This window comes from Spirillospora sp. NPDC029432, from assembly GCF_040703975.1.
In the GTDB taxonomy this organism is placed as follows: domain Bacteria; phylum Actinomycetota; class Actinomycetes; order Streptosporangiales; family Streptosporangiaceae; genus Spirillospora.
Genome location: NZ_JBEZWH010000014.1, coordinates 56,606 through 112,410, shown reverse-complemented (window position 1 = coordinate 112,410; position 55,805 = coordinate 56,606). Strand labels below are relative to the sequence as shown.

The window sequence follows — 55,805 nt, the reverse complement described above, 5'->3', positions numbered from 1 at the left end:
CTTCGGCCCCCACTTCTGCCTCGGCGCCCACCTGGCCCGCGTCCAGATGCGCGCCCTCTTCCGCCAACTCCTCCCCCTGAAAATCCACCGCACCGCCCCCGAAACCCGCCTGGCCTCCAATTTCCAGAACGGCCTAAAACACCTCCCAATCTCCCTCCACTGACCCCAACCCCACTCATCTGGACGCCCCCGTCCAGCGCCTCCCCTCAGGCCCTCATGTTCACCGCGACCACGGGCCTCAACACGCCAACACACATCGAAGACCTCGGACGGCTGGCGCGGCAGTGCGGGCAGCGTCCCCGACCGCGCCGGTGCCGTGCCGGACAGCCGACCCGGGTACCGGGGCGACGCGCGCAGCGCTCCCGGCCGCGCCGGGCTCGCGCCCAGCGGGCGGGGCACGAACGGAGGATGGGGCGGGCAGGCCAACGGCTCCGACGGCCGGGGGACGGGCGGGGCGGCGCCAGGGCCGACCAGGCCGAGCGGCCCTCCGCCCGTGCGGCCGGGGCCGTCCGGTGGGGCGGCGGAGCGTCCGCCCGCAGGACAGCAGGGGCCCGGCCGTCCGCCGGTCGCCCCGAACAGCCCAGGACGTGCGCCGCTCCCTGCCCCCGGTTTCGGGCCCGGGAGCCCGCCCACTGCACCGCCGGATGGAACCTGGTCGACGAGGCGGCCCTCGGTCGTCCCCGAGCAGCCCAGGTTCACGCCCGGCAACGTGCCCGGCACGACTCGCCGCGGCCCCCTCAGCAAGGGCAACATCACCACGGAAGTCGCCGTCCAGGGCCTGGAGATCGTCTACCGGCGGATGCTCGCCAAGAACATGGCCTGGCTGGTCGACCGGCTGACGCACGACAAGACAGCCGCCGGCCGGTACCTCGCCGAGTACGAGGAGTTCGAGGGCATGAACTGGTCAGGGCGGCTCAGCCGGGACCTCAGGGACTTCCTCGGCCTTGACGACAAGGAGTTCCTCAACGACTACTTCAACCCCGAGTTGAGGAAATACCTCATGGACCTCCACTGGCCCGAGCCGGAGATCGGGATGAACCCCAACGACCGGTACGCGCTCTACCAGTACCGCGCCGGCCAGGAGGGCAGGAACCTGGACCTGCTGCTTCGCGACCGGACGGCGGAACCGGCTCCCAGGACCGGCCCGAAGCGGGATCGCGACGAGGACGAGCCGCGGTCGCGGATCAAGTCGGGCAAGGTCACCAAGGGCAAGGTGGGCAGCCACCTCGACGACGACGAGCCCAAGACCTACGGGCGGCAGGGCGCCAGTTCCAACACGGTCGATCCGGACTACGGCAACAGCGGCCGCGAGTCGCAGGCCAGGAAGCGGCAACGCAACAGCGACAACGGCAGCTACGACTCGCACAACGACGGCGGCTCCTCGGGCGACGGCTCGTCCGGCGGCGCGCCGAGCGGTGGCGCGCCTCCGGCGCCGACGCCCAGCGGAGGCGGTGCCCCGTCCGGCAACGCCGCGCCCGGCAGCGGCGGGCCGCCCAGCGGCGCCGGTCCCGCGCCCGACCCCGGGCACGGCAAGCTCAACAAGCTCGACGCCGACCCGCCCTCCGGCGGAGGCGGCGGCGATCCGTCCAAGCGGGTCTGACCCGGCACGATGAAACCCGGAGGCCCGCGCCGCACGGCGCGGGCTTCCCGTATTCAACCCAGAACGCCCTGCCCGCAGGCAGGGGCCACGCCGACGCCGCGATCCGCCTCACTCCCCACCGTCCCGGGCGCCGGTTTGGCACTCCCGCGAAGGAGACCACCGCGACCCCGGATCGCCCGCCGAAGCAACGAACGCGCCTGCCGCATCCGAGGCGACGGCAAGCCAATTCACGCGCGAGGCGACGCCGACGGCCCGACTCGCCGCCCGCCAGGGGTCGGTCGCGCGTCGCTTCGAAACTCGGCACTCAGCTGCAGGAGGTCACCGGCTGCGCAGGCACTCGGCCACTTGATCGATCGCCGAGGTGGGCCAGCTGATCGACGTCCAGCCGTCGGCCCGTGCCGGGACCGACCGGACTGCTTCGACGCCGGCCAAGATGGTCATCAGCGCCGGCGCCGCGTCCGTTCGTACGGTGACCCATGCGCGCCCGGCATTGATCCTGGCGAGACGTGGGATCTCGTCGGCTTCGGCCCCCGTGGTTCCAGCGAGAGTAGCCTCGCCGCCGTCTTGGCAGCTCAGGAGCGTCTCGTAGCCGAGCTGCCACAGAGTGGCGACGACGGGCACCATCAGCGTGTCGATCTCGACGCGCTCGCCGTCCGGTGCCGTCAAGGTCTGCGATGGATGATGCTGGAGAGCGCCCACGCGTGTTCTCCAATGGAGAGGCTCCCGCCACTGTGCCTGGTGTGCGCGGCGAGTTCCAGTTCCCTCGTGGCCAGAGGTCGGTCCTCCCGGTGCCCGCCGGACTTGCCGCCAAGGCCGTACCTTCCGGCTGGTGCGTGGCGTGCTGGTGGGGTGGGCGCAGAGCCCGACAGTTACTCCAGCCGCCTTCGCATCAGGGTGCAGATCGTCTCGTAGCGGATCACCGAACCGTCCGGCGCTTCTGCGTCCCAAGCTTCCGGCCTGCGGTCATAGGCCACATATCCGAGTCGTTCATAGAGGGCGCGGGCCCTGGGATTGGACTCTTCCACTCCCAGTTCGGCCCAGTAAAGACCCCTCTCAAGAATCCGCTTCTCCGCGGCGCGGACCAGAGCAGTGCCGATCCCGCACGACCGCAAGGCCGGATGAACCGAAAACTGCCACAGCGATCCCGCTTCCGGGGAGGGTGCGTAGTCGACTCCGCCGATGGCCACCGGGAGGTTGGACGGAGGGCAAATCGCCAGGTAGTCCACCTCGCCACGGTGCCTGCGCTCCAGCGCGTCGGCGACATGCGCGAGGTGCGTGCCGGAACCGGCCCACGTGCACGACGGCAGGTCCTCATGGACCAAGTCACGTACCGAAAACTCCACGACGACGCTCATCACCCGCACCACCTCCCCTCCGCCAGGGTGCCGACCTCCACTTCCCGGGACAACTCGTTTATCCATGGCTCGGGTGACGCCGCTTTCGCCTGCGCCGTTGGAGGACGGTGCGCCCCGCGATCGAACCGGGACGTGGGCCGCTGCCGACTGTGCCGCCGCCTGTGAGCACAGAGCGTGCTGCCTCCGCGTTGAGTGAGGCTGTCAGGTGCGGCGGGCGTGGGACGCGAGGCGGTCGGCGAGCCCGATGACGAGGTCGCGCAGCTCATCGGGGCGTTCGATGACGAACGGCCGGTCGAGTGAGGCGAGTAGCGCAGGCAACCAGTCGAGCCGTTCGGCCCGCAGCTCGACCCGGTGCCAACACTCGGTTGCTGGATCTTGTTCTGTGGTGGGTACGAGCTCTTCCACGGTCGCGATGGAGACGGGAAAGCGAGCGCGGAGCTGCTCGACCGTCCCGTGGATCCGCAAGGTCACCTCGTGCCGGTACGGCGCTGCGGCGAATCCCGACAGGACGCGCTGTGCCGGGTCCGGCCCGGCGGGGGCCTCGAAGGTGCCGGGCTGGGTTCTGGCCTCGGTGACGCGGTCGAGGCGGAAGGTCCGGTTCTCGCCGATCGCGGGGTCTGCGCCGGTGACGTACCAGCGGCTCGAATGGCTGACGATCCCGTACGGATGCAGGGTGCGGTCGCTGCGCCGGCCATGGCGATCGGTGTACCTGAACGAGACGGGCCGGTGGTGGCGTACCGCATCGGCGATGGTCAGCAGGGTCCCGGCGTCCGGAGCGGCGAACTCGTGGGGCGGCTTGGTGAAGGCGAGGGACCGCTGGAGCGCGTCGAGCCTGTGGGCGAGACGTTCGGGAAGCACCCGCCGGATCTTGGCCGCCGCCGTCTCGCTTGCGGTGTCCGCCGCCGTCGCCAGCCCCGTACGCCGGCCGGCGATGAGGCCGAGCAGCACCGCGAGCGCCTCGTCGTCGTTGAGCATGAGCGGCGGCAGGCGGTAGCCGCGGGCGAGGCGGTAGCCGCCGTAGCGGCCGCGCACCGCCTCGACGGGGATGTCGAGGTCGATCAACTGGTCGACGTACCGCCGCACGGTACGGCCCTCGACGCCGAGCCGGTCGGCGAGTTCGGCGATCGTCCGGGTGCCGCCCGACTGCAGCAGCTCCAGCAGGACGAGCATGCGGCCGGTGGGTCGGGACATATTTCTCAGCCTACGACCGATAGTGGACCGATTCTGTCCACTATTGCGCCTAACGTGCCCAAGCGCAGACCCCACGAACCTAGGAGGAACGCCATGGATTTCGTTTCGATCCGCATCATCACCGATGACGTCGCACGCCTCGTCGAGTTCTACGAGAAGGCCACCGAGGTGAAGGCGGTCTGGTCCACTGAAGACTTCGCCGAGCTCACGACCCCCGGCGCCACCCTGGCGATCGCCGGCACCCGTACCGTCCCGCTGTTCGCTCCAGGCTCCGCCCGCCCGGCCGACAACCACAGCGTGATCATCGAGTTCCTGGTCGACGACGTGGACCGCACGTACTGGAACCTGACGGACTTCATCACCGACTTCGTCACCGAGCCCACCACGATGCCCTGGGGCAACCGGTCGCTGCTGTTCCGCGACCCCGACGGCAACCTCGTCAACTTCTTCACCCCGGTGACCCCGGCCGCCGTCGCGAAGTTCGCTCGCTGACGCCGAACGGACCACCCGCGTTCCACCCGAGCCCCGAATCCCCGAAGCCACGGCGGAGGGCAAGTAGCGCCGCGTCTCCTGTGAGGCACACTGGCCGATAGCTAGAAGGTCGGTTTCGCGGAGCATGCGCATTACCGTTGCGGGTGACGGGCGGCCCGCCCCTCTTCTCGCCGGGACGCCTAAATGAGCCGGCCAGGTCGGCGTCGCCGCCGAACATCCTCGCGGCCTGGTCCGCAGCTCGCCGCGAAGAGCCGGGCGCCGATCAGCGCTCGTGAGGCCTATCCCTCTCGTTCGATGCCGCGATGGGCGGCGGAGGCCATGCCGAGCCAGGTGTGGGGGTTGCCCGCCCAGCACCAGCCGAGCTTGGGGGCGTTCTGGCTGATCCATATCGCCGGGACGCGGCGGTCACCGGAGCGCGAGCCGCCCAGGGAGAAGCATTTGTTCTTGACCAGGACCTCCGGGAACTGGGTGATCACGGCGATGCCCTCCTCGATGGTGAGAAGGGTCCGTCCCCTGGTGCCGATGGCGGCCATGGCGTCGTTGGGGACGGCGCCGCAGAACTCCTCGCCGCGTTCGATGCCGAACAGCAGGTAGACCGGCTGATCGGGGAGGTCGACCTCCTCGATGGCGACGAAACGTTCCAGGGATCCCGGCTCGAAGGAACGGTCGACGAAACCGGGCTTGGCCTTTCCGTACAGGGTGGTGCGCGGCATCATCTGCTCGATCGGGACGACCTGACGCTTGACCACGAGGAGGAAGGACAACCGGCCGGCGTCGGGCTCGTGGCCGAGATCCCCCGCGTTCACGGCGTTCACGGCGACCGGCCGCAAGGGCGCGACCAGGGCGTGGAACTGCTCTGGGGTCATGCCGGCCATTGCCGGGTATTCGCGCTCGACCAGATTGTGGACCTGCCGGTCGAATTCCGTGCCCGCGTCGATGGTCGTCTGTGGCGTCATGATTCCCTTTCGTGCGATCCGTCGGTACCGGCCGGGGCGTTTCACCCCTTTGAGGGGTCAGTGGGTGATACGGGCGAGGGCGCCGGTTTCCAGCGCCGTCCACAGGGCGCCGTCCGGCCCGAGGGTGATGCCGTGGGGTTCCGAGCCGGGCGTGGGCAGGTCGTACACCTGGATCACGCCATCGACGCTGATGGAGCCGACGCGGTTGCCGCCCCACTCGGTGAACCACAGCTCGCCGTCAGGGCCGGGCGTGATGGCGTGCGGCCGGGCGGCCCGGTCGGGCAGCGCGAACTCGGTCACCCGTCCATCAGTTGTCATGCGGCCGATCTGCCCGGCGGCGATCTCGACGAACCACAGGGCGCCGTCCGGCCCTGCGGCGATGCCCACCGGTGCGGCGGACTCGGTCGGCAGGGGATGAACGGTGATCGTCCCGTCCATGCCGATCCGCCCGATCGCGTTGGCCTGGTTCAGGGTGAACCACATCCCGCCGTCCGCGCCCGCGGTGATCGCGGAGGGGAACGCGCCGGGTACGGGGAGCGGGAACTCGCTGACCCGGCCCTCGGCGGTGATCCGTCCGATCCGGCCGGCGGCGGTCTCGGTGAACCACAGCGCCCCGTCCGGCCCGGCGGCGATGCCGAACGGGCCGCGGTCCGGGGTGGGCAGCGGAAACTCCGAGACCGTGCCGCCTGTGGTGATCCGTCCGATCCGGTGCGCCTGGTACTCGGTGAACCACAGCGCTCCGTCCGGCCCGTGCGCGATGATCGTCGGCCCGCACGCCGGATCGAGCCGGTAGGTCGTGGGCCCCTCCCCGGGGACGAGCCGGCCGATATGGCCACTGTGGACGAGCGTGAACCACAACGCACCGTCCGCTCCCGTGGTGATCGCGTACGGGCCGCCACCGCGATCGGCCACGTCGTACTCCTGGATGATCAACGGTCTCCCTCGCGACGGTGCCGGACGGCGATAGTTTCGATGTCGGCCGGGGTTCCGGCCATGATGGTGCGGGCGTGCTCGGTGACCAGGTCGGCGACCTTGGTCCTGGAACGGTCCCACCCTCCATCCGGGCGCCTCTCGTGATCAACATGATTTCGTACCGATCGAACCCACGCGTCGATGAGAACGAGTGGAGCCGCGAGACAACGAGATCTTCCTCCCTGGACGGAGGAATCGCACTTCAGCCGTACCGCCGAGCGGCCGCACATCTCCCAGGCCCACGCCAGCCAGGCGACCAGAAGACAGGAGCGCCGCATCAGCGCCCGGCTGTACGACCGCACCAGCCGCAGGGTGCGCACATCACCTCCTGCCGGAGAACACCCGTACGTGAGGCCGTGGAGCTGCTCTACGAAGGTTCCCGGAATACGCGACACAGGATGTCGTGGTTCATTGGGAGGCTGATCAACATGACACGCAAGGCGGTGGCCAATGAGCCGAACGACCTGGGCAAGTACTTCGTCGAGCGCGCTAATGCGGGCGATGTCGACGGGATGGTGGCGTTGTACGAGCCGAACGCCGTGCTGGCGTTTCCGCCGGGCAGCCTCGCGACCGGACACGCGGAGATCCGCAAGGTGTTCGAGCAGATGGTCGCGGCGGGGACGGTGATCTCGCCGGGCAGGCAGCAGCCGGCGCTGGTGAACGGCGAACTGGCACTGACGGCGACCACGCTGGCCAACGGCGAGGTGACCGCCGAGATCGCCCGTCGTCAGCCGGACGGAACGTGGCTACGGGTCGCGGACCGACCGCCCGTCGTAGTCCCGTAGCGAGGCCTCGAATTCCGGCGCCTCCAACGACTCTCTCTACGTCCGGCGGCGCTTTTGGTGGCGGCGCTTGGGGGTGGAGCGCTGGCGCGGTGGCTTCTTACGGGCGGCGGGCTGTTGCTGCGGATTGCGGCCGCGCGAACTATTGGGGGTGCGGCCGCGGACGATGCCGATCAGTTCCTCCATGAGGTCGGTCGTCACGGCTTCGAGCCAGGCCAGGCCGATCTGGGACTGAGGGGCGTCCGTCACGGTGCGGTAGGTGAGGTCTTTGCGGTGGTGGAGGCGGGCCAGAGACTGCGGGAGCAGCAGGACGCCGGCCCCCGACGCCACCAGCCCGATCGCGTCGGCGGTGCTCTCAGGCCGGGTGAAGGCGGGCTGCCCGGGACGGGAGCCGTCCCAGGGCAGGACCTCGTCGAGCGGTTCGAACACGTCCTCGTCGGCGAGATCGGCGAGTTCGACCTCCTCCACCGCGGCGACCGCGTGATCCTTTGGCACCACCACCACGGTCGTCTCCAGGTACAGCGGGATGACATGGAGGGCCTCGCGGTCGACGGGCAGACGTACGAACGCCGCGTCCACACCACCCTCCCGCAGCAGAGGGACAATGTCGGCGGCGGGTGTCTGCATCAGCCGAAGCGGCACATCCCGCACCCGCTCGGCCCAAACCCCGGCCCACTTGCCGGGCGTTACCCCCGGTACGTAGGCCAGCCGGAACTCACCATTGGTCACTTCCTCAGCCTAGTCACGTCCAGGCAGTTCCTTTCCGTGGCTACGCTTGAGGCCATGAGCACGTCCAAAGCAAAAACCCCGCAGACCATGAAGTCCGCGACCGCGGCCAAGAAGCTGGGGATCCTGCTGTCGGCAGCGCCGGCCGAGTTCCAGGAAGGACCTGTCTCCCGGGACGAATTGAACGCGCTCCAGGCTGACCCGCCCTCTTGGCTCACCGACCTGCGCCGCGAGGGCCCCCACCCCCGCCAGGTCGTCGCCGCCAAGCTCCGCGTGTCCATCTCGGGTCTGGCCCGCGGCGGCATCACGGGCCCCCTCACCACAGCCGAGATCGAGGACCTGAAGGCCGAGAACCCCGACTGGCTGGGACGCGAGCGAGCCGTCCAAGCCAGAGTCCGCGAAGAGGAACTCCGCCTCAAGCAGCGCGCCAAGGCCTGATCTCACCTCTGGCCCATCGAGGTCCGCCGCCGCGGCGCTCGCATCGGTTGGCGACACCAAGCACGCTGCGGCCTGACATCGCCGCCAAGCCGGGGCCGCCCGCGGGCGTCGTGGTCTGCTCAGGGCAGCAGTGCCAGCTTGCCCATGGTGGCCCGCGCTTCCAGTTCCGCGAGGGCTTTCGGCCCCTCGGCCGGCTCGTACACGGTGGGTCGGCCGGGACCGAGCACCCCGGCCGCGAGAAGCGAGAACAGCTGGCCCATGACCTCGCCGAAGATCTGCGGTGCCGCCAGGATCAGGGTGCCGGTGTTCAGGCCGATGAGGTGGAGCTGGTGCTTGTAGACCAGTTCCCAGTTGGTGATCGCGGCTTCGCCGCCTGCCACGCCATAGACGACGACCCGGCCGGTGATCCGTGCCCTGCGCCAGGCGCTGGACCTGTTCTGGGAGCGGGGTTACGAGGGGACCTCGCTCAACGACCTCGCGCAGGCCATGGGGATCGCCTCGGCCAGCATCTACGCCTGCTTCGGCAGCAAGGAAGAGCTGTTCCGCAGGGTCATGGGGCTCTACGGCACGACCTCAGGCGAGCCGCCCCGGCGCGCGCTGCACGAACACCTCACCGTGTCACCCGCCGGCCTCGACGCCATCGCCCGCTACTACACCACCGTGGTGCAAGGCCACTCCATACAAGCCCGCGACGGCGCCACCCGTGCCGAGTTGGAAGCGGTCATCACATGCGCGATGGCCGCCTGGGACACGCTCACCTCCGCGCCGTCCCACCCGGCGAGCTAGTCGCTCACCGGCATGCCTAAAAATCCTCCGGGTGTAGTGGCTGGGCGATCCTGAAGCATGCATCCTGAAGCTCGCCAGGGGACGCCACTCGCTCGGCAAAGAGTTCGAAGTTCCTGTGCCGTATGAATCGATCCGGGAACTTGACGGAACGGAACGAGGCCTGGTTCGGGTCGATTTCCGCCGGCTCGAGGACGTACGTCGATTCCTCGATTACCTGGGCTTTGACCTGAGGATCCGTGATCCCGGTGAAGAATTTGCTATGTATGCGGAAGTTGTCGAATGTCGCGATGTGCAGGCAGAATCCCGGCGGCGCGACTGCTCGCACCAGCATTCCCTGCTCGCCGAAGTTCAGGTTGCGGCCGGTCCACTGGAACGTGGCATTGCGGCGATCCTCTTCGGTCTTGATCTCGGCGATGTCGACGAGTCCGCCGTGGTCGATGATGAAGAAATCGGGAAGGTTGTTAGAGAAAAGTGAAAGCTTGTGCGCAGCCATGATTCCCCCGTTTCATGATGCGTACATTTCAGTTTCTGGCGTACTGGAATGCCCGACTCGGCATCGACGGCGCCCCTACCTCGGGCGAGCGTGGGAGCCGAAAGTCTGTCACTTTTCCAGCGTCCGTACGCGTGATAGCACTACCTCCATCATGCGCCGCCAAGGGCATGAACACCAGGCGCGGGGAGCAGCGGGACTCAGAGCCGGCCAACGTGCCCGTCACTCTGTGGACGGCTGGTCCGGATCGGTGGTTTCGAGCACGTGGAAGAGGCGCAGGAAGTCGAGCCACTGCCGGGCGGCCGTGGCTTGGGGGCGGCTACGAGGGTTGTAGCACAGCTCGGGATGCCGTAGGCCGAGGCCGTACTCGTCGATGAACCCGAAGACATCGTCGTGCAACGGCCGGAGCCGGTTCGAGGGGGAGGGTTCCAGGCCCGCGATCTGACCGGTCACGCGGTGGAGGAGGAGTGCGGCCTTGAGGTGGTACGTGCCGATATCGAACCAGTGGTGCGCGTCGTCGGGATCAAGTCCCAGCTTGGCCAACCGGCGGGGCAGCGTTCCGGTCTGGTCGATGATCCGATCTTCGGTGTGCAGCTGGATCGGGCCCAGGGTCGCCGGGCCGAGCATTTTGACCACGCGATACAGCGATTCGGTCGGTTCGGGAATGCGGACCAGTTCGATACCGGGGTCGACGCCGAACCCGAGATGGTTCAGGTTCCAGTCGTCGATGGCTCCGGTGGATTGGAGAGCCCGCTGGTCGACCTTCTCCAGCAACGCGACCTTGCGGCGGAGCGACCGTTCCAGGTCGCTTGCCGGGCCCCGCCTCCACGCGTCCGGGATCTGTGGGGTGAGAGGCGGGACGTACTGAGCCGCCCACTGCTCCCCCAACTCGGTCAGCTCGGCCTGAGTGACGAAGCCGTGCGTCAGCAGGAACTGTATCCATTCGTCGTCCGCGGTCGGCAGGAGCGGTTGCGCGGCCGGGTCCTCAAGGATGATGGGATGCTTGGGCCCGATGGCGTACTCGGCGAAGAAGTCGAGGACGCTGCCGGCCAGCGGACGCAGCCGCAGCCGTCCGGCCTTGAGGTCCCAGGCGCTGACCGTGGCGACCGTGCCCGTGTCCGCATGGACGTAGATCAACGCTTCGAAGCACTTCGCGAAACACAGCCACTTCCGTGGGTCTTCCACGCGCAGACGCCATTCGCGGAAGTCGTCGGCAGCGGTGTCGATATCGTCGGGCTCGTGGAATCTCACATTTCCGATCCGCGGAGCATGAGTGATCTCATAGAGCTGGCGCAGTCCGACTGGAAGGTCGGTCGTCCGTCCGGGCGGCAGGTACCACCTGTGGCCCATCTCCTGGGGTAGAACGGCACGAAGACGATCGATTCGTTCGCGAACTGCCTGCTCTGTCACCACAACGACATTTCTATCAGCAACGGTTTAATCGGCAGGGCGCTTTGGGGGAGCGGCCTGGACGCGCCGTATCCGTCGCTGGTCAGCGGGGTCGGTGCAGCCGGACGACTTAGCCGACCCGAAGAGGGACGAGCCGGTGGTGCAGAGCGCTGCGTGCGGAGTCAGGGGTGTGCCGGCCCAGCAGTAGCTGGATGTTCAGCCCGTCGGCGAGGGTGATCAGGGCGCCTGCTTCCTGGTGGGCGTCGAGGTCGGGGCGGGCGTGGCCGTGGGTCTGTGCGGCGCCGATGAGCAGCGCGATGAGTTCGGCCAGGCCGGTGTACTGCTCGCGCTGGGCGGCGGCCAGCGCCGGGTCCAGGGCGGCCTGGGCGGTGAAGGCCAGCCAGACGCGGGTCTCGGCCCGGCTCGGCGGGTCGAGCGCCAAGGTCGCGGCGAGGGTGTGTTCCAGCGTCGTCATCGCCGTCGCGGGATCGGCGGTGTCGGGGACCTGGGCCTGGACGCGTTCGGTGATCCGCCGGTTCATGTACTCCATCACGAAGGCGACCATCTGCTCCTTGGTCGAGAAGCAGCGCTGCACCGCTCCCATGGACACCCCGGCCCGTTCCGCGGCGTCGCGCAGGGTGGCGCCTTCCATGCCGCGCTCGCTGATGAGGTCGAAGACCGCCTGCGCGATCTGGCGGCGTCGGCTGTCGTGGTCCACCTGTCTAGGCACCTCCGAAGTCTAAGTGATGCGATTGCATCGGAACGATGCTAGGTTCCGATGCAAGCGCATCGGAACGACCGATGGTGTCGAGAAGGGGTGTTCGCATGACGTCACGACGACCGGGCTCGAACGGCCAGAGCGCCCGCTGGATCCTGGGCGCGCTCCTGTTCGTCCAGGGATTCGGATCGGCCGTCACCCAGTCGCTGTGGGACTCCAGCTTCGGTGTGGCCGGCCTGGCGCGCGCAGCCGGGCTGCCGCAGTGGACGGACCTGCTGCTCGGCGCCGCCGGTGCCGTGCTGCTCGCCTGGGCGCTGGTCTGGCACGCCACGCGCAGGCGGGAGCGGGCCCGTGCCTGAGCCGGGAAACGCCTTTTCGCCCGCCGGGGAACGGCCAGGACGGCTCCAGCGCCGGCAGTTGCTGCGGGCGGCGACGGTCCTGGCCGGTACGGGCGGTGCGAGTGCCCTGCCCTCGGCCGCCGGTACGTCGGCCGCAGCCGCTCCGGCCGGTCTCGGCAAGCGGCCGACCATCGTGATCGTGCACGGCGCCAACGGCAACGCCTACTCCTCGCCAGGGCGGCCTTGGCGGCGGCGATGAACTCGGGGTCCGCCGAGCGCCAGTTGGTACGGCTGACACCGAGCTGGCCGACTACAGCGACGCGGCGTTCCTCGCTGCCCTCAACGCCTTCGAACCCGACGAAGCGGTCGCCGTCTCCACCGGCGACGCCCGCGGCAACCCGGCGACCTGGGGCCGGATTCCGCGTACATACATCCGCTACACCCGAGACCGGGCCATCCCGCCGGCCCTCCAGGACCGGATGATCGCCGAAGCGGACGCGGCCACCCCGCGCAACCGCTTCACCGTCCGTTCAGTACACGCGCCTCACCTGGGTCCCGAGGACCCCTATGATCTCGCCGCCGTCCTCAGCGAAAGCCTTGAGTGACAGTCCTTGAGCAAGGCGCCCGCCCGGCGGCGCAGGTGGGCAGGGCGGGACTCGCACCGAGTCGGCGGGCCCAGAACCCATTCGCGATCAAACCTTTCCCAGGAGCCACGGCCGGGGGTCACGGTCCGGTCTTGCTGCGTTCGTAGTGGCGGGCGGCCTTGGCGCGGTTGCCGCAGATGGCCATGGAGCACCAGCGGCGGGTGCCGTTCTTGGTGGTGTCGTGAAAGTGCAGGACGCAGTCGGGGTGCGCGCAGGGTTTGATGCGGCCGGGGCTGTCGGCCAGAAGCCGCAGGTAGTCGGCGGCGGCGAGCCAGGACGGCAGCCATGCGGGATCGTCGGTCCGCGGATGGTTCTCCGGGCCGTCGGGACCGAGCCTGGGGTGCAGCGCCCCGTGCGCGAGGATCCGATTGAGCGCCTCCGCCGTTTCGGGGGTTGAGCGCCGCTCCACGAGTTCGAGAAGGATGCCGCGAGTCTCGACGGTGGCGTCGAGCGTCGCCTGGTCGGCGGTCGCGCGGTCGTCCAGCCCGGCCGAGTGCAGCCAGACGGCCAGTCCGCCGGTGGAGTCGAGCAGATCGCGATGGACGCCGCCGTCCACCCATCGCGTGTTGATCACATCGAGGCACAGCGGCTCGCCGATGAGCGGACGCGGGTCCGCCGCGACCAGCCGCTGGGATCGATCCTTCGCCTGCACGCCCCTGATTCTATCCGGCTATCGCAACTTAGCCGGTTGACGATCACGATCTAACCCTCTATGTTTCATTAGCCGGTTAGGTCGAGTCGGGCGAGATCGCCCGGGATCACGAGGTGTGTCATGGAGACGGTCGCCATCAAGGCCCTGCAGACGGGGCACGTGGGCGTGAACGTGACCGATGTCGATCGGTCCCTGCCCTTCTACGAGCGTGTCTTCGGGCTCGAGGTGCAGGCCGAGGGCAAGGAGGACGGACGCCGCTGGGCCTTCCTGGGACGGGACGGACGGCTGATGCTGACCCTGTGGCAGCAGAGCGACGCCGCCTTCCAGACCCGGACGGCGGGCCTGCACCACCTGTCGTTCCAGGTCGAGACGGTCGAAGAGGTCAAGGCCGCCGAGCGGGTGCTACGCGAACTGGGCGCCGGGTTCGTCCATGACGGGGTCGTCCCGCACGGCGAAGGCGCCTCCTCCGGCGGGATCTTCTTCACCGACCCCGACGGGATCCGGCTGGAGATCTACGCGCCCGCCGGAGCCGACACCGCTCCCGCCCCGAGCGGATCCGCCCCCACCTGCGGGTTCTTCTAGTCCTCGGCAATCTCTCGACGAGAGGAGGCCGCTGTGGCGGCCGACGTCTACCACGAAGGCGAACGGGCCGCCCAGCGGCGCGCCGGCCTGCTGGACCAGGGCGAGTTCTCCGGCCGCGCCATCCGCGCGGAGATCCCCGAGGTGGCGCGTAGATTCCTCGCCCAGCAGCCGATGGTGGTGCTCGGCGCCGCCGACGGCGATGGACGGATGTGGGCGGCGCCGCTCACCGGACCGCCCGGATTCCTGCGCGCCGACGACGCCCGCACCATCACGATCGACGCCCGCACGGGACCGCACGACCCGCTGCGCGACCGCCTCACCGAGCCGGCACCGGTGGGCATGCTCGCGATCGAACCGTCCCGGCACAGGCGGATGCGGATGAACGGCCGCGCCGTCCCGACCGCCGACGGCCTGCGCATCGCCCTCGACCAGGTGTACTCCAATTGCCCCAAGTACATCCAGAAGCGCGAATCGCGCTGGGAGCCGACCTCTCCCGGCCGGCCGCGGCGGTCTCGTTCCCTGAGCGGCGAGCAGCGAGAGTGGATCACCGGTGCCGACACCTTCTTCATCGCCACCTCTGATCGCGAGGGCAACGCCGACGCCTCCCACCGCGGCGGTGCCCCGGGCTTCGTGGAGGCGGTGTCGCCGACCGCGCTGCGCTGGCCCGACTACGTCGGCAACGCCATGTTCAACACCCTGGGCAACCTGGAGGTCCAGCCCCGGGCCGGGCTGCTGTTCCTCGACTGGCGCACCGGCGCCGTCCTGCAGCTGACCGGTACCGCGCACACCGACTGGGAACCCGCACGCGCCGCCGCCGTGCCCGGCGCCGAACGGCTGGTCGAGTTCACCATCACCGAGGTCATCGAGATTCCGGACGCCGTCCCGCTGCGGTGGAGCGAGCCGGTCTTGTCCCGCTTCAATCCGCCCGTTCGCCCTGCCGGGGAAGCGCCGTGATCCCCACCGCCCGCAACGACGTCGCCCAGGCGCTGATCGGCAGGGCACCGGCGCGTCCGGCCGCGTCCGTCATCGTGTCCGCGACCGCGGCCGGTGCCGTCGCGCTCACCCTCCTGGTCGCGATCGGTCACGTTCTGCACCGCCCGGTCCTGGTGCCGCCCTTGGCCGCAAGCGCCGCCCTGGTGTTCGCCGCGCCCACCCTGCCGCTGGCGCAGCCCCGCAACGTCATCGGCGGCCAGCTCATCTCCGCGCTGGTCGGTTTCTGCGCCATCGCCGTCGGCGGGTGGACGCTCTGGACGGCGGCCATCGCCGGCGCCCTCGCCATCGGCGCCATGGCCCTGGCCCGCGCCCCCCATTCCCCTGCCGCCGCCACCGCGGTCATCGTCGTGCTGACCGGGCCGGAACCCGTGACGTTCCTGCTCCTTCTGGCATTGGCCACGTCCGTCATCGTCGCCGTCGGCGTCATCGCCACACGCCGCGGCTATCCGTCCTACTGGTGGTGATTCGAGGACGGACATCGAACGCCATGCTCTTCCGAGTTCCGTGCGGACGATGAAGTCGGCCACGCGGCGTCGTCGATCGCGAGCCATGGCGCGGCGGCCACGGCCGTGGGGGTGAGCCCGGCGAAGGCATTGATCTCGCGGTGGAGGTGGGACTGGTCGACGTAGCCGGTCTCAGTGGCGACGCGGCTGGCGGTATGGCCCGCGGCGAGAAGGTGAGCGGCATGGTCGAAGCGCACTAGCCGGGCGACGCGTTTGGGGGTGAGGCCGAGTTGGGACCGGTAGCGCGACCACAGGCGCTTGCGGCTCCAGCCGACCTCGTCGGCCAGGCCGTCCACCCGCAACCGTCCCCGGCTGGTGAGCGTCCGTCGCCAGGTGTGGGCGACCTCGGGATCGACCGGCGAACAGGCACCTAGCCGCCGGCCGAGGATATCGACCGCGATGGTGAACCGTTCGTCCCACGACGCCGCGGCGCGCAGTTCGTCCTCGATCCGCCCGGCATCGCGGCCCCAGACATCTTCCAGGGCCGCCACTGTGCCGGTGAGCTCGGTCGATGCCCCCAGAACGGCCGCTGCCGCGACCGGTGACAGCCGGATCTGCAGGCACTCGCCGTTCTGACCCCCTACCCGAAGGCGGCCCGGGAGGAGCCCGGCGACGAAACTGCCGCGCAGCCGCAGCCCGGCGGCGTCGCAGGCGATGGCCCCCTCATCGCTCAGGTCGAGGACCAGGGTGACCGATGGGTGCGCCACCATCGCGATGTCCACGGGTGCGGGAACGCGGTGGCGGAACCCGGCCATACTGACCCCGGGCAGCCGACCCGGCCGGCGCGGGACCGCGACGTCCACCCATGTCCAGTCGAACGGTGCACCGGGCGACGGCATGTGATCAGACTATGCCCGGCGATCCCTGGCCAGGGTGTCGGCGGTCGTCTCCGCGAAGTCCAGCAGCAGCCGGCTGGTCGTCTCGGGCGCTTCGAACATCGGCAGGTGCCCGACGTCGGGCACCTGCTCGACGCGGGCGTTCGGCACAGCGTCGTACTGATGCGCCGACGACGGCTCCCACCGGCGGTCGGCGGCACCGAAGAGCACCAGCACCGGGATGTCCAGTGCGGCGAGGCGCTCGGGCACGCTCCGCTCGGCGATGTACGCGCCGTTGCGGCGCAGCACCGCCCTGAACGTGCGATACGTGATGCCCCGAGCATCGGCGACGACCTCGTCCGGGATGTCCACCGGGAGGTTGCACACCGCGCTCATCCCCTTGCGGATCATCGCGTCCGATCGCCTCGACCACAGCAGCGGCCCGAGCGGCGGGGCCATCAGGACCCGGAGCGGGAGGGGCTGCGCAAGGAGCGCGTCGGGACTCGGGCCACTGCTGATCAGTGCGAGTGAACTCACCAGGTCAGGGCGCTGTTCCGCAAGCGACGTGGCGACGTAGCCGCCGCTGGAGTGCCCGACCGCGGTGATGTGATCAAGCCCGAGGTCGTCGAGGATCGCAGCCACCTGCCCCGCCTGCTCGGGCACGTCGTACGACGGCACGGGCGGGGACTGGCCGCAGCCCGGCAGGTCCACCCGGATGAGGTGATGCCGGGCCGCGAGGGCCGGAACCACCGGGTTCCAAGTGCTGCCCGAGGCCCCCGATCCGTGGATGAGCAGCAGAGGCGGCGCCTGGCGTTCTCCGTCGTGGACCACGTGCAATCGCCGCGAGTGCTCGACATCGTCGACTCTCATGCAGGCGACTATGCACCGGCGGTCGGCCATCGGTCTTGTACAAATGTTCCGGACCAGGGCGCCGTCCCAGACCATGGCCTCCCGCCGCGCCGGCTCCTCAAACGATGAGCCCATCGTGGTCGCGTCCGCCACGAACGGCGGAAGACGACCCCATCCGCAGCGCCCGAACGCTCAAGACGCCTGCTCGGCCAGGTCCTTCACGAGGAGGCGCCTCCAGGGATATCGACGACCTCGTGCAGGCCCAGCCGACGGTTGAACGCGCCGGCCACCCGTGCGGCGACGGTGCGCGGCAGCAGGCGCGCGGGCCAGGTCATGGCCCGGTTCGCGCGCCGGCCCGGGTAGGACACCGCACGCCGCCGGGCGTAGTCGTCGAGGGTGTCGGCCGCGACGGTGGCCGGCGTGTCGGCGACCGGGGGGATCGTGGCCGAGGTGCCGTCGAAGAAGCCGGTCGCGATCGCACCGGGGTGCGCCGCCATGACGTGGACGCCGGTACCGCGCAGTTCCTCGGCCAGTGCCTCGGTGAAGGAGAGCACGAACGCCTTGGTCGCGGCGTAGCCGGCCTGGTAGGGCATGGGCTGGAAGGCCGCGGTGGAGGACACGTTGATGATGCCGCCGGAACCGCGGGCGACCATTTCGGTCCCGATCGCGTGGGTCAGCGCGAGCAGGCCACCGACGTTGAGCGCGACCGAACGCAGCTGCGGCTCGAGCGGACGGGTCAGGAACGGGCCCGCACTGCCCATACCGGCATTGTTGAGCAGCAGGTCGACGCTCAGGCCGCGGTCGCGCAACTCCCGCAGGACACGCTCGGGGCCGTCGGCGGCGGCGAGGTCACCGGCGATCACCTCGACCTCCGGGCCGCCGTGCAGTTCCTGGATGTGCGCTGCCAGCTCCCGCAGGTCGCCGACCGAACGGGCCAGCAAGATCACCCGCGCTCCCCGGCGGGCCAGTTCCAGGGCGTATGCACGCCCCAGCCCCTTGGACGCACCGGTGACGAGCGCCGTGACGCCGCGATAGCCATCCCGCACGGAAGCCTCCTAATAGTTCGAGTCTCGAAATACCGACGCTAGCACGATCCTTCGACGCTCGAAACATCGCTACGATGGCGGCATGACCACGCCCGACCTTCACACGGCCCTCGCCGCGACCTATGACATCTGGATGCGGACCGTCGACCTGGTCGGGCCGGCACTGACCGAGCACCGCCTGACCCCGGCCACCTTCCAGGCGCTGTGGGTGATCGACCCGTCCGAGCGGCCCCCCTCGATGAAGGCCATGGCCGAGCGCATGCACTGCAACGCCCCGAACCTGACCTTCGTGACCGACCAACTCGTCGACCGGGGCCTGGTGGAACGCGCCGTGGACCCGGCCGACCGCCGTTCCCGCGTCCTGGTCCTGACCGACAAGGGCCGGCGGGTGCGCGACGAGGTGGTCCGAACCGCCCTGGAGGGCAATCCGCTGGCGACGCTCACCCCCCGCGAACTACAGCAGCTCACAGCCCTGTTTGACCGCGCCCTCCGGCCCGGCCGGCGCTAGCGCCGCGGCCTTCAGACGGAACCGCACCCATGCAAATTCCGCTGCTCGCCGTGATCCGGCGGGACGTGCGGCCGGCGGGCATGGGCGTCCGCGGGTTGGCGCACGAATATGGAGTGCGTCGGCGGACGGTGTGAGAGGCGCCGGCCTCGGCGTGGCCTAAGCCGCGCAAGCGGATGCCGCCGCGGCGGTCGTGGCCGGATCCGTTCAAGCCGGCGATCGATGGAGATGCCGCGGGCGGGGCCGGACGGCGCCGTCGCCGTGCGCGCGGACGGTGGTCTTCGTCCGCCGGTGACCCTCATCGGCGCAAGGAGGACGGGCCCCGGTCGCGGTCGCGGCGGGGCCCGTCCCGATCGGTCAGGCGGGGGTCTCGGCGGTGGCGGTCAGGACCGCGCGGCCGAGGATGTGGCCGGCCATCGCGAAGCCGTGGAGGGCCGGGGTGGCGTCGGCCGGGACGCCGATGGAGGCGACATCGAGGGCGTGCACCACGACGAAGTAGCGGTGCGGCCCGTGCCCGGCCGGTGGGGCGGCGCCGATGAAGCGGGCCTGCCGGGCGTCGTTGGGCAGTTGGAAGGCGCCTTCGGGCAGGCCCGACCCGGCGTCGTCGCCGGCGCCCTCGGGCAGCTCGGTGACGGTGGCGGGGATGTCGGCGACCGCCCAGTGCCAGAAACCCGACCCGGTGGGGGCGTCGGGGTCGTAGACGGTGACGGCGTAGCTCTTGGTGCCTTCCGGGGCACCGCTCCAGGACAGGTGCGGGGAGGTGTCCTTGCCGCCGGGGACGCCGGAGGAGTACTGCTCGGGCGGCCAGGCGGCACCGTCGGCGACGGTGCCGCTGGTCACGGTGAAGGACGCCGCCTCGGGGAGGCGGGCGAAGGGGTCGTTGGCAGTCATATCAGGGTGTTCCTTTCGAGTCGTGCGTGAGGGCGGCGGGTCGACGGGGAACGGCGATCACCGGGGCCCGGCGCGCGCGGGACGCCGTCGTCGTCTCCCGTCCGCCACAGATCGACCATAACACTAATAATCGATTATTAAGCAGATCGTCTATGATGGTGCCATGAGTCAGACGATCCACTCCTCGGCCTCATCGGGGAAGCAGATGCTCTCCGAGCAGGTCCACGCCAGCCTGCGGGACGCGATCATGCACGGCGAGCACGCCCCCGGTACCGCCCTCAAGCCGCAGGACCTGGCCAAACGGCAGGGTGTGAGCCTGGCGGTCGTGCGCGAGGCGCTGGTGCGGCTGGTCGGCGAGGGCCTCGCCGAGCGGATGCCCAACCGCGGCTTCGCCGTCCCCGCCTTCTCCGACCGCCGCTGGCAGGAGATCGCCGAGGCCCGCCGGACCATCGAGCCCGCCATGCTGCGCATGTCCATCGAGCGCGGGGACCTCGACTGGGAGGCCCGCGTACGAGCCGCCCAGCACCGTCTGGCCCGCACCCCGACGCACATGCCGCAGGAAGGCGAGTACTACAGCGACGCATGGGCCGAGGCCCACCGGGTCTTCCACCGCACCCTGCTGGACGGGTGCGGCAACCCCGTCCTGCTGGAGACGTTCGACCGGCTGTGGACCGCGAGCGAGCTGGCCCGCCGCCTGTCGGCGCTCCGCGTGCCCGACCGCGACGCCGTCGCCGAGCACCGCCGGCTGGAGGAGGCGGCGCTGGCCCGCGACGCCGACACCGCCGCCGAGGTCCTGACGCTGCACCTCACCCTCACCGCGGCCGGACTGACCGGCTGCCCCGACCACGAACCTGGGAAGGAAGCCTGATGCTCTTCACTGAATCGGCCCGGCCGGTGCCCGTGTCCCCCGGCACCGGAGCGTCCGGCCACGCGCTCGAGGCGACCGCGGGCCGCCGCTGCCACGACGCCGTCGCGCCCCTGCACTCGTGCGTGTACTTCGCCCCGGAGCAGCAGGACGAACTCGCCGCGCTCGGACTGGAGCGCGGACCCATGGCCTACTATGCGGGCCGCGCGGCCCCGCTCGGGGCGGTCGACGCGGGAACCGTCACGGCGACCTTCTACAACTTCGACCACCGGCATGTGCGGCGCTACATTCCGGCCGCGTGGCGCATCGCCGCACCGGAGGCGGTGCTGGCGGCCCGGCTGCGCGGCGCGGACCGAACGCTGCGGCGGCTGCTCGGCACCGAAGCCGTCGCCTCCAAGGAAATGGCCGAAGCGGCCGAACTGGCGCTGCGCGCCGCCGAGGCGGGCCACCGTGAGGCGCGGCCGCTGTACTCCGCGAACGCCGACCTCCCCGTACCCGGCGAACCGCACCTGGCCCTGTGGCACGCCGCGACGCTGCTGCGCGAGCACCGCGGGGACGGCCACCTCGCCGCCCTGGCGATCGCCGGCCTGTCCGGACTCCAGGCGCTGGTCCTGCACAACGCCACCGGCAGGGCACCGACCTCGGCGGTGTTCATGCAGACCCGCGGCTGGTCCGCGGCACAGTGGGCCGCCGCCCGCGACCGGTTGCGCGAGCGCGGCCTCCTGGACGAGGCGGGAGACCTCACCGAGTCGGGCGCGGCCCTGCGCGGCGAAGCCGAGGCATTCACCGACCACCTCGACGCCGCCCCGTACGACCACCTCGGCCCGGCCGCCACCGCCCGCCTCACCGAACTGGCCGGCGGCTTCACCGCGGCCCTCAGGACGGCGGGCGCCTTCCCCGCGGCGCTCTTCGGCAAAGGCTGACCACCCGGCCCGGACGCCCCCGCTCGGCCACGGCCAGGCGGGGGCGACCTCCAGGCCAAGAGGGCATGGCAGGGCTTCTCCTCCCAGAGGCCGACGGGACGCGGTTTCAGCCGTCGCAGGCCAAGGCGAATGCCACAGCCTCGCCGCACGGGCGGCCGCCGAGAAGGCCGACGATGGCAACGATGGTGAGGCCCTCAGCCGAAGTCGCACGCCGACGCACGCGGCGACATCACCTACGTCGATCCTGCCGACCCGCGTCAAGGCCACGCTCAGCTTGTAATCAGGAGTGCCGCATTCGTCGCGGTTGAGACTGTCTCATCTGTGATGGGCGCTGGCGCCTGAGGCTGTCGCCGGCCTGCTGCTCCTGGCCGCTGCCGGGACGAGCCGAGGCAATCCTGGGCCCTTACGTCTGCTCGTGACGGTGCAGTGCCCAGCGTTCGACGGCGTGCATGGTGGCCTGGGTCCAGGGTGCGACAGGTCCCAGAACGCTGTGTCCACCGGGTAGCGGGTGGCGTACCTCCCGTCTCACACTGCCGGACGCATGGCCCCGAGGCCGTGACCATTTCCTCGTGCCGCCGCGCATCGGTGAGATAGGGACAGGCCGCAGCAGAGAAACAACCCATTGAGCTCTCTACCCGCCCCCATCTCGAACGCTGGGCGCAATACACCGTAACCCCTGCTGCTCATCCCTCTTTCCGCGTGCTTTCCGCGCTCTAACCATGCACTCACCGGCCTCTAGCCGGCTTCTTTCCACGTGCTTTCTGACACGTCCTGTCCGAGAATTCGCGCTGGTTGTAGCGCTGCCCCCTGACCGCCCGCACGGCCGGATCCGGCCAACGACAATGAGCAGGTCCTCTTGACCGCGATTCCGAACACGCCGCCACGCCTGCATATCAGCGCAAAACGTGGCCATTCGGTACGGTTCACCCCCGGACATGACACGTCACAAGCCCGTGGGGGTGCGCCATCAGCCAGCCGCAGGTCCAAGCCCAAGGGATTCCCGTGCGCGTCCGGCTGCTGAACAGCATCCAGGTGCTCCACGGCGAGGGCCCGCCGGCTCCCCTGCGACACAACCTGCGCGGTCTGCTGTTCGCGCTGCTGGTCGACTCCGACGGCGGTCCCGTTCCAGTCGAGCGCTTGCTCAAACTGGCGTGGGAGCAGCAGCCCAGGACCCGGGCGCCCCTGCACACTGCCGTGAGCAGGCTGCGCGGAGTCCTGGGCGACCGCGTCACCCACCACACGGGCCCCGACAGCTACCAGATCACCGCGGCCGGCGCCCCGCACCTTCCCGTCTCCGCCGACGGGCATGTCTCTGTCGACTGGTACGAGACCACGCAGCTGATGCGGACGGCCGCCGGCCTGCACACCCGCGACCCGCATGCCGCGGTCCTGCTCTGGGAGGACGTGCTGGCCGGATGGTCGCCCGCCACCCTGGACACCCTCCCGGCCACCCAGGAGATGCAACGGCTGCGGCAACGGGTCATCGACGCCTACCTGGACGCCGCCGAGCAGCTCGCCGAGCTGCGGCTGATGTTCGGCGAGCATCACCGTCTCGTCGAGACGATGACGACGCTGGTCGAAGACCATCCGAGACGAGAACTGCTGCGCGGGGCGGTGATGACCGCGCTGTACCGATGCGGCCGCTCCGACGACGCCCTTGGCCTCTATCAGGCGCACCGCACATGGCTGGCCGAACGCAGCCGGCAACCCGGCCCGGCCCTCCGCCTGGTGCACGATCGGATCCTTGCCGGCGACCCGGACCTGTACGAGGTGGCCATCCCCCCGCTGCCGCCCGCGGATCAAGCCGTGATCGACTCGGGCGCACCCCATCGCGTCCAGCCCTACACGGTGCGGATGGCGGCTTCCATGATCGTCGACGACCCACACAGTCCCGACGCCTACAGCACTGCCGTGGATCGGGCCGCCGCCGCGCGCGTCACCGCGTTTCTGCCCGAGGTCCCCATCATGGCCAGGGAAGTGCAGCAGTTCGGAGGCCTGTGCGTTCGTGAGGCCGCCCGCACGGTCGGCAACCATCGCATCCTCGAACTGGGCGCCCCTCCGCCGTCGCCCTTCAGCCTGCACCGTTTCGCCCAGATTCACTGCCCGGGCGGCTACCAGGTGGTCTACGTCGCCAGCGACGTCCACCTGTGCGAGCAACTCCGCACGCGGTTCGCCAAGGAGCCGGGGGTCCAGGTGGTCGCCGGGTCGCTCCGCGCCCCCGACCAGTTGCTCCAAGAGGAGGCCGTCCGGGATCTCCTGCAGCTCGACCGGCCTCCTGAGGAACGGGAAACGGTGCTCGTCAGGGACGGCCACGACCTGAACAACACCCCCGACGCCTACAACCCCCGCGAGGTCTACACCGCGCTGCTGGACGGCGCGGCCCCCGGCAGCATGCTCGCGCTGACCAACGTCGGAGTGCCGTCGACCGCCGCGGCCGCGGCCAGCATCCAGGAGGCGACGCAGGGCTCGTCCTACGTGCTGGTGCCCCGCCTGGCCGCCGAGCTCGCCCAGATCGTCCCGGCGGGGATGGTGCTGGGACCGCAGGGCGTCGCCGACACTCACGCCTTCCTGGCCGATCCCAATCCCGGGCACCGGGAATGGGCGCATTACAGCCTCACCGCGACCATCCCCGCCTGACAGCCGAAAACCGCAAGATCCTCACCGTCTGGTGACATCCCCACACCAGCGTTGACAACCGTGATCCGGTCTGCTGATCTGAGATCCGCAGCAGAGCAGCAGCCCACCGACCCACAAGGATTGATGTGGCTCTGCCTGACCTCCCCTCCACCGGCGCCCAGCACGGCTGCCCCTTCCCGTTCGTCTCGATCGACCCCGCCGTGCCCCTCACCATCGAGCCGACCGAGCCGGCTCCCGTACCCGCCGATGTCCAGGGCCGCACGATCTTCAAGGTGGCCCTGCCGCCGGGGCAGCCCGATACAGAAGCCTGGTGGTTGAGCGACCACGCCGCCGCCAGGGAGGTCTACCTCCGCGACGACCTCTTCCTCCGGGCCACCGCCGACGGGATCCTGCCGTTCCTCAACCTCGCGCCGCTCATCGCCACCCAGGACGGCCAACACCTCCGCGACCTGCGCAGCCTGGTCATCAAAGCGTTCAACGCCCCCAACATGCGGCGCTTCCGGCCCAGCGTCGAGTCCCTCGCCGACAGCTGCCTGGACAACCTGACCGCAGCAGGAGAACCCGCCGACCTGGTCGCTCATCTCGCCTGGCCGCTGTCTCTCAACGCCGTCGCCGAAGTCCTCGGCGTCCCCGCCGAGGGCCGCGACCAATTCCACACCTGGGGCGACATGCTGCTGTCCACCGGCCCCAACCGCGCGGCCGAGAACGCGCAGGCGATGACCGAGATGACCGCCTACGCCGGCCGGCTCATGGCGGCCCAGGCCGGAAAGCCCGACGGCGGCATGCTCGCGTACGCCGTCGCCAAGGGAACCGACCTCGGCATCGACCCGGCCGAGTCGGCGATGCTGGTCGCCAGCCTCGCCGTCGCCGGCTGGGAGACCACCGCCGCCGCGATCGCCGCGAGCGTGCACAAGCTCCTCACCACGCACGATCCCGCAGGCGTCAGCCTGTATCACCAGCTGTGCGCGCGCCCCGAGCTGATCCCCACGGCGGTCGAGGAACTGTTGCGGGTGATCCCCAACTCGTGGTTCGACACCGGGCAGCCGCGACGCGCCGCCGTGGACACCGAGCTGGCCGGCGTCCAGATCAAGGCCGGCGACGTGATCCTCGTGGCACACGACATCGCCAACCGCGACCCGCGGGTGTTCGCCGACCCCGACCGGCTCGACCTTGCCCGGGCCGACAATCCGCATCTGTCGTTCGGGCACGGCGCGCACTACTGCCTCGGCGCCAACCTCGCCCGCCTAGAGCTCAACGTCGCGCTCGAACAGCTTACGGCCCGGCTGCCCGCACTACGCCTGACCGTCGACGCCGGGGACGTGGAGTGGAACCGGGCGACGCCGATCCGTCGCCCTCTCAAGGTGCCGGTCGCCTGGAGCTCCCCCAACGCCTGATCGTTGGACGATAACTAGCCTAATGATGGTTCAAGTGCCGAGGGCCATCCCCGCCTGCGCAGGGCGTGATGACCGACGGGCCGCCGCGTACGTACGGACCATCCCCGCGTGCGTGGGGAGCAGCCGAGCCCGATATCGGGCCGGCTCTCTGTCCGCTCATACGCCGGAATGCTCCCATGTCGTGGTCGGCGAGGTCGACGTCGCTGGTTGGCGCAGCGAGGAAACCGCGCGGGGGAGGAGGCCGACGATGGTTCCGCCTGAAGGCCGCGACATGTTGCTTCGTGTGCTGGCGTCTCCTTTCCGGGTGCTGGTGTGGCTGGAGTACCGGCTGTTGCCGCTCGGCCGACGCGGACCGAGATGGTTCTCCTGGGTGGGCTCGTCCTGCGTAACTGGCGCCAGCGCGGCGGACGCGGCCGGATCCGCGACATCTGGTGACGGCGGTGGCGCGGCCCGCCTTGTTACCGGCAGCAAGCCCTGACCGTCACGAACGAGACGCTGGCGTCCGAAGTGCCCGCGCCGTGGTCGGCTGCGCCAGCAGTGCGCTGGTGCCCTATCACCGCCGTGGGGGCCGGCGGGTCATGAGCGTGATCGCGGCCAAGGTCAGGTGGGTCTTGTTGGTGGCGGGTGCATGGTTGGTGGCCAATGAGGTTGCGGCGGGCGTTCAGCGGCTGGCTGGCGTCCGCGTCCCGGCCTCAGCTCACTTGGTGCTGAACGCCGGCCACAGGGTTTGCGCCGCCGAGCTCTTGGGACCGGGCAACAGCGGTGTCGATAGCGAGGTCCCGGCCGTCCCTGTCGGCTGAGCCACCATCGACCCGTTACGGCCCGACCGGGGCCGCAGCGGGAGTCGCCGACGGCATCAGGGGGTCTATTTGGGTGGGCGTGGTGACCTGCTCCGCCCCAGGACGTTGCCGCGGGCCCGCACAGGCATTCGCGGCGGGGCGCACGGCGGCTCAGCGCCGGGCGGGCTCGGCGGTCACGGTACGGAGGGCGTCGAGTGACTCCCGGATGTAGTGCGGCAGGTCCGCCTCGCCGGTATCGCCGATCCAGCGCTCGAACGCGACCTTGAAGACGGCGATGCCCGTTTCGGCGGCCAGGCTCGCGGCCGGCTCGGGGACGCCGCGCCCGCGCAGCGCGCCGGTGAGCGCCTCTGCCAGCGTCGCCAGCTTGATCAGTTCGCGCTCGCGCAGCTCCGCGTTCGCCTCGATGATCGCCTGGCGCCGCCGCGCCTGCGCGTGGTCGGGGATCACCGAGGCGGCCGCCTCCAGCGCCGCGGTGGTCGCCTCGATCGGCGGCGCGGACGCCGGGGCCCGGGCGACGGCCTGCTCCATGAGGTCGCGCAGGAGGTCCGAACCGGCGAACAGGACCTCGCGCTTGTCGGCGTAGTGCCGGAAGTACGTCCGCTCGGTGACCCCGGCCCGCCTGGCGATCTCGACCACCGTGGTCCGCTCGAACCCACGCTCGCCGTAGAGCTCCAGCGCCGCCTGCTCCAGCCGTCCGCGCGCGTTCGGCTCCCATCGCCCCATGGCCGCGATCATAGTTGATGTCAGTGCCTGTCATCGCATAGCGTGATGTCAGTCAATGACATCACTGGAGGTCGCATCATGCGCGTTCTCGTCACCGGCGCGTCCGGCTGGATCGGCTCGGCCGTCGTCCCCGAACTGCTCGGCGCGGGCCACGACGTTGTCGGGCTGGCCCGCTCGGAGTCCTCGGCCGCCGTGCTCACCGCCGCCGGGGCCGGGGTGCTCCGCGGCACCCTCGACGACCTGGACGTCCTGCGTGACGCCGCGGCCGCGTCCGATGCCGTGCTGCATCTGGCGTACAAGCACGACGTCGCCTTCGCGGGCGGCCCCGCGGACGCCGCCGCCGCGGACCGCCGCGCCATCGAGACCTTCGGCGGCGCGCTGGCGGGCACCGGCCGGCCGCTGGTCATCGCGTCCGGGACGCTCGGGGTCGCACCGGGCCGCCCGGTGACCGAGCGGGACGGGTGGGACCCGGCGCCCGCAAGCGGTCCGCGGCTCGCCGCCGCGCAGCTGGCGCTGTCCTTCGAGCCCCGCGGCGTCCGCCCGGTCGTCGTGCGGCTGCCGCCGACCGTGCACGGCGAGGGCGACCCCGGCTTCATCACGGTCCTGGTCGGCATCGCCCGCGAAAAGGGTGTCTCCGGGTACATCGGCGACGGCGCGCAGCGCTGGCCCGCGGTGCACCGCGACGACGCCGCCCGGCTGTTCCGGTCGGCGCTGGAGGACGCGCCCGCCGGAGCGGTGCTGCACGCGGTCGCCGACGAGGGCGTGCCGATCCGGGATATCGCCGAGGTGATCGGCCGGGGGCTCGGCGTCCCGGCCGTTCCGGTGGCCCAGCCGGACGCGGGCGGGCACTTCGGCTGGCTGGCGCCGATGCTCGCCGTGGACGGGCCTGCGTCCAGCGCGCTGACGCGCGAGCTGCTGGGCTGGCGGCCGAGCGGGCCCGGGCTCCTCGACGACCTGGGCAAGGGCCACTACTTCCAGGCCCCTCCGGCCTGATCGCGCCCGCCGTGAGGCGGCGCGTGCCCGTCGTCCCGTAGGCGGTCTTGTCGGTGAAGCGGTGGCCGAAGGTCGTGGCGGCCACGGCGCGCGGGCCGGTGGTGACGTTCGCCGACGGAGCGTTTGCCGGCGTCCATCCTTCGGGACGGATTACCGTCACGCTCATCGACACGCACGCACGCATCCAGAAGAATCGTCTCCTCAACGGCCTTCGTCGTGATCAGGTCTTTCGCCGGAACACCTGATCACGCGAGGGCGGTTGCCCTGTCCGAGGAATCCCCTGGCCCACACACCAGACGCGTCCTTCCGGCAGATCGAGTGCAGGAGCAGAGCTGGACGCCCAAACTCACAAACTGCTCTGGAAAGGCGGTGGCCGTTGTGTCCGTTGAGGACCCGTCGGACGACTTTCTGGTACGTCCGACGGCCCCCGACCGCGTCCCATCGCGGCCCAAGCCGCCGCTGCGCTGGGAGCAAACGGGCTTCCAATGGGCGGGAGGGTTCACGCTGGAGGAGATCGTCGACACGGTCCACCACTGGTGGATCGAGTACCGCGACCACCATTCGCCTCGCCCGGTCGAAGATCCTGGCAGGCAGTCTCTGGTCAGCATCATCTTCTCTACACCCGACCGGGTGATAGTGCCCGAACTGCGCAGGATTCAAGCCTATCTGCAGTTGCGCTCGGGGGACAGGTGGCACATCTTCGTGGCCGGGTACCGCGAAGACTGGAGATCCGGTACGTGGTCCGAAAAGCCCGTCCTGCGCTTCGATGAACAATCCTTTGACGAACTCAGGCGCCAGATGCCGAGCCCCTGGCGGTACTCGGGTTTGTGCGATGTCGTGTCGGTCATGGCCTACTCGCACCATCCGCAGACCATCGACTGGGAGTCATTTCGTTCGGTGACCATTACCAGGCCTGATGGCACGTATGCCGAGCGCAGTTTCGGTGAGATCGCCGAACTGATGTCCGACTGGCCCGATGACCCTGATGGCCTCGCCGACTACGCCCCCGGCGAACCACCATCGATCGGCAGGCTCGACAGGCAGAGCCTCGAACCGGGGCTGCGGTTCCTCGGTGGTGCCGTGGGAGGGGGAGTCCTGGGCAACTTCACCTACGACATGCTCAAGGTTCTCTTCTGAACGCCCAAGACGCTCATCGAAGGACAGGCGGCCCGGCTGAAGTGCCCCGGCTTTCGTGATGGGAGTGGCGCTGGGGCCTGCGGTCAGAGGAGCTTGTCCGGGGTGAAGGGGACGTCGCGGAGGCGGCGGCCGGTGGCGTGGTAGATCGCGTTGCTGATGGCCGCGGGTACGCCCGTCCCCGGTGTCTCGCCGAAACCCCGGGCGCCCAGTGCCTCGCTGTCGCCGATGGGGCGGTCCACGAACATGACCTCCAGCTTGGGTGTGTCGGCGTTCACCGGCACCAGATAGCCGGACAGGCTGGGGTCGACCACGCGCGCGGTGTTCGGGTCCACCATCGTGTGCTCGAACAGTGCGAAGCCGATGCCCCAGGTGACACCGCCCATGACCTGGCCGTGCGCGGTCCGGTGATTGAGGACCCGTCCCAGGTCGTAGGCGGTCACGACCCGGCTCACGCGGATGCTGCCGAGCCGTGGCCGGATCCGTACCTCCAGGAACACCGCGCCGAACGTGTGCCCGCCGTTGTTGGACTTGCTGCCGAGCACCTGGATCTCGCTGCCATGGCGGGCCATGACGGCGCGGTAGCTGTCCCTCCGGCGGCGATCGCCGCGCGCGAACAGGTGACCGTTTTCAGCCACGACGTTCTCGGCGGGCACGCCGTGCAGCCGGGAGCGCGGGTCGGCGACGGCGAGCGCGATCACGGCCTTCCGTGCCTGCTCCGCGCCATTGGAGACCGGTCCGACCACGCTGGCCATCGTGGCCGACGCCGCCGACAGGGACGCGTTGGGGAAGGTGGTGTCGCCGAGCAGCGTCGTGACGTGGCCGAGCGGCATGCCGAGCCCGTCGGCGGCGACCTGGGTGAGCACGGTGTAGGTGCCGGTGCCGATGTCCTGGGTGGCGGCCCGCACGGTCGCCCGCCCGTTCACTCCGATGACGATCTGGGCCTGGGACGGGTTCGCCGCGTAGGTGTGGGTCTCGGTGGCCATGCCCCAGCCGACGTACTCGTCGCCGGCCCTGGTCGTCCCAGGCTTGGGGTTGCGGCGTGACCAGCCGAACGCCTTGGCCGCCGCCCGGTAACACTCCAGCAGGTGCTTCTCGTAGGGCTCGCCGGTGCGGGGGTTGATGACGGTGCGGTGGTTGCGTACCCGCAGTTCCACCGGGTCGATGCCGAGCTCGTAGCTCAGCTCGTCCAGCGCGGTCTCCAGGCCGAAGTGCCCGGTGGTCTCCGGTGAGCGCATGTAGCTGGAGGTGGGCAGGTCCAGTCGCACGCCCATCTGCCGCACGTGGATGTTCGGGCAGGTGTAGAGGTTGAGCGTGGAGTCGCTGGTGTTGAAGATGCGCTCGTCGGTGCGGGTCACCTGTGCCGTCGAGGTGTCGACGATGGCGGTCAGTTCGCCGCGCCGCGTCGCGCCGAGCTGGATGCGGTGGCGGTACTCGGCGCGGTGACCAGTGGACGTGAACATCTGCGCGCGCGTCAGCACGAGCTTCACCGGGCGGCGGAGCTCCCGCGCCACCGCGGCGGTGAGCAGCGTGTGCGGATAGGTGGGGCCCTTGGCGCCGAAGCCGCCGCCCAGGTAGGGCGAGATGATCCGAATATCGGGTGCGTTGCCATCGGCATCCCTGAAGGCGTTCGCCACCGCTATCCGGGTGAGCATCACGCCTTGCGCGCTTTCGTACAGCGTCAGGCCGCCGTCGTTCCAGACGGCGGTGGTGGTGTGCGGTTCGATCGGGTTGTGGTGTTGCATCGGGCTGCTGTAGGTCTGCTGGATCCGAACCTCGGCCTGAGCGAATGCCGCTTCGGCGTCACCGTGCTCGACCTCGTTGGGCCGCTCGCGGAAGGCGTCCGGCAGGAACGCTTCGTCGAGCGCGTCCTCCAGCCGTGCGGTGGGCTTCTCCGTCCGGTAGCGGACCTTCACCAGGGCGGCGGCCTCCTGTGCCTGCTCCAGGGTCTCGGCCACGACATAGGCGACCGGCTGCCCGCTGTGATGGATCCGCGCGTCCTGGATCGGAATGAACGTCCTGTTGTAGGGGAAGCCCGGCACCGTCCTGAACCGTGGCATGGTGGTGTGCGTGAAGACCTGAACGACACCGGGATGTGCCAGTGCCGCCCTGGTGTCGATCTGCGTGACCTCGCCCCGGGCGATGGTGCTCATCACCAGGGATCCGTGCAGTGGGTTGGGCACCTCGTTGTCCGCGGCGTAGCGGGCGGTGCCGGTGACCTTCGCGCGGCCGTCGACCCGCTCGACGCCCTGTCCGACCAGCTCGGTCATCGGACCCCTCCCAGCTCGCCGAGGACGCTCTCCAGCGCCCGCTGGACGAGTTCGACCTTGAACCTGTTCCCTTCGCGCGGGCGCGCGTCCCGGACCAGGACGCGTCCCGCCTCGGTGATCGCCGCCGTGGTGAGCGGACGGCCGCGCAGTGCCGCCTCGACGCGGATGTCCCGCCACGGACGGGTTCCCACGCCGCCGAACGCCAGCCGTACGTCCTCCACCACGCGGCCCTTGGTGCGCAGCGAGGCTGCCACCGACACCACCGCGAATTCGAAGGTGGCGCGGTCGCGCAGCTTCAGGTAGCGCGAACGCGCGGCCAGGGGCGTGCGCGGCACCTCCACCCGGGTGATCAGTTCGCCCGGGCGCATCGCGGTCTCCCGGGTAGGCGTGGACACGGGAAGAAGGAAGAAGTCGCCGATCGGGACGTCGCGTTCGCCGCCGGGGCCGAGCAGGTGCACGGACGCGTCCAGCGCGGTCAGTGCCACCGCCATGTCCGAAGCGTGTGCGGCGATGCAGTGGCCGCTGCCGCCCAGGATGGCGTGTCCTCGGTTGTGCCCGGTGAGCGCCGGGCAACCGCTACCCGGAACACGCTTGTTGCACGCCGAGCCAGGGTCCCGGAAGTACCCGCACCGGGTGCGCTGCAGCAGGTTCCCGCCGATCGCGGCCATGTTGCGCACCTGCGGGGACGCCGAGGCCAGCAGTGCCTCCGACAGGACGGGGAACTCCCGCAGCACCATGGGGTGTTCGGCGACCTGCCGCATCCTGGCCAGCGCACCGACGCGCAGTCTCCCGGACTCGAGATCGACACCGTCGAGGTCGAGAGCGTTCAGGTCGATGAGGTGGTCGTGGGCCTCCGCACCGTCCCGCATCAGGTTGAGCAGGTCGGTGCCGCCCGCCACGAACTTCGCGCCGGGTGTGGCGGCGGCCATCCGTACCGCCTCGGCCGGGCTTCCCGCGGCCGTGTAACCGAAGGCCCTCACCGCCGTACCTCCTTGGCGGCCTCGGCGACGGCGGCGACGATGTTCTGGTACGCCGCGCAGCGGCACAGGTTGCCGCTCATCCACTCGCGGATCTCCGTCTCCGAACCCGTACGGCCTTCGTTGATACAGGCGACGGCGGACATGATCTGACCGGGAGTGCAGGCGCCGCACTGGAACGCGTCGTGCTTGATGAACGCCTCCTGCACCGGGTGCAGGTCGTCGCCGCGCGCGAGCCCCTCGATCGTGGTGACCTCGGCATCGCGTTGCATCACCGCCAGGGTGAGGCAGGATTTGACCCGCTCACCATCGACCAGCACCGTGCACGCCCCGCACTCACCGCGGTCGCAGCCTTTCTTGGTGCCGGTCAGGCCGAGGCGTTCACGCAACGCGTCGAGCAGGGACACCCTTGGTTCCAGGACGACCTCGCGTACTCGCCCGTTGACCTTTAACGGGACTTCCACCGACGACCCCGCGGCGATGGCCTTTGCGGGTGCGGTGGCCGCCCCGGCCGTCGCCGTCTCGGCCGCGGCGGCCGGGGCGACGGCCGCACCCGTCCCGACCGCGGCCGTTCCCGCCGCGGTCGCCGCCATGGCCTTGAGCATCGTCCGGCGAGTGGATTCGGGGAGGAACTCCGTCTTCCGTTCGGGTGTGACATCGGGGTCGGAGGTGAACCGGTCGCCGTGGTCGTTCATCGCGCTCCTTCTCAGCTCTGTGCCGGGAGTTGGATCCGGATGATGCGGTCGTCGCCGGGGCGCGCGTCGGTGCCGCCCCAGGTGGCGCGGTCGGTGTTGGACGACACGATCCACAGGGACCCGTCCGGTGCCGCCTCGACCGTGCGGATACGTCCATACGTCCCGACCAGGTGCGGGATCGGCCGTCCGGTCGCGCGCCGGCCCTGGACGGGCAGTTGCCAGAGGCGCTGCCCGCCGAGCGCGCCGATCCACAGCGAGCCGCGCGCGTAGGCGACTCCGGACGGGGACGCCTCGTCCGGATGGATGGTGGCGATCGGCCGTTCCCCGGTGTCACCCTCGACGCCCTCGGTCTCGGGCCAGCCGTAGTCCCGCCCGGGGCGGAGGACGTTCACCTCGTCCCAGGTGCGGTGGCCGAGTTCGGAGGCGTACATGGTGCCGTCCGGTGCGAAGGTGATGCCCTGGACGTTGCGATGCCCGCTGGAGTAGACGGCGGTGCCGGACGGGTTGTCGCGAGGGATGGACCCGTCCGGGCGAATCCTGAGGATCTTGCCGCTCAGTGAGCCGTCGTCGGCGGCGTTCTCGGGTTCGAACGCGTCGCCCGTCCCTATCCACAGGTTGCCGTCGGGTCCGATGCGGAGCCGGCCGCCGTGGTGCCGGTCGGCGGTCTGGACGCCGTCGAGCAGGACGCGGGTCTGGCTGAGGGAGCGGTAGTCCTCGGAGATCCTGAGCGTGACCACGCGGTTGGTCGGTGAACCGGACACGTAGGCGAACACGGTGCGGTCCGACGCGAACCGCGGCGAGGTGGCCAGGCCGAGCAGCCCGCCCTCCGAGCTGGTCCGGACGCCTGGGACCGTACCCACGGTCTGCGCCGCGCCGCCGCCCGCCGGTACGCGGACGATCCGTCCGGACAGCCGTAGGGAGACCAGCGCCGAGCGGTCAGGAAGGAACGCGAGCCCCCAGGGCGCCTCCAGCCCCCTCACCAGTTCGGTGCGGTCGCGCAGCGTCGACGAGTCGCCCCTGCTGGACGCGGCTGGGCGGACGGCGGCCTCTCTTGCGTCCGTGCCGGGGCCGCACGCGGCCACGCCGAGCGCCAAGGCCACGGCGAGGACGGCCGCGATGACGATCCGCGTCGGAGCCGATCCGTTCATGATCACCCCTTGTTGTCAACGCCAACACTAAACGACTAGCGCCGCCAGCGCAATCATCGACAACGAAATTCTGTTAACATCGCCACGTGAGTGAACGAGGAGAGGTCCGCCGGCGGATCATCGACGCGGCGACCCGGCTGCTCTACGAGCAGGGCCGTGAAGCCGTGACCACCCGCGCCGTCAGTGCGGCCGCGGGAGTGCAGTCCCCCACGCTGTATCGCCTGTTCGCCGACATGAACGGGCTGCTCGAAGCCGTCGCCGCGGACGGCTTCGAGCGCTACCTCGCGGGCAAACAGGCCCAGGAGCTGTCCGACGATCCGGTCGACGACCTGCGCGGCGGGTGGGATCTGCACGTCGGGTTCGGCCTGGAGAACCCGGCGCACTACCTGCTGATGTACGCCCAGCCCAAGCCGGGGCACCGGCACCCCGCCGCCGAACAGGGCATGGCGCGGCTCCACATGCTCGTCGAACGCATCGCGGCGGCCGGACGCCTCGTCGTCAGCGTCGACACGGCGGCCGGCATGATGCACGCCGCCTGCGTCGGCGTCACGATGAACCTCATCGCGACGCCACCCGAGGAACGCGATCCCGCCCTCGCGGACCGGCTGCGCGAAGCGGTCCTCGCGGCGATCACCACGATCGCCGCGAGCAGCCCACCCGACATCGTTTGGCGCGCCGTGGCCCTGAAAGCGGTCGTGGACGACACCGACCTCTACTCTCCCGGTGAGCGCGCGCTCCTGACCGAACTGCTCGACCGCGCCGCGGACTCGTCCGGATCCGCCGACGCGCAACGGGCCCCTGCGTAGAATGCCGGGCCCGTTACCGGTGGTGGCGGTGTCAGGCGAGACCGTTGCGAATGGCGATGATCAGCTCATTTCCGGTGGTGTCCCGCTCGAGGACTCGGTTTCGGGCTGTGCCCCGTGGTCTCGCTGCGGGATCGTCGGCATGGCCGGGACCATCGCGAGCCGCTGTTCTCCCTGCTGTACCGGTTGATGAGATGTCTGCTCGGTCCGCGGCGGTGCTGGTTCGCGGCGGTGCTGGTTGCGGCGTTGTCCCGGCTGGTTCACCGCCGCCTTGTGCATGGCCTCGACAAAAGCCGCTACTTCCGTGACCCGTCGCTGATGAGCCATTGAGAGCGGACGATGCGGGCGCCGCGGATCTGGAATTCATGTTGTTTCCATCTCGTACGCGATCGAAGAAAGTACTCGCTCTTCCTCCGAGGGGCGGCGCGGGCCGGGCAAAGGAGCTCGCGGACAAGGGCATCCAGATCACACGATCGACCGAAGGCGCGGCTTCGGTGGCGACCGGGCATGGGTGCCCATATTCTGCGGCTGGTCTTTACTTGAGGGGGGATGAGTGGAAGCCCTGGAGCGCGACGATCCGCGAACGATGGGGGAGTACCAGCTGATCGGCCGGCTCGGGGCGGGCGGCATGGGACAGGTCTACCTCGGCCGTTCCCGAGGCGGACGGATGGTGGCCGTCAAGTTGGTGCATGCCGCGCTGGCCAAGGATCCACTGTTCCGGCGGCGGTTCCGGCGTGAGGTGGAGGCCGCGCGTCGGGTCGGTGGCGAATGGACGGCGCCGGTCCTGGACGCCGACACCGAATCGGAGAACCCGTGGGTCGCCACCGGATACGTACCCGGGCCCACACTCGCGGAGACGGTGGCGCGGCACGGCCCGCTGCCCGAGGCGACCGTCCTGGCCCTGGCGTCCGGGCTCGCCAGGGCACTGCAGGCCGTGCACGCCGCCGGGCTCATCCACCGCGACCTCAAGCCGTCCAACGTGTTGGTGACGATCGATGGCCCGAAGGTCATCGACTTCGGCATCGCGCGGTCGGCCGACGCCAGCGTCGCCACCCGTACGGGAGCCCTCCTGGGATCCCCCGCCTACATGTCACCGGAGCAGGCACGCGGCGCCGAGCTGAGCCCGGCCAGCGACATCTTCAGCCTGGGGTCTGTGCTGGCCTACGCCGCGACCGGCCACCAGCCGTTCGGCGTGGGGTTCTCCAACCTGCACGCTGTCCTTCTCCAGGTCGCGCAGGGACAACCGCAGCTGCGCGACCTGTCCGGGCCGGTCCGCGGGCTGGTGGAGTCCTGCCTGACCAAGGCCCCGGACGAGCGCCCCACGCTCGAAGCGATCCTGAACTGGCTGCCTCTGTCATCGAAAGCCTGGCTGCCTGGAGACGTCGTCACCGAACTGGGCCGCCATGCCGCCGCCCTGCTCGACCTGGAGACCCCGGGTTTCCAAGCCGTTCCCGCTCCATCGGCCTCCATGCCGCCCGGCCGGCCGGACGCTCCCGGATCCATGGGCGGGAGGGAGGGGACCGGCACGCGCCCCACCCGGCGGCCCCGTCCCGCCTCGCGCGGCCGGCTGCTCCCGGTGGCGGCCGCGGCCGCGGTCGCCGTGATCGGCGCGGGCTCGGCCTACGCACTCACCCAGAACGAACGGCGCGAGCCCCCCGCAGGCACCGTCACCAAGAGCCCGGCCGTCAATGGCGTCGTGCCCGCCGCCATGCTCGGAACCTGGGAGGGAGACTATGAGAAGACCGACACGTCGGGTAACAAGGTGCTGCACCACCGCCGGATCTCCCTCACCCAGGGCTCGCTCGGCGCGGACGTCGCCCAGATCAGGGTGACCGACACGAGCGGGCAGCTGTGCGAGTACGTCGGCAGGCTGGCCGCGGGCACGCCCACCGTCGATCTCCGTCCCCGCCTCAGCAGGAGCATCCCGCCCGGCAAGTGCAACGACGATCCCCCGCTGACGCTGAAGCCGAAGGGGGCTGACCTTCGATGGACCGCGCGGGGCATGGCGGACGACCTCACGCGCGCCCGCAACAACGCGATACCGGCACACTGGCACGGCCGCTGGGCCGGCCCCGCCACTGGGGAAGGGCACAGGGAATTCGTCATCGGCGCCGGAGCGGTCGGCACCGAGGCGATTCGGAGCAGGGTGATCGGGTCGAACGGAGCGGTGATCTGCGAGACCGCGGGCGTGCTCGTCTCCGCGGAAGACCCGATCGTCTATCTGTCCACCCGCATCATCACCCCGTCCCCGATGTGCGGGCTCGGATCGTTGGCGGGTTTCAAGGCGCAGGGTACGAGCTTGGTTTGGCACGCCGGCACCGACGACCAGGGGATCCACCTCAAACCCATGTGATCGATCGCTGACCCCCGCAGCCGTGGGCGATGGTGGGGAACCGACCCTTTATGGAGCACAACGGCTCGTGATCGGGGTCGCCACCGAGGCGTCGTGCTCGTCGTAGCCGACGTGATCGGTGATCTTGCCTTCCAGAGCCGACCCAGCCCCCGCGTGGTCGGTGCCTGGCACCAAGAGGGCTGCGATCAGGCCGTCCAGCAGTTCGTGTCGTAGCGAAACGCCGAGCCGGGGAACAGGCCTCCGGGGGGCTGTGATCGCCCACCACGACGGTCACCGCGAGAGATGGGACGGGCAAGGGCGGGCAAGCACCCAGCGTGCTGCCTATGCCGCGCCCTCCTTTCTTCCGTATTCCAGCCCGCCCACGCCCGCAGCCCTCGGCGCGGAAATCTCATGTCCCGCGATGTGCGCCGCGCCCGGCCTCATGCACATGGACGCCGCCGCATCGTCCGCCTCAAAGCTCTGCCAAGATCGATATGCGAAAAGAAGAACCGGTCTGAGGAACTTTAAGGAACCGGGGGTCGGCGGCACCGGCCTCGGAAGATCGCCACGGGCCCTCTGGAACCGAACCGCAGGGCATCCAGTGGCATCCAAAGCCTTCGAGAGCCCGTGAAGTGGAGAGGGGCGGAGTGGTGGACGAACTGATTGCCATCGTGGCCGCCGGGGCGGCCGGAGTGGGCTGCCTCGTAGCCTATCTGCGGGATGTCGTGCACGTGTTGCGGCTTTGGTGGCGCGGCATTCGCACGATCGGTGTAGTGGTCGACAACGCGGCGACCATGGCCGACTCGGGAACGCGGTGGGCACCGATCCTCGCCTTCAAGGACCAGCGTGGGAAGCGGATGGCGGTCAAACCGATCGTCCGCATGGACGCGAAGATGCGGCTGGGTCAGGAAGTTCCGGTGGTGTACATGGCGCATAAACCGGAGGTCATGCTCATTTTCACCCGATGGAACATGGTGCGGTCGCTGCTGGAAAACAGCATTCTCCTGGTCCTTGGAACGCTGTTCCTGGGTTTCGCGGTGGCCGCCGTGGTCGTCGGAGTGGTCGAAGCGTACTGACCGGAAAGGGGATCGGTCCGACCGCACCCGGCATTCGAGTGGGGGCACCTCACCCGGCATCCTTGGTGGCGCTGCCGCCGACCCGGCGCCCCAGCGCAGTGGTGCGGACCGCCGCGCAGACCGCGTAGTTCCTGGACGTGAGCGCCTCGGACCGTCTGTACGCGGAGTTCCACCTGATCGCGCTGCGCGGGGCTGCGGGACCATCTGCTGTGTGAGGGGGATCATCATGCTCGGCCGACTGGGTCAGCCGTTCCGGCGGCGCCGGACGTAGGCGAAGGTGACGGCGGCAAGCAGTGGCCCCCACAACAGCAGCGGGAGGTAGCACGCGTAGTAGGTCGCGGCTTCCCAGCCGCCTGCCTGGGTGGGGAAGTTCGCGGCCCTCGGCTCGCCTCGGAGGTTGACCCCGGCGAACTCGGTGATCCAGGCGGCGGTCCAGAGGACCGTCAGGACCAGGGCGCCCAGAGCAGCGGGGATGGCCACCGCCTTCGTCGGGATCGGTCGGCCGCGCAGGAACGGGACCCAGCGCGGGAACACCTCGCCCCAGCGGGCGATCAGGCCGATCGCGGCGAACGCGGCGGCTTCGGAGGCGATCGACAGGAAGACGATGTAGGCCCGTTCACCGAGCCCGCTCCCGTCGGCGAACGCGGCCGGGAGCCGCCAGAGACCGGCCGGCAGCACGACGAACGGGACGGCGAGCGCGGCCGTTCGCGCCCAGCGGGGAACCCCGGCCACCGGGGCGTGGGCGGCTGCCCATGCGGTGCGCAGCCGTCCGGTGGTCACCGGCCGATCAATCACAGCGGTCATCGTCGATCCTTTGGTCCGGCGGGCCCGACTGCCCGATCCGCATCCAAGATCGCAACCGCGCCGGGGCATGATGATCCCCCGCACGGGTGAAGCCACCCTCCGCTCGGGGGAAACCCGGCCGCCAACGCCAAACATGCTTGTCTACCGCTCCGGCTTTGATGTATCCAGTTCCGCCCTGCGCTTCCTGGCGGCCCGGCTGCGCGAGCACCGGTGCGCACTGGGCACCCGATTGCGGCGGCTGACCGCCGGCCGCCAAGCCCTGCTGACCCTGGCCCACCTGCGCAACGGCACCACCTACGCCCAGCTCGCCGCCGGGTTCGGTGTCGGCACCACCACCGCCCACCGCTACATCACCGAGGCGGTCGAGCTGCCGGCCGCCCTGGCCCCGACACTGGACCAGGCGGTCCAGGCGGCCTCGTCCAAGGCGTTCGTGCTGCTGGACGGCACACTGCTGCCGCTCGACCGGGTCGCCGCCGACCGCCCCTTCTGCTCGGGCAAGCATCGCAAGCACGGCATGAACGTGCAGGTCCTGGCCGATCCGGCCGGGCGGCTGCTATGGGTCTTACCGGCGCTGCCCGGGGCCGTCAACGATGTCCGCGCAGCCCGCGAGCACGGCCTCATCCACGCACTGGACAAGGCCGAGGTCGCCTGCTGGGCCGATAAGGGCTACCTGGGCGCCGGCGGCACGGTCCGCATCCCCTACCGCGGCCGATGGGACAGACTCTCGGCCGGCCAGCAAGCGGTCAACCGCTTCCACGCCAAGATCCGGGCCCTGGTCGAACAGGCCGTCGCCACCCTCAAGTCGTGGCGGCTGCTCCGCAAGCTCCGCTGTTCACCCAACCGCATCACCAGTCTGCTCCAGGCCATCCTCCGCCTGCATCTGGCCGGCTCAAGCTGAACATGGAAAACGCTCACTGCTGTGATCACCGCGGGTCAAGGCATGGTGCGGTTGCCCTGTCATGAATTCCGAGGCTTGATCGCTTTAGGACACGCCAAGCCAGTAGAGCTTGAGGTCCATCTGGGTGTATTGGGGTATACAAGCACCCTTGTCCACCTGTATGCTCACCATAAAATTCGGGTCGCGGGGAAACGGCTCGAAGATTTGTTGTTTGAGTACGGGATCGGTTTCGCTGATAGGCAGGTCAAAGCTTGCATGATTTTTCCCTACGCCCCATATGCCTAGTGTGAATTTCCCGCGTCTAAGGCCCTCGCTGGGGAAGGTGATCACTAGTTCGCCTACGAGAAGCCCTTTCAGAGGCCGATCTCGGACGCTGGTCTGCTTAATGGTTTTCGGATAGTCATCGCCAAAGAAGGCCCACTCCCATTTCTCTTCCCATGAAGCCAAGAGTTCGACGAATGCGGGCTGTAGTTTGGTAAAGTCCGCCTTGGAGGCGGTGATCTGGTCGCAGCTGATCTTGGAGGCGGTGAGTTCGCCCCCGTGGACGTGGACGACGGTCGAGTCGGAGTAGGGAATCCAGTCGTCGCCGACCTGATGCTTGGCGGTGATCTTGTATACCGTCGTGGCGTGCAGGGGGCCGGTGTCGAAAGGCGGTTTGATCACGCCGTCCTTCTTCTCGACACCGTCGACAAAGAATTGGTAGATCACGTTGTCGTCGCCGTCGGTCGTCCAGTTTATTTTGGTCGACTGGCCGTTTTCCACGATCGGGTCGTCCGCACGGAAGTTCTTCAGTTCGAAGCCGATGGGGAACTTTCCGATCGAATGAGTAGCGGTCTTGAATTTCGGTGTACCGCTGGGGGTCTTGACGGAGATGACGACGTTGGTGATGCCAGTCTTGGTGCTGACGTGGATGTTGTCGAGGTGCAGGCGCAGCACGTCGTTCGGCCCGGCCTTCTTGTTCTGAGGCTTGAAGGTGAACGCGCCCGACTTCGGGTTGCTGGTGTCTTCGGTCCAGCCGGGCGGGAGTTCGGGCTTCGGCGCGCTGACCCTGTTCCACACGGGCGTGAGCATGCCGGGGGTGTCCTTCGCCCAGTCGTTGTCGGCGACCTTGAACGTGATCGTCAGGGACTCGAGTTCGACGTGGGAGAAGCCGTCGTTGGAGATCAGGATGTCCAGGGACGCCTTTGTCGGCGTGCTGGAGTTCTTGGAGACCGTCATCGGCGCCGGGTGGGTGCTGATGCTGGAGCGGAACGGGAAGTCGCGTTGCTGGGTAGCGGTGTCGGGCGGTGAGATGGTGCTGGTCATGCTGGGCTCCTTGTGAGTGTTCGGGTTACGGCCGGGTGGTCAGGTCGTCGCGCCGGTTCAGGCCGTTGGCGAGGTGCAGCAGCCCGGTGCGCAGGTGCGCGCGGAATTCGGGCGTGATGCGGGCGGTGGCGTCGGTGGCGGTGACGGGGAGCCGGCTCCCGTCGTGCCGCTTCCAGGTCCAGTCGCCGCTCTCCACGACCGGCAGCGGAAGGCTGAACGCCTTCGTGACGGTGGCGGTGCCGCCGTCGCCCTTGACGGTGATCGCTTGGAGTCGTCCCAGGACCGGGCCGACGTGGAAGACGGCGTCCATGTGCGCGAGCGCGCGGGCCACGTGGTCGGCGTCGGGGCGCAGGAAGGCGGCCGGCAGGATATGGGTTTCGGCCTGGACGCCGGCCCAGGGGTCGGCGAGCAGGGTGACCAGGCGCGACTCGCCCAGCCTCAGGGCCAGGGCGGCCTCGTCCCGTCGGGAGGCATAGCCCTCCGGTGTGTCGCGCGGCAGGGCCACGGCGTGGATCTTGGTGTAGTCGTCCCGGTCGAAGTAGCCGATGAGGCCATCCTCGAACGAGGAGTTCGAGCCGAGCAGGATCGGCCAGGTGTACTCCTGGTACTCGGCGGTGGGCGGGTCGGCCGCGAGCTTGCTGGGCAGGATCGGGACGATCGGTTCGGCGTCGCCCTCCAGTTCGAGCCGGGCGCGCATCAGTGCGAGCGGGCGGCCGAGCATTCGCAGCGTGGGATGTGACGACGACGGGTGGTCGGGGGCGATGGCCCTCCGCGCCTCCTCGATCGTGTCGAGCAGGTGTTGCAGGGATGCGGCCCTGTCGTCCCTGGAGTTGAGCCCCTTGAGGAAGCGAGCGAGTTCGGGATGCTCGGCGCTGTCGTCCCCGAGGGCGGGCGCGTCCGGGTGGTACTGCTCGAAGACCAGCCCGTCCCGCACGGGGCGCAGTTCCCCCAGCAAGAGGCCGTCGGCAGCCATGCACAGCAGTGCCTTGTCGAATTGGTTGGGGACGATCCAGGCACGGATCTGCTCGTCGGCGTTGGACGTGACCTGCGTGTCGTCCAGCCGGGAGACGAAGTCGAAGCCGAGCCTGGCGGGCTGTGGGAGCCGCGGTCGGAGCTGGAACAGGTGCCGCGCCCAATCGCTCTGCCTGTCGATGTGGACGAGCGCGTCGGCGCCCCCCAGCTTGAGAGGACGCTTGGAGTCGGGGACGACCGTCGCGGCCCGGGCGGGCGGCGGGCGCAGGTCGGGGCGGTCGGCGGTTTTGACGACCTCGTACCCGCGGCCGAAGCGGTCGACCAGGAACAGGCGGTTGAACCGGAACTGGCCGGCTCGGTAGGGCTCGTAGAAGGGGCTGTTGATCCAGTCCTCCTCTTCGGGGCTCTCCGGATCCTGGCCGACCGCGGTCAGGGTCCGTGGCGCGAAGGTGTGGTGCCCGTCGAGGATGTCGGCGATTTCCGCTTCCGGACGGGGGTGGACCCCGGAGTCGCGGCCGGTGAGCTGTTCGGAGAAGCCGTCCAGGGCCTGCGAGATCAGGTCGGTGCCGGCGCCGCCGTCGGCGAGGTGCCTCGCGAGGTCGTTGACCGCGGTTTTGAAGCCCGGGTCCTGCCCGGGAGCCTCGGTATCGACGAGGCGGAGGCGTTCGGCGATGTTGTGCACGGCGTGCGCGGACAGCAGGATGGAGCCCGAGACGCTGCGCGGGACGGCCTTGTTCTCCGCCGCGTCGCCTTCCCCGTGCCACTGGTAGCAGGCGTCTGCGAACTCCCAGTTCCTACGGCGGACGGACTTCTCGGTGTCCTGGTAGTGGTAGTAGGGAACGGCGAAGTACTCGGCCTCCCACACCAGCAGCAGCGGAGACCATGGCTGCTTCCACAGCGCGGTCGCACGGCGGACGGCGCGGATCCATCGCTCGTCGCCGGACCAGTCGAACCACTCCTGCCGGTCGGCGGACATGGCGCGGCGCGGGCTCCGGCACCGGTCCAGCATGGCGAACTCGGTCAGCAGCTTCTCGGGCAGATCCGCCGGGATCCTGGCAGGGACCTTCTTCTCCAACGCCGCCCAGGCCGGCGGGCGCACGGCGGTGGCCGCGACGGGGGTGTTCCGGCCGTCCTCGATGGCCTCGGCCACCGTCTGCCTCGACGACCGGCACGGGACGACCGCGGGGTCGTCGAGCAGCCGGGTCGCCTTGGCGCCCTTGATGAGGACGACCGGCTCGCGGGCGTTGTGGAACACCGGCCGCGGGGTCCGGGTCGGCCGCCCCACCGGGGTGCGCTTCCACAGCTTGGTGAGCCGGTCGACCTCGGTGTCGATCGCGTTGTCCAGCTCTTCGGGCGTCGCGGCCTTCAGCAGCGCCGGAGCCTGCGCCAGAGCGGCACGCTCGGCCGTGACCTTGTCGGAGAGCACGGCCAGGTGCGCGGCGACCTTCGGCTTCAGCGCCTCCAACTGCTCAAGGACTGGCGGCTCCGGGGGGTCTTCGATGATCGTGTCGAGTTCGCGGGCGTAGTACCACAGTTCGTAGAGCCGTTCCTGGCGGCGGGCGAGCCGCCGGGTGGCGGCGTCGTGGGCGCGCTGGGCCTCGTTGGTCTCCGCCAGCCATGCCCGCTCCGGCTCGGGCAGCGCCCGGAACGCCGGCGCTCCCTCTCCCCGAGCCGCGGGAGTGGGGGTGAAGTCCCAGGTGAAGCCGCCTGCCACGGGCTCGAAGCGCGCCTCGCGCGTGCGCTGCTGGACGGCCGCGATGCCGTCCCGGGTGTCGAGCTGATGCAACAGCCCGTACTGGAGGGCCTGCAGCCGCCGGAGTCGTCCCGGGTCCCTCCAGGCGCCGGGGTCGTGGTCGAGGGCGAGCGCGCTGATCCCGTCCACCGACGACTCGGCGACGCCGTAGCTGACGGGACGCTTCTTCGGGTCGTCCTCGGTGACGGGCACCTCGTCGTCGCCCGGAGCGGGCAGGCCGGTCTGCTGCCAGCGGACGCCGACGATGGCTCCGGCGCAGACGGTGCGGACCGGCGTCTTCGGGGCGGGGCAGTCCCAGCCGAGGTGCTTGAGCCGTTCGGTGATCCTCTCCTGGAATTCGGCGGGCGGGGCGGCGGTGATGTCGGCGAACGGATCGCTCGCGTCGGTGCCGTACCAGCCCATGACCAGGTAGCTGAGGTCGAGCGCGTCGCCGGTGAGCCCGGTGAGGGGGTCGTGCATCGAGAAGACGCCCATGTTGTAAGGCTGGTAGGTCGCGAAGGTCGGCAGTCCGGGACCGACCGCGGTGAGCGGGGCGGGCAGGACGTCGGCGGGCTCGGACAGATCGCCGTCCAGCGGCCGGACGCGTCCGATGCGCTTGGGCACCGGTGTCGCGTCGGTGCTGGAGGTGCGGATGGCATAGGGGGAGTTGTCGGGGGCCTCGGCCTCGCTCAGGCAGTCGCTGTGGACCAGCCATCCGGCGGCGGAACGCGCATCGGTGCGGTTCCTGCCGCTGTAGCGCACCACGAGCCAGCGGTCGGGAACCGGCACGTAGGCCGTCGTCCCGTCCGGCTGCAGAGTGCCGTTGCGCAAGGCGGCCGGCAGCTCCCAGTGCACCAGCACACCCGGGTCGGGACGGTCTGCCGATCGGCTCAGGTGGCCCCGTTCCGGGCTGTGGTGACTCGATGAGAAGTCGGGGCGCCAGCGGCGCCAATCCTGTCTGCGGACGGCGTCGTTGACCATCAGTGCCGTGACGCGGACGGGCACGACGACGGCTTCTGGGCTACTCACAGGGCGCTCCTGGCTTCGGATGCGAAAACGTTGATCAACTGGGGAAGGCGGTCAGGGTCGCCGTTTCCGGTGACTGGACCATCTGCAGGGCGAGGTGGGCCGGGCTGAGCCTCGTGATGCCCTCCGGCTTGTGCTCGGCGTCGAGCGCCTTGGCGACGACCGTCGCCAGGCCCGCGGCGCCGTCGTTGATGTTGAGGACCGTGGCGCCCGCGCCCTTGGCCGAGCGGTAGGGGATCTCGACCGGTTTCGAGGGCGACACCGCCTGGCCCGGCTGGAGCCCGCCGGTGGCCATCAGGGTGCGCAGGCCGACCCAGTGCTTCCGGCCGTCCTCGCCGTCTCGGTCCTCGGACGTCTGGACGCCGATGTGCAGGCCCTGCATCGGCTCGTGCAGGACGATCCTGCCGGGCAGGCCGTCGAACAGGCACAGCAGGACGTCGGGTGCGACCCGGTCGCACCGCAGCACCTCCCCGGCCGCCGCGGCGGAGCCGTCGGCCTGCTCGCCGGAGACGCTCACCCGCATCTCCGGGTACGCCGACACCAGCTGCGAGCGGATCAGGATCCCGGACCCGGGCCGGCGCCGGGTGCTGCTCCTCTCCAGGTAGCTGGCGCGCAGCTTCTTCAGAGCCTTACGGTCGGTGCTCGAACGCTCGGCCGCGGCGAAGGCGCCGTCCAGCAGGTGGTCCACCCACGCGGCGTCGATCCGGAAGACGCGAAGGCTCTCTTCCGGCAGCATCCCCGCGTGCGGAACGAGATGGTCGAACGGCACCTGTTCCAGGCGGCGCAGCTGGTCCAGCCACTCGACGATCACCGGTTCGTCCGGTTCGCTCTCGGCCGCCCCGGCCGCGGGCCCGGAGACCACGGCCGTGGCCTGCGCGGCGAGGTCGCCCAGGACCGAGTCGTCGGCGGCCAGGAAGGCGCTCATCAGCTCGGTCATGTCCGGTGCGGCCGAGCCGAGGTCGCCCTCGCGGAGCGTCGCGACCAGGTCGGCTTCGGTGCCGGCCCCGGGACCGGATCCGTCGCGGGGCGCGCCGGCGCCGGCCGGGCCGTCACCGGTCCAGGCGCCCGCGGTCAGGACGGCGGCGTGGTCGTGGGCGGGCTCACCGTCCACGACCACGCTCCGGAACGCCGCGAGCCAGGTGTCATCCGCCTCTTCGAGCAGCGTGGAGACCGCCTCCCGCAGGTCCTCGCCGTCCCCGCCGGCCGCCTCCGCGAACGTCGCGGCGGGGAGCTGGGGCGCGATCATGCGGACGGCGTCCGAGAGGCGGCCGTGCGCACGGTCCAGGTAGGCGGCCAGCGCGGCGGCGACGTCCTGATCGGCCAGGACGAGTCCGCGGCCCAGGGCACGCGCGGCCTCGTAACTGAGGTCTTCGATGCCGTACTCGGCGTCGACCGGGGACGGGTCGGTCACCTTGTAGGGCACCAGCGGCCCCCGATACCAGGCGAAGTCCTTCGGCTTCCCGCTGTCGTGGGCGACCGGGACGAAGCCGTTGTCCAGCCTGTAGCGGGTGTACTCGGTGTAAACGCCGGTGTCGGTGGTCTCCGGTGGCGGCAGGCGCAGCAGCAGGCGCCGCGAATTGTCCGCGGCCCCGTTCGGCATCGCCGACCGGAGCAGGTGCTCGCGCAGTCCCGAGAAGCTCGCCTGCCCGCCCGGCCCGGAGGTGAAGGTCCACGAGTACAGGGACAGGAGCCGGATGTCACCGGTGAGCGTGCCCGGGTCGGCGAACCGTCCGGTGTGCCCTTCGAGCGAGACCAGGTGCGCCACGTACGGGCCGCCCGTCCTGGACGGGACGCGGTTGGCCGTGACGAACGAGTACTCGGCCGCCCGCCTGGCCTCGTCGTCCCCCGTCTCGCCCGGCAGGGCGCTCCGGACGTGCGCCAGGTGCGCGACCTCGGTCGCGCGCGGAGCGATCTGGCCGAAGGTCTCCTTGGTGACGCGGATGGTGCGGACCGGCAGGGCACGCTCGTCGTCGGTCAGTGCCGGGGAGAACACCGGCACCGCCACGTCCGCGGCGTCGACCAGCAGCTCTCCCGCCGTGCCCGCGGTGGTCAGGCCGGCCGCCTCCGGGTCGTCGACGATCTCGCCGCGGGTGAACAGCAGGAGCGCCAGCCAGGGGCGCGTCCGGTTCTCCTCCTCGCCGGCCTGCCAGTCCAGCCGGTTCTCCCAGGGCAGTACGCGCCGTTCGAAGGCGACGTGCGGCAGCACGCTGTGCAGCGGACCGACGGAGCCTGCGGGCGGGTAGGCGCCGTGGACCTCGTGATCTCCGATGTGCAGGCGCAGGCCCGTCACCTCGATCCGCTGGGTGACCGCGGCCGGCGGCGCCCCGCCGCCGAGCGGCAGGTCGTCCGGCACCGTCTGCTCGACGGTGACGGTGTAGGTGCCCCGCCCGACGGACGGCGTCTGGTTGTCGGCGAACGTCAGAGGGCGCGCGGTCATGGCAGGAGCTCCAGCAGTCCTAGTCCGGTGAGCACTTCACTCATCTCCTTCGACGCGGTCTCGCGGGCAACGCCCGGGCCGCTCGGGGCGGCGCACCGGGACGCGGCGTGCCGGAGCGGGTTGACCCGTCCCGTCCACGGCCGATCCCGGATCGCCTCGACGGACGTGTCGACCTTGCGGCCGTCCAGCCGCGGGGCCGGCATCCGCACTTCGAGGCCGGTCGCGTACACCTCGGTGGGGTGCTCCGCGAATTTCTCGGGGCGCGGCGGCGCGTCCGACACCGCGCCCCACAGTGCCTTGGGGACGGCCGAGTACTGGGGGACGACGGTCCAGTCGTCGGCGGGGTACCGGTCGGCGTCCTGGTACCGGCCGCCCGTGTCCTTCGCGACCGACACGGTGTGGGAAGAGCCCTTCGAGGAACTCCCCGAGTGGCCCATGGGCCGCACGTCGAGCTGCTTCTTGCGGCGGCGCTTGCGGCCGCCGACCTCCGGCTCGTCCTCCAGCGCCTGCCGCGCGGAGTTGTAGCGGACGTCCGTGGCGGGGATCGCGGTGCGGGTCGCGAACGCGAACCCGTCGGTGGAGACGATCCAGTTCCCCGGCGCCGCCCTCGTGAGCATCGCCGGATCGGTCAGCAGGCCGTCGAGCACCGACAGGGTGACCGGCGCCTCGGGCAGCTGCCTGCTCCGGAACTCCTCCCACGTCAGCTGCCGCGAGCGCGGGTCCTCCTCCGCGCCGAAGCCGATGGTCACCGAGAACGGGCCCACATCCAGTTGGGCGCGCCCGCCGACGGGCGGTCCCCACACCTGCAGCCTGGCCCGGACCTCCACCTTGATCGTCACGCTGAACAACCAGAAGTGCTGGGTGTAGGACGCGCCGATGGTGATGCCGATGTCGGCGTGGAAGTACAGGGGCGCCCACCACACGATGACGTTGAAGTAGGCCACCAGCCAGGCGCGCAGCCCGCCGGCGTCGTAATTGATCTCCAGCCGCCCGCCGACCATGCCTGCCTCGGGAGTGACGGCGACGTACAGCTCGCCCTTGACGGCGACCGCGGAACTCACCGACCAGCTCAGCCCCAGCCGCGGCACCGCCGGATAGTGGCCCGGTTTGGTGAAGGCGGGATGGTAGCCGCCGACCGTGGCCACGAAGTCGCCCTCGTGGACGCTGCCGGGGAACCACACGCACAGGGCGGCGCCGCCGGTCAGCTTGCAGTCCTTGTTGAAGACCCAGGAGCCGTCGCCGAGCGCCGCCGTCAGCGCGAACCGCCGCTCGGCGTGCTCGTACAGCGCTCGGAATCCCAGCTCGACATGGGCGATGCTGGGCACGTCCTGGTTATCGGCCGCATCGGCCGCACGCGCAGGGAAGTCCGCCGACATCGTCCCGAGCACCCCCACCAGGAAGTCCCGGTCGCTGACCTGGACGATCAGCAGTCCCGCCAGGTTCACCGTCTCGGCGACCGAGACGCTCATCCCCGCCGCCAGCCACAGCACACCGTCGGCCGGGGACACCACCGGGTCGGTACCACCGGTGACCTTCTCCAGCACCTTGGAGGGACTGATCGGCTGGTCGGGCTCGGCCCCGGTCAGCTCGGTCATGTTGCCCAGGGCCCGCACGAACGGGAACCGGGCCACCTTGTCGGCCTCGGGAAGGGCGAGCCGGCTGTTGTAGCCGAAGCCCAGGGCCAGCCCGGTGACCACCACCGGTGGCGGCCCGCCGAGCTTGCCCTCCAGCGCGCCGAAGACGAACAGCGACGCGTAGGAGGGGTGATCCTTCGTCTCCTTGACGCGGGCGTAGGACCCCACGGCCATGAGCCCCCACTTGGCGGCCTTGACCATGACCAGCCCCTCGTAGGCGAACTCGTACTCGCCTTCGGGGGGACGGCGCACGAGCGTGCCCAGCACGTGCAACGGATCCCGCGCGTACGCCACGCCGAGGCCGCGGAGCACCACCCGGACGGTGGGATCCTCGGTCAGCTCGATCTCCAGACCGAGGCCGGTCGCCTCCAGCTCGAAGCCGGCCGCGACGAACGCCGCGTCCAGGTCCACGACGAGCTTCTCCGTACGCTCCTTACCCTCGGACACCAGCCGGACCTTGACCTGCCGCAGATGCAGCGACCCGAGCGTCCGCTCGACCTTCTGCACCGCCTGCGTGTCACCGCCGGCCCCGGCCTTCTTGCCGTCGTCGGTCTTCTTCTCGCCGGTTTCCTTCTTGTCGTCCCCGGCCTTGCCCTCCTGCTTGGAGGAGGGCTTGCGCACCAGCATCTTGTGGGTCTTCTTGCTGATCGTCACCCATGCGGCCAGCGTGGCTCCGGCCTCCAGGGCCTCGTCCTCCGGCAGCGGCGCCGCCGATTCGCCCAAGGCGCCGTTGAGCGCCTTGATCCGGTCCACCTTCAGGTCCTGGGAGGCGTAGACGGCCTGGAGGCCGACCTGGAGATCGCAGTCGGCGGGGATCTGCCCGCGCAGCAGATCCAGATCAGACAGTTTCGTCTTCTTGCCGAACGGCACCATCGCCGAGGCCACGACGGGCCGGCTCTTCTCCTCGCCCTCCTTGGGCAGCACTGCGGCGGCCCACGCAACCGTCCCGTCCTTCTTCCCGGGCGAATGGACGACGACGCGGTGCTTGCCCGCCTCCAGGACGTCGTAACGCAGTGCGATGCCGGTGAAGGACGGAAGGAACATCAGCGACTGCGCCTCCGTGAACCCGAGCCCGTACAGCGCCTCCGCCACCGAGAGCGGCACGGACGACTCCACGGAGAACGTGAAGCTCTTGGCGCCGGCCTTGGAGTCCAGCTTGCCGCCGGCCTTGGACCCCACCTTCGCGGTGGCCTTCGAATCCACCTTGGCGGCGGCCTTGGGTTCCCCCTTGGCGGTGGCCTTGGAGTTCTCCTTCTTGGTGACCTTGGAGTCCAGCTCGGCGGTGGCCGTCAGCGTCCTGTCCTTGGAGACCGGGAACTTCGCGGAAACAGACAGGCGGCGCTTCGTCGCGCCGTCCACCAGCCGTGTCTCGAGATCGAGGGTCACCGTCTCCAGGACGTCCGCCAGGAACGCGAACTTCTCCGTCCCGGCCAGCGACAGACTCACCACGACACCGGCGACCGGGTCGGCGGCCTTGGGTTTGTCGCTCGCGGCGACGAACTTGACGGTCGACTTCAGTTTCGTGCCGGTGACCGTGCCGCTCAGCGACAGCTCTGCCAGTTTCGTGGCGTTCGTCGATATCTTGACGAGCCTTGGCGTCCTGGGGAGCTCGGCGAACCACTCCTTGAGGACGCTCAGATCGATGGCCGCCCGGAGGTCTCCCAGCTCGGTGGACAGCCCCTCGGGAATCTCCAGCTCGTCCAGCGCGCTGAGCCGCTTCAGCCAGGTCTGTAGACCCCCCATGGTCATTGCCGATGACTGGGTCAATGTCTGTGTCACGGAGGATCCTTCGGTCGCTCACCTGGATGGTTCGGACGGGGCCGGGTGCCCCGCCTCATTCGGTGTCGAACTCGTTCGGCGCGAGCGTGCAGCCACTTGGGGGACCTGATGGACGTACCGCCCCTGCTGCAGGAAGTCCCGCTGCCGGCACCGTTCCTCGCGCCGTCCGCCGTACAGGCCCACGGCATCCGTGGACTCCCCGCGCTGCTTCGCTGCCGGCATCTCCCCGCAACCTTCCGGGTTTGTCACGTCTCAGTCAGCGCTCGCCATGCCCGATCGCCACACTATGCATGCGATTGATAACGCTAAGTAGTTACAAAGATGGTGGAGCATGGACCGGTCACCTGCCCTGGCGGATCCGAGCCGAATGCGCGTCCGGCCTTCTGAGCGGGGGCGTTGAGGGGTGTTGAGGGCGCGCCCCGAGGCCGACCGGCGATTACGGTGTGTAACTGCAACTCGGCCGACTCGGCTGCCTGTGGTCGCGCAGTCCAACCGAGCCCCGACCGAGGTCAATGGGCGGGCGCGGACCGGCCTCGCCAGGGTTGCCGATCATGATCGGTCGGCATGCGGCCAGCGGTGACCTCGATGGCATCTGGCAATCCATGGTGGACGTCCTCAACATGGGCGTCGCGGGCGCCATCGCACCCGAGGCCCGTACGGATCTCGACAAGTGCGCCCGATCTGGCGGTTCGGATGAGCGCTCGACCGGCCAGTCTGGATCCGCCGGTCCGTGCGGCTCTTGCGTCCACGTCGCTTCTTGGGGTTGATGCACGGCGGCGCGTGCTTTGGTTCCTGGGACGAGGCGGCCGGCTTCAGGACGTGGCTGGCGGTCTTCTCGGCCGCTTTGTGGGCGACCTCGGGAAGGACGGAGGTGCAGGTGTCGGCGGTCGGCACAATGCTGGAATGGCCGAGCATCTCCTGCACCACCTTCAACTCCACACCCGCAGCCAGGGCGAGGGTGGCGGCTCCGCGCCGGAGGTCGTGCAGCCGGATCGGCGGCAGCCCGTGCTCGGCGAACAGCTTCTTGAAGGTGCGGGCCAGCCGGTCGGGAACCATCGGGTCACCGTTGAGGCAGGTAAAGACGTAGCTGCTGTCGCGGTAGCGCTTCCCTGCGGGTGGGGTGATGTGCCCGGTCGATCCGGCATGACCGGTCGGTGATCACGCCCAGGCGGGATCACGGCCGGTCAGGCCGAGGATGCGGTCCAAGGCGGGTGCGTCGGCCGGCACCGCGACCTGCGGTCCGTACATGCCCATCTCCCGCCCCTGCTCCACGTTGGCGAACACCGTGTCGTGCAGATGTGCCAGCAGGTCGGCGGGCAGTTGCAGGCGCTGCCCGGTGGCGACTGCCAGGTCCCAGGCGTGCATGGCCAGCTCGCCGGTGATCATGTCGCCCAGGACGCGCGCGGGCAGCGTGTGCGGTGTGCCCATGCTCGTCTCGCCCTCCCAGGCGCTCGGCGGCGCCCACGACGAGGTGATGTCGTCCAGCAGCGCGAGCAGGCGGCCGCGCCAGTCGCCGGCCGCCAGGTCGACACCGGACTCGGCGGCCGCCGGCTGCGGAACGGACTCCTTGCGGCCGCCGCCGGCGAGCGACGGCCCCCAGAACAGGAGGTGGTTGACCAGTGCCCGCACGTCGTACTCCGTGCACGGAGTCTTGTTGGAGAGCTGGTCGTCGTTGATGGGGCGGGCGACTGCCGCCATGGCTTCGGCAGCATTGGACAGATGCGACATGGCGAGGAGGCTAGGTGGCGCGTGCCGGAGGGGTATTGGACAAAGGCGACATACACTTTGCCGTGTGGGGCGGGACGTTCGTGAGCTGCGCGGTGCGTGGACCAGGTATCAGCGCCACACGTTCCACGACCCGTCGCCGGCGCTCGCGCCCTGGGTGGAGCGGTACTGGGAGGCTCGCTGGGACTACGCCGAGCCCTACCGGCAGAAGATCGTGCCGTACCCGAATGTGCATCTGTCATTGGGCGGCGGCCGTGCGGACGTCAACGGCGTGTGCAGCGGCTACCGGATCAAGATCCTCCAGGGCCGCGACCACGTCTTCGGTGTCGCGTTCCGGCCGGGCTGCTTCCGCCCGTTCCTCGGTGCCTCCGTTTCGACGATCACCGACCGCGTCGTCCCGGCGGCCGAGGTGTTCGGCCCGGACCTGCCCACGACGCTCGACGTGCCGACCGTGGACGCGTTCCTGCTGGAGCACCTGCCAGACGACGACCCCCGGGTACGCCAGGTGGTGGCCGCGGTCGAGCTGATCGCCAAGGACAAGGCCGTGACCAGGGTCGAGCACCTCGCCGGCGAGCTCGGGCTGAGCATGCGGGGGCTGCAACGGCTGTTCGCGGAGTACGTCGGCATCGGGCCCAAGTGGGTGATCCGCCGCTACCGCCTGCACGAGGTGACCGCGCGCATGGCCGCCGGCGGGGCGATCGACTGGGCCGCGCTGGCGGCCGACCTCGGCTACGCCGATCAGGGCCACTTCATCCGCGACTTCAAGGCCATGTTCGGCGAGCGACCGACCTGGTACGCACAGCGGTACTAGCCCGCCTCTTCGGATCCGAGGGCGGGTCGCGTCCCGGCGGGGGGGAGCAGGAGCTGCAGTCTCCAAGGGCGCCGGGTCGGCGACTGCGCTCAGATCGGCCCGAGGGGTCTCGCGCAGGTCACCGCGCCAGGGACTGACGGCCCAGTTGCTTGCCTTCGGCAACGTCGGGGTGGTCGTCTTCGCCGTCGTAGAGGCGATCGCCTACCGTGCAGGTCGGGACCTTTGTCGGCCCCTCTCCGCTGCCCGGCGGAGAGCGGAAGATGATCTCGCTGGCGTGGAATCCGGCGGTCCGGGGGCTTCACGTCGCCGCTGATCAAAGAGTTTCGTCAGCGGCCCTGCGCGGGGGAGCAGACCTTTACCAGCGGGACGCACTACCCGAACGGGAAACCATCCCCGCGTGCGCGGGGAGCAGTCTCAGTGCCTGTATTAAAGCCCGGGCGGTGGTGGAGGCCGGCTGTGCTCCGGGGGGGGCGTCAGGTCGTCGCGAGTACCTCGCCCAGGCTCGCCAGCATGACCGCGCATCCCTCTTCGGCGAGCTCGGCGGAGTGGCCTTGGTGGAAGTAGGCGCTCTGCTCGGTGTAGGTGAGAACTGCACCGTCCCTGGCCGCTGCGATTTGGACGGTTGTTAGGGCTGCCGAGGTCGGTGTGCCGTCCATGGACATCCGGTAGGCGAACACGATGCGCGTGTCAGGGACGATGTCCTGAAAGACGGTTTCGGTGTGCACTTGCGGGCCGTTGCCGACTTGGAACCGTGTGGTCTCTATCCCGCCGACGCGGAAGTCCATCGTGTATTCGGTGACGTGCATGCCCTCAAGCTCCAGCGACCAGCGGCGTTTGACCTCCTCGTCCGCGAATGCGGCGAACACGCGGGCGGGTGCCACGGGGTAGGTCCGCTCCAGGCTGACGGTGCTGTGCGCAACGGGTGGGGTTGCGACGCTGTTCTCGTTCATCGTGCTCCACCTTTCTGTTGGTTGGTCAGGGCTGTTCATCGGTCTGCTGGGGCTGTGGGGTGCCTTCTGGACTGTCGTCACCGGCGAGGGCCTCGCCAAGGCGGTCGAGCCGGCGTTCGGCCGGTGTTCGGCGCGCGGCGATCCAGTCGGCAAGTACGTCCAGGCCGCCGGGCTGGAGGCGGCAGGTCCGCACACGTCCTACCTTCTCGGTGTGGATCAGGCCGCACTCCTCTAGGACCTGCAGGTGCTGCACCACCGCCGCCAGGGTCATGTCGAACGGCTCGGCCACCGCGCTGACAGTGGCGGGTCCGCGGCCGAGTCGTTCGACGATCGCTCGGCGGGTCGGCTCGGCCAGCCCCCGCAGGATGACGTCGACGCCAGAACGCTTAACCACAGACTCAAGTATTGCCAGCGCGGGGGATATGGTCAAGCCATCGCTTAAGTGTCGGCCCGGGCGAGCTCTGATCGGCAAACCTCGACCCCGAGGGTGGGCGGCACGCCGTAGCTATAGGAGGTCCGGGCCTAATTCCTGGCACGAGCTCGTCGTCAGCGGCCCACCAACCACGGGGAAGTCAGGAACCCAGCGACTGTTGCTTACCCTTTCTGGGGAGACTTCCTGGTGTGGGCCAGGCCCGGAAGTGCGTGGTGTGCAGGACGCGGTTGCCGGCAGCGTCGTCATCGCGCCGGAAGTACGGTTCAGCGGCGTGCGGCGTGCGGGCGTATCGGGCGCGCAAGCGAGCGGCCGAGCGGGAGAAGCTGATGGCCGCGCTGATCTCGTAGGAAGCGGCGGCGTGGTTGCGGAGCCCGGCCGGATGGCGGGCGCGGTCTACTGCTCTTCGCGGTGCCGGCTGCGGGCGTGGCGAGGGCGCCGGGAGTTCTCGGCGAGGGCGGACGATCTCAACGGTTAGGTCGTGTTTCAGAGTGGGATGAGCAGCGTGTCTGACGTCAAAAGCAGTGAGGTCTCCGGTACAGGGGTCATCGACCAAGAAGACCATGTTTTTCGGAGACCTCGTGGCCAGCGTAGTGGTGACGAGGCGGTTCGACCTGACTGATGGGCAGTGGGCGGTCCTGGCGCCGCTGCTGCCGCTGCCCAAGGGGCCGGGTCGGTCGTCGAAGTGGACGAAACGGCAGTTGATCGACGGGATCCGGTGGCGGGTGCGCACCGGGGCGCCGTGGCGGGACGTGCCCGCCTGCTACGGCTCCTGGCAGGCGGTCTACGGATTGTTCCGCCGCTGGCAGCGCAACGGCT

General features: G+C 69.9%; 55 protein-coding genes and 1 pseudogene (2 of these 56 running past the window's edge). 27 read left to right on the top strand and 29 right to left on the bottom strand.

Annotated features, from left to right (window positions below):
* Both AB0881_RS14300 and AB0881_RS14295 read left to right on the top strand, forming a co-directional pair.
* Window positions 1–163: the end of a cytochrome P450 gene (locus tag AB0881_RS14300; RefSeq protein ID WP_366617142.1), read on the top strand. Its footprint begins 1,109 nt before the window's first position; only the last 163 of its 1,272 coding nucleotides appear in the window; its start codon lies beyond the left edge, outside the window; the stop codon is at window positions 161–163.
* 546 nt (window positions 164–709) lie between these two features.
* Window positions 710–1,600 carry a hypothetical protein gene (locus AB0881_RS14295; protein ID WP_366617141.1) on the top strand — a complete coding sequence of 297 codons (891 nt, stop codon included), beginning with the start codon at window positions 710–712 and terminating at the stop codon, window positions 1,598–1,600.
* Window positions 1,601–1,918: 318 nt separating this feature from the next.
* Here the strand turns inward: AB0881_RS14295 and AB0881_RS14290 are convergent, their stop codons facing one another.
* The 3 genes from AB0881_RS14290 to AB0881_RS14280 form a co-directional block, all read right to left on the bottom strand.
* On the bottom strand, window positions 1,919–2,299 hold the full coding sequence (locus AB0881_RS14290; protein WP_366617139.1) for a hypothetical protein: 381 nt from the start codon (window positions 2,297–2,299) through the stop codon (window positions 1,919–1,921).
* A 170-nt stretch (window positions 2,300–2,469) separates the two neighbouring features.
* The gene (locus AB0881_RS14285; protein ID WP_366617137.1) at window positions 2,470–2,955 is read right to left on the bottom strand and encodes a GNAT family N-acetyltransferase; all 486 of its coding nucleotides are present in this window, start codon (window positions 2,953–2,955) and stop codon (window positions 2,470–2,472) included.
* Window positions 2,956–3,156: 201 nt separating this feature from the next.
* The gene (locus tag AB0881_RS14280) at window positions 3,157–4,146 is read right to left on the bottom strand and encodes a YafY family protein (protein WP_366617136.1); all 990 of its coding nucleotides are present in this window, start codon (window positions 4,144–4,146) and stop codon (window positions 3,157–3,159) included.
* A 93-nt stretch (window positions 4,147–4,239) separates the two neighbouring features.
* Here AB0881_RS14280 and AB0881_RS14275 point away from each other — a divergent pair, with 93 nt between their 5' ends.
* Entirely contained in the window at window positions 4,240–4,638 is a 399-nt protein-coding gene (locus tag AB0881_RS14275) for a VOC family protein (RefSeq protein ID WP_366617134.1), read from the top strand.
* A gap of 278 nt (window positions 4,639–4,916) precedes the next feature.
* On the opposite strand, the gene AB0881_RS14270 is transcribed toward AB0881_RS14275, so the two are convergent.
* Window positions 4,917–5,594, bottom strand: a complete 678-nt coding sequence (locus AB0881_RS14270) for a DUF5701 family protein (protein ID WP_366617133.1) — start codon at window positions 5,592–5,594, stop codon at window positions 4,917–4,919.
* A gap of 57 nt (window positions 5,595–5,651) precedes the next feature.
* Window positions 5,652–6,506 (bottom strand): virginiamycin B lyase, encoded by an 855-nt coding sequence (locus AB0881_RS14265; protein WP_366617132.1) that lies wholly within the window; start codon window positions 6,504–6,506, stop codon window positions 5,652–5,654.
* Between the two features lie 201 nt (window positions 6,507–6,707).
* Here AB0881_RS14265 and AB0881_RS14260 point away from each other — a divergent pair, with 201 nt between their 5' ends.
* Window positions 6,708–6,989, top strand: coding sequence for a LysR family transcriptional regulator (locus AB0881_RS14260; protein WP_366617130.1), 282 nt, complete (start codon window positions 6,708–6,710; stop codon window positions 6,987–6,989).
* A complete protein-coding gene (locus AB0881_RS14255) occupies window positions 6,923–7,351 on the top strand; it encodes a nuclear transport factor 2 family protein (protein ID WP_366617129.1) in 429 nt (142 codons plus the stop codon). The genes AB0881_RS14260 and AB0881_RS14255 overlap by 67 nt, the downstream gene beginning before the upstream one ends.
* 36 nt (window positions 7,352–7,387) lie before the next feature.
* Here AB0881_RS14255 and AB0881_RS14250 read toward each other — a convergent pair whose 3' ends face one another.
* Entirely contained in the window at window positions 7,388–8,077 is a 690-nt protein-coding gene (locus AB0881_RS14250; RefSeq protein ID WP_366617127.1) for a LysR family transcriptional regulator substrate-binding protein, read from the bottom strand.
* Window positions 8,078–8,131: 54 nt separating this feature from the next.
* Between AB0881_RS14250 and AB0881_RS14245 the strand changes: the two genes are divergently transcribed.
* Entirely contained in the window at window positions 8,132–8,512 is a 381-nt protein-coding gene (locus tag AB0881_RS14245) for a DUF5997 family protein (RefSeq protein WP_366617125.1), read from the top strand.
* A 119-nt stretch (window positions 8,513–8,631) separates the two neighbouring features.
* On the opposite strand, the gene AB0881_RS14240 is transcribed toward AB0881_RS14245, so the two are convergent.
* Window positions 8,632–8,892 carry a hypothetical protein gene (locus tag AB0881_RS14240; protein WP_366617124.1) on the bottom strand — a complete coding sequence of 87 codons (261 nt, stop codon included), beginning with the start codon at window positions 8,890–8,892 and terminating at the stop codon, window positions 8,632–8,634.
* 22 nt (window positions 8,893–8,914) lie between these two features.
* On the opposite strand from AB0881_RS14240, the gene AB0881_RS14235 reads away from it, so the two are divergent.
* Entirely contained in the window at window positions 8,915–9,298 is a 384-nt protein-coding gene (locus AB0881_RS14235; protein ID WP_366617122.1) for a helix-turn-helix domain-containing protein, read from the top strand.
* Between the two features lie 16 nt (window positions 9,299–9,314).
* Here the strand turns inward: AB0881_RS14235 and AB0881_RS14230 are convergent, their stop codons facing one another.
* The 3 genes from AB0881_RS14230 to AB0881_RS14220 all read right to left on the bottom strand — a co-directional run bounded on the left by AB0881_RS14230 (window position 9,315) and on the right by AB0881_RS14220 (window position 11,907).
* Window positions 9,315–9,791, bottom strand: coding sequence for an AbfB domain-containing protein (locus AB0881_RS14230; RefSeq protein ID WP_366617121.1), 477 nt, complete (start codon window positions 9,789–9,791; stop codon window positions 9,315–9,317).
* A gap of 219 nt (window positions 9,792–10,010) precedes the next feature.
* Window positions 10,011–11,039: a hypothetical protein gene (locus AB0881_RS14225; RefSeq protein ID WP_366617120.1), complete on the bottom strand. Its 1,029-nt coding sequence runs from the start codon at window positions 11,037–11,039 to the stop codon at window positions 10,011–10,013.
* Window positions 11,040–11,307: 268 nt separating this feature from the next.
* Window positions 11,308–11,907 carry a TetR/AcrR family transcriptional regulator gene (locus AB0881_RS14220; RefSeq protein ID WP_366617118.1) on the bottom strand — a complete coding sequence of 200 codons (600 nt, stop codon included), beginning with the start codon at window positions 11,905–11,907 and terminating at the stop codon, window positions 11,308–11,310.
* A 95-nt stretch (window positions 11,908–12,002) separates the two neighbouring features.
* Between AB0881_RS14220 and AB0881_RS14215 the strand changes: the two genes are divergently transcribed.
* Together AB0881_RS14215 and AB0881_RS14210 are read left to right on the top strand one after the other, a co-directional pair.
* On the top strand, window positions 12,003–12,254 hold the full coding sequence (locus tag AB0881_RS14215; protein ID WP_366617117.1) for a hypothetical protein: 252 nt from the start codon (window positions 12,003–12,005) through the stop codon (window positions 12,252–12,254).
* The gene (locus tag AB0881_RS14210) at window positions 12,247–12,492 is read left to right on the top strand and encodes a hypothetical protein (protein WP_366617116.1); all 246 of its coding nucleotides are present in this window, start codon (window positions 12,247–12,249) and stop codon (window positions 12,490–12,492) included. The genes AB0881_RS14215 and AB0881_RS14210 overlap by 8 nt, the downstream gene beginning before the upstream one ends.
* Window positions 12,493–12,956: 464 nt before the next feature.
* On the opposite strand, the gene AB0881_RS14205 is transcribed toward AB0881_RS14210, so the two are convergent.
* Window positions 12,957–13,529, bottom strand: a complete 573-nt coding sequence (locus AB0881_RS14205) for a CGNR zinc finger domain-containing protein (protein WP_366617114.1) — start codon at window positions 13,527–13,529, stop codon at window positions 12,957–12,959.
* Between the two features lie 120 nt (window positions 13,530–13,649).
* Here AB0881_RS14205 and AB0881_RS14200 point away from each other — a divergent pair, with 120 nt between their 5' ends.
* The 3 genes from AB0881_RS14200 to AB0881_RS14190 are packed head-to-tail and all read left to right on the top strand — an operon-like array spanning window position 13,650 to window position 15,568.
* Complete coding sequence (locus tag AB0881_RS14200) at window positions 13,650–14,111, top strand: VOC family protein (RefSeq protein ID WP_366617112.1); 462 nt, start codon at window positions 13,650–13,652, stop codon at window positions 14,109–14,111.
* A gap of 33 nt (window positions 14,112–14,144) precedes the next feature.
* Window positions 14,145–15,065: a pyridoxamine 5'-phosphate oxidase family protein gene (locus AB0881_RS14195; protein WP_366617110.1), complete on the top strand. Its 921-nt coding sequence runs from the start codon at window positions 14,145–14,147 to the stop codon at window positions 15,063–15,065.
* Window positions 15,062–15,568, top strand: coding sequence for an HPP family protein (locus AB0881_RS14190; RefSeq protein WP_366617108.1), 507 nt, complete (start codon window positions 15,062–15,064; stop codon window positions 15,566–15,568). Before AB0881_RS14195 ends, AB0881_RS14190 begins: the two co-directional genes overlap by 4 nt.
* On the opposite strand, the gene AB0881_RS14185 is transcribed toward AB0881_RS14190, so the two are convergent.
* The 3 genes from AB0881_RS14185 to AB0881_RS14175 form a co-directional block, all read right to left on the bottom strand.
* Window positions 15,556–16,446: a helix-turn-helix domain-containing protein gene (locus AB0881_RS14185; protein WP_366617107.1), complete on the bottom strand. Its 891-nt coding sequence runs from the start codon at window positions 16,444–16,446 to the stop codon at window positions 15,556–15,558. The genes AB0881_RS14190 and AB0881_RS14185 overlap by 13 nt on opposite strands.
* A 9-nt stretch (window positions 16,447–16,455) precedes the next feature.
* Complete coding sequence (locus AB0881_RS14180) at window positions 16,456–17,292, bottom strand: alpha/beta hydrolase (RefSeq protein ID WP_366617106.1); 837 nt, start codon at window positions 17,290–17,292, stop codon at window positions 16,456–16,458.
* A 197-nt stretch (window positions 17,293–17,489) separates the two neighbouring features.
* Window positions 17,490–18,317, bottom strand: coding sequence for an SDR family oxidoreductase (locus AB0881_RS14175; RefSeq protein WP_366617105.1), 828 nt, complete (start codon window positions 18,315–18,317; stop codon window positions 17,490–17,492).
* An 82-nt stretch (window positions 18,318–18,399) separates the two neighbouring features.
* Between AB0881_RS14175 and AB0881_RS14170 the strand changes: the two genes are divergently transcribed.
* On the top strand, window positions 18,400–18,825 hold the full coding sequence (locus AB0881_RS14170) for a MarR family transcriptional regulator (RefSeq protein WP_366617104.1): 426 nt from the start codon (window positions 18,400–18,402) through the stop codon (window positions 18,823–18,825).
* A 354-nt stretch (window positions 18,826–19,179) separates the two neighbouring features.
* Here AB0881_RS14170 and AB0881_RS14165 read toward each other — a convergent pair whose 3' ends face one another.
* The gene (locus AB0881_RS14165; RefSeq protein WP_366617102.1) at window positions 19,180–19,713 is read right to left on the bottom strand and encodes a YbhB/YbcL family Raf kinase inhibitor-like protein; all 534 of its coding nucleotides are present in this window, start codon (window positions 19,711–19,713) and stop codon (window positions 19,180–19,182) included.
* 163 nt (window positions 19,714–19,876) lie between these two features.
* On the opposite strand from AB0881_RS14165, the gene AB0881_RS14160 reads away from it, so the two are divergent.
* The 4 genes from AB0881_RS14160 to AB0881_RS14145 all read left to right on the top strand — a co-directional run bounded on the left by AB0881_RS14160 (window position 19,877) and on the right by AB0881_RS14145 (window position 25,532).
* Window positions 19,877–20,581, top strand: coding sequence for a GntR family transcriptional regulator (locus tag AB0881_RS14160; protein WP_366617100.1), 705 nt, complete (start codon window positions 19,877–19,879; stop codon window positions 20,579–20,581).
* Window positions 20,581–21,501: a hypothetical protein gene (locus AB0881_RS14155; protein ID WP_366617099.1), complete on the top strand. Its 921-nt coding sequence runs from the start codon at window positions 20,581–20,583 to the stop codon at window positions 21,499–21,501. Before AB0881_RS14160 ends, AB0881_RS14155 begins: the two co-directional genes overlap by 1 nt.
* Window positions 21,502–22,503: 1,002 nt before the next feature.
* The gene (locus AB0881_RS14150; RefSeq protein WP_366617097.1) at window positions 22,504–24,138 is read left to right on the top strand and encodes a BTAD domain-containing putative transcriptional regulator; all 1,635 of its coding nucleotides are present in this window, start codon (window positions 22,504–22,506) and stop codon (window positions 24,136–24,138) included.
* 125 nt (window positions 24,139–24,263) lie between these two features.
* A complete protein-coding gene (locus tag AB0881_RS14145) occupies window positions 24,264–25,532 on the top strand; it encodes a cytochrome P450 (RefSeq protein WP_366617095.1) in 1,269 nt (422 codons plus the stop codon).
* A gap of 950 nt (window positions 25,533–26,482) precedes the next feature.
* Here the strand turns inward: AB0881_RS14145 and AB0881_RS14140 are convergent.
* A complete protein-coding gene (locus tag AB0881_RS14140) occupies window positions 26,483–27,055 on the bottom strand; it encodes a TetR/AcrR family transcriptional regulator (protein WP_366617093.1) in 573 nt (190 codons plus the stop codon).
* A gap of 78 nt (window positions 27,056–27,133) precedes the next feature.
* Between AB0881_RS14140 and AB0881_RS14135 the strand changes: the two genes are divergently transcribed.
* The 3 genes from AB0881_RS14135 (at window position 27,134) to AB0881_RS14125 (ending at window position 29,185) form a co-directional block, all read left to right on the top strand.
* Window positions 27,134–28,048: an SDR family oxidoreductase gene (locus tag AB0881_RS14135; protein ID WP_366617091.1), complete on the top strand. Its 915-nt coding sequence runs from the start codon at window positions 27,134–27,136 to the stop codon at window positions 28,046–28,048.
* Window positions 28,049–28,095: 47 nt separating this feature from the next.
* The gene (locus AB0881_RS14130; RefSeq protein ID WP_366617090.1) at window positions 28,096–28,293 is read left to right on the top strand and encodes a hypothetical protein; all 198 of its coding nucleotides are present in this window, start codon (window positions 28,096–28,098) and stop codon (window positions 28,291–28,293) included.
* Window positions 28,294–28,426: 133 nt separating this feature from the next.
* A complete protein-coding gene (locus AB0881_RS14125) occupies window positions 28,427–29,185 on the top strand; it encodes a hypothetical protein (protein ID WP_366617088.1) in 759 nt (252 codons plus the stop codon).
* Between the two features lie 83 nt (window positions 29,186–29,268).
* Here AB0881_RS14125 and AB0881_RS14120 read toward each other — a convergent pair whose 3' ends face one another.
* From AB0881_RS14120 to AB0881_RS14105, 4 genes are read right to left on the bottom strand one after another with little or no spacing between them, the layout of a single operon-like run.
* Window positions 29,269–31,452 carry a xanthine dehydrogenase family protein molybdopterin-binding subunit gene (locus AB0881_RS14120; protein ID WP_366617086.1) on the bottom strand — a complete coding sequence of 728 codons (2,184 nt, stop codon included), beginning with the start codon at window positions 31,450–31,452 and terminating at the stop codon, window positions 29,269–29,271.
* Window positions 31,449–32,432 carry a xanthine dehydrogenase family protein subunit M gene (locus AB0881_RS14115; protein WP_366617084.1) on the bottom strand — a complete coding sequence of 328 codons (984 nt, stop codon included), beginning with the start codon at window positions 32,430–32,432 and terminating at the stop codon, window positions 31,449–31,451. Before AB0881_RS14115 ends, AB0881_RS14120 begins: the two co-directional genes overlap by 4 nt.
* Entirely contained in the window at window positions 32,429–33,124 is a 696-nt protein-coding gene (locus AB0881_RS14110) for a (2Fe-2S)-binding protein (RefSeq protein ID WP_366617082.1), read from the bottom strand. Before AB0881_RS14110 ends, AB0881_RS14115 begins: the two co-directional genes overlap by 4 nt.
* Window positions 33,125–33,135: 11 nt before the next feature.
* A complete protein-coding gene (locus AB0881_RS14105; protein WP_366617080.1) occupies window positions 33,136–34,272 on the bottom strand; it encodes a PQQ-dependent sugar dehydrogenase in 1,137 nt (378 codons plus the stop codon).
* An 86-nt stretch (window positions 34,273–34,358) separates the two neighbouring features.
* On the opposite strand from AB0881_RS14105, the gene AB0881_RS14100 reads away from it, so the two are divergent.
* The 4 genes from AB0881_RS14100 to AB0881_RS14085 all read left to right on the top strand — a co-directional run bounded on the left by AB0881_RS14100 (window position 34,359) and on the right by AB0881_RS14085 (window position 38,483).
* Complete coding sequence (locus AB0881_RS14100) at window positions 34,359–35,078, top strand: TetR/AcrR family transcriptional regulator (protein ID WP_366617078.1); 720 nt, start codon at window positions 34,359–34,361, stop codon at window positions 35,076–35,078.
* Window positions 35,079–35,192: 114 nt separating this feature from the next.
* A complete protein-coding gene (locus AB0881_RS14095; protein WP_366617076.1) occupies window positions 35,193–35,405 on the top strand; it encodes a hypothetical protein in 213 nt (70 codons plus the stop codon).
* Between the two features lie 223 nt (window positions 35,406–35,628).
* Complete coding sequence (locus AB0881_RS14090; RefSeq protein ID WP_366617075.1) at window positions 35,629–37,428, top strand: serine/threonine-protein kinase; 1,800 nt, start codon at window positions 35,629–35,631, stop codon at window positions 37,426–37,428.
* A gap of 629 nt (window positions 37,429–38,057) precedes the next feature.
* Window positions 38,058–38,483 carry a DUF3592 domain-containing protein gene (locus AB0881_RS14085; protein WP_366617074.1) on the top strand — a complete coding sequence of 142 codons (426 nt, stop codon included), beginning with the start codon at window positions 38,058–38,060 and terminating at the stop codon, window positions 38,481–38,483.
* Between the two features lie 243 nt (window positions 38,484–38,726).
* Here the strand turns inward: AB0881_RS14085 and AB0881_RS14080 are convergent, their stop codons facing one another.
* Window positions 38,727–39,287, bottom strand: a complete 561-nt coding sequence (locus AB0881_RS14080) for a hypothetical protein (RefSeq protein ID WP_366617073.1) — start codon at window positions 39,285–39,287, stop codon at window positions 38,727–38,729.
* A gap of 133 nt (window positions 39,288–39,420) precedes the next feature.
* Here AB0881_RS14080 and AB0881_RS14075 point away from each other — a divergent pair, with 133 nt between their 5' ends.
* On the top strand, window positions 39,421–40,185 hold the full coding sequence (locus tag AB0881_RS14075) for a transposase family protein (RefSeq protein WP_366617071.1): 765 nt from the start codon (window positions 39,421–39,423) through the stop codon (window positions 40,183–40,185).
* 84 nt (window positions 40,186–40,269) lie between these two features.
* Here AB0881_RS14075 and AB0881_RS14070 read toward each other — a convergent pair whose 3' ends face one another.
* The 6 genes from AB0881_RS14070 to AB0881_RS14045 form a co-directional block, all read right to left on the bottom strand.
* Window positions 40,270–41,490, bottom strand: coding sequence for a hypothetical protein (locus tag AB0881_RS14070; RefSeq protein ID WP_366617070.1), 1,221 nt, complete (start codon window positions 41,488–41,490; stop codon window positions 40,270–40,272).
* Window positions 41,491–41,515: 25 nt separating this feature from the next.
* Window positions 41,516–45,223: a hypothetical protein gene (locus AB0881_RS14065; protein ID WP_366617069.1), complete on the bottom strand. Its 3,708-nt coding sequence runs from the start codon at window positions 45,221–45,223 to the stop codon at window positions 41,516–41,518.
* Window positions 45,224–45,257: 34 nt separating this feature from the next.
* A complete protein-coding gene (locus tag AB0881_RS14060; RefSeq protein ID WP_366617068.1) occupies window positions 45,258–47,657 on the bottom strand; it encodes a hypothetical protein in 2,400 nt (799 codons plus the stop codon).
* On the bottom strand, window positions 47,654–51,034 hold the full coding sequence (locus AB0881_RS14055; RefSeq protein WP_366617066.1) for a DUF6603 domain-containing protein: 3,381 nt from the start codon (window positions 51,032–51,034) through the stop codon (window positions 47,654–47,656). Before AB0881_RS14055 ends, AB0881_RS14060 begins: the two co-directional genes overlap by 4 nt.
* A gap of 651 nt (window positions 51,035–51,685) precedes the next feature.
* Window positions 51,686–52,195, bottom strand: a complete 510-nt coding sequence (locus tag AB0881_RS14050; RefSeq protein WP_366617199.1) for a tyrosine-type recombinase/integrase — start codon at window positions 52,193–52,195, stop codon at window positions 51,686–51,688.
* A 33-nt stretch (window positions 52,196–52,228) separates the two neighbouring features.
* Window positions 52,229–52,798 carry a TIGR03086 family metal-binding protein gene (locus tag AB0881_RS14045; protein WP_366617065.1) on the bottom strand — a complete coding sequence of 190 codons (570 nt, stop codon included), beginning with the start codon at window positions 52,796–52,798 and terminating at the stop codon, window positions 52,229–52,231.
* Window positions 52,799–52,862: 64 nt separating this feature from the next.
* On the opposite strand from AB0881_RS14045, the gene AB0881_RS14040 reads away from it, so the two are divergent.
* Window positions 52,863–53,606, top strand: a complete 744-nt coding sequence (locus tag AB0881_RS14040) for a helix-turn-helix domain-containing protein (RefSeq protein ID WP_366617064.1) — start codon at window positions 52,863–52,865, stop codon at window positions 53,604–53,606.
* A gap of 473 nt (window positions 53,607–54,079) precedes the next feature.
* Here AB0881_RS14040 and AB0881_RS14035 read toward each other — a convergent pair whose 3' ends face one another.
* Together AB0881_RS14035 and AB0881_RS14030 are read right to left on the bottom strand one after the other, a co-directional pair.
* Window positions 54,080–54,556, bottom strand: coding sequence for an SRPBCC domain-containing protein (locus tag AB0881_RS14035; protein ID WP_366617063.1), 477 nt, complete (start codon window positions 54,554–54,556; stop codon window positions 54,080–54,082).
* Between the two features lie 25 nt (window positions 54,557–54,581).
* On the bottom strand, window positions 54,582–54,950 hold the full coding sequence (locus AB0881_RS14030; protein WP_366617062.1) for a metalloregulator ArsR/SmtB family transcription factor: 369 nt from the start codon (window positions 54,948–54,950) through the stop codon (window positions 54,582–54,584).
* Window positions 54,951–55,549: 599 nt separating this feature from the next.
* Between AB0881_RS14030 and AB0881_RS14025 the strand changes: the two are divergent.
* Window positions 55,550–55,805, top strand: a pseudogene (locus tag AB0881_RS14025) (IS5 family transposase); its annotated part runs 594 nt beyond the window's last position; the annotation flags it as partial.

Excerpts from the sequence above, each read along its gene's own strand:
- AB0881_RS14285 (WP_366617137.1), bottom strand. The coding sequence starts at position 2,955 with ATGAGCGTCGTCGTGGAGTTTTCGGTACGTGACTTGGTCCATGAGGAC.
- AB0881_RS14280 (WP_366617136.1), bottom strand. The coding sequence starts at position 4,146 with ATGTCCCGACCCACCGGCCGCATGCTCGTCCTGCTGGAGCTGCTGCAG.
- AB0881_RS14275 (WP_366617134.1), top strand. The coding sequence starts at position 4,240 with ATGGATTTCGTTTCGATCCGCATCATCACCGATGACGTCGCACGCCTC.
- AB0881_RS14270 (WP_366617133.1), bottom strand. The coding sequence starts at position 5,594 with ATGACGCCACAGACGACCATCGACGCGGGCACGGAATTCGACCGGCAG.
- AB0881_RS14260 (WP_366617130.1), top strand. The coding sequence starts at position 6,708 with ATGAGAACGAGTGGAGCCGCGAGACAACGAGATCTTCCTCCCTGGACG.
- AB0881_RS14245 (WP_366617125.1), top strand. The coding sequence starts at position 8,132 with ATGAGCACGTCCAAAGCAAAAACCCCGCAGACCATGAAGTCCGCGACC.
- AB0881_RS14230 (WP_366617121.1), bottom strand. The coding sequence starts at position 9,791 with ATGGCTGCGCACAAGCTTTCACTTTTCTCTAACAACCTTCCCGATTTC.
- AB0881_RS14215 (WP_366617117.1), top strand. The coding sequence starts at position 12,003 with ATGACGTCACGACGACCGGGCTCGAACGGCCAGAGCGCCCGCTGGATC.
- AB0881_RS14200 (WP_366617112.1), top strand. The coding sequence starts at position 13,650 with ATGGAGACGGTCGCCATCAAGGCCCTGCAGACGGGGCACGTGGGCGTG.
- AB0881_RS14185 (WP_366617107.1), bottom strand. The coding sequence starts at position 16,446 with ATGCCGTCGCCCGGTGCACCGTTCGACTGGACATGGGTGGACGTCGCG.
- AB0881_RS14180 (WP_366617106.1), bottom strand. The coding sequence starts at position 17,292 with ATGAGAGTCGACGATGTCGAGCACTCGCGGCGATTGCACGTGGTCCAC.
- AB0881_RS14170 (WP_366617104.1), top strand. The coding sequence starts at position 18,400 with ATGACCACGCCCGACCTTCACACGGCCCTCGCCGCGACCTATGACATC.
- AB0881_RS14165 (WP_366617102.1), bottom strand. The coding sequence starts at position 19,713 with ATGACTGCCAACGACCCCTTCGCCCGCCTCCCCGAGGCGGCGTCCTTC.
- AB0881_RS14160 (WP_366617100.1), top strand. The coding sequence starts at position 19,877 with ATGAGTCAGACGATCCACTCCTCGGCCTCATCGGGGAAGCAGATGCTC.
- AB0881_RS14155 (WP_366617099.1), top strand. The coding sequence starts at position 20,581 with ATGCTCTTCACTGAATCGGCCCGGCCGGTGCCCGTGTCCCCCGGCACC.
- AB0881_RS14140 (WP_366617093.1), bottom strand. The coding sequence starts at position 27,055 with ATGGGGCGATGGGAGCCGAACGCGCGCGGACGGCTGGAGCAGGCGGCG.
- AB0881_RS14135 (WP_366617091.1), top strand. The coding sequence starts at position 27,134 with ATGCGCGTTCTCGTCACCGGCGCGTCCGGCTGGATCGGCTCGGCCGTC.
- AB0881_RS14120 (WP_366617086.1), bottom strand. The coding sequence starts at position 31,452 with ATGACCGAGCTGGTCGGACAGGGCGTCGAGCGGGTCGACGGCCGCGCG.
- AB0881_RS14110 (WP_366617082.1), bottom strand. The coding sequence starts at position 33,124 with ATGAACGACCACGGCGACCGGTTCACCTCCGACCCCGATGTCACACCC.
- AB0881_RS14105 (WP_366617080.1), bottom strand. The coding sequence starts at position 34,272 with ATGAACGGATCGGCTCCGACGCGGATCGTCATCGCGGCCGTCCTCGCC.
- AB0881_RS14080 (WP_366617073.1), bottom strand. The coding sequence starts at position 39,287 with ATGACCGCTGTGATTGATCGGCCGGTGACCACCGGACGGCTGCGCACC.
- AB0881_RS14075 (WP_366617071.1), top strand. The coding sequence starts at position 39,421 with ATGCTTGTCTACCGCTCCGGCTTTGATGTATCCAGTTCCGCCCTGCGC.
- AB0881_RS14070 (WP_366617070.1), bottom strand. The coding sequence starts at position 41,490 with ATGACCAGCACCATCTCACCGCCCGACACCGCTACCCAGCAACGCGAC.
- AB0881_RS14060 (WP_366617068.1), bottom strand. The coding sequence starts at position 47,657 with ATGACCGCGCGCCCTCTGACGTTCGCCGACAACCAGACGCCGTCCGTC.
- AB0881_RS14055 (WP_366617066.1), bottom strand. The coding sequence starts at position 51,034 with ATGGGGGGTCTACAGACCTGGCTGAAGCGGCTCAGCGCGCTGGACGAG.
- AB0881_RS14045 (WP_366617065.1), bottom strand. The coding sequence starts at position 52,798 with ATGTCGCATCTGTCCAATGCTGCCGAAGCCATGGCGGCAGTCGCCCGC.
- AB0881_RS14035 (WP_366617063.1), bottom strand. The coding sequence starts at position 54,556 with ATGAACGAGAACAGCGTCGCAACCCCACCCGTTGCGCACAGCACCGTC.